A 53,901-nucleotide genomic window follows, 5' to 3' on the forward strand; every position below is an offset into this window, starting at 1 on the left:
GAGCGGGCGGAGAGTGGAGAGCTGCTGTTCGGCACGATTGAGACCTGGCTCATCTGGAAGCTTACCGGCGGGAAGGCGCATGTGACGGATGTCTCGAACGCTTCTCGTACTTTGATGTTCAATATTCATGAGCGGAAGTGGGATGAAGAGCTGCTCGCTATGCTCGGTGTGCCCGCAGCTATGCTGCCGGAAGTGAAGTCCTCCTCAGAGATATACGGGAAGCTGGATCAATCGTTGATCGGCAAGGAGATTCCGATTGCGGGAGCGGCGGGCGACCAGCAGTCAGCCCTGTTCGGACAAAACGCCTTCACGCGCGGCTCAACCAAAAATACGTACGGCACGGGCTGCTTCATGCTGATGAATACCGGAGAGAAGGCCATTCTTTCGCAAAAAGGGCTGCTGACGACGATTGCCTGGGAGCTTGACGGCAAGCTGGAGTATGCGCTGGAGGGCAGCGTCTTTGTTGCGGGAGCGGCGATCCAGTGGCTGCGCGACGGGCTGGAGCTGATCGAGTCCGCTGCAGAATCGGAGACGCTTGCCGCCGAGGTAGAGTCAACGGATGGCGTCTATGTCGTGCCCGCATTTGTCGGGCTGGGAACGCCTTATTGGAACAGTGACGTAAGAGGTTCCATATTCGGTCTTACGCGCGGCACGGGCAAGGCGCATTTCGTCAGAGCGGTGCTGGAATCGCTCGCCTATCAGACGAAGGATGTCCTATCTGTGATGGCAGAGGAGTCCGGGCTAGAGCTGCATTCCTTGGCTGTAGACGGGGGCGCGGTTGCCAACGACTTGCTTATGCAATTCCAGAGCGATCTGCTGGGCGTGCCTGTGGAGCGGCCGGTTATCGGGGAATCGACTGCGCTTGGCGCTGCATTCCTGGCCGGGCTGGCGGTCGGCTTCTGGAAGGACCGCGAGGAAATTGCATCCTTGCGCCAAGTGGATCGGCTGTTCCAGCCGAATATGACAGATGAACGAAGACAACAATTGTACGGCGGCTGGAAGCGGGCTGTCCGGGCGGCAATGGCCTTTTCCGAAAAATAATAGTAGTTGTGAGAAAACTGCAGGTTAGCCGGCGTTCCGTGAGGAGATGTCGGACGCTTGCGGTTTTTTATGTTTGGGAATACGCCATGGCGGCAAAGAAGAAGAATAGCCATATGCTAATTAGAGAGTGACAGGAGGGAATACCATGAGTGAGGACAGGAAGACGGGATCGGCCTTTCATGCGAATGAGCGGCTGCGGTTGCTGGAGCGAATGGCGGAGAGCCGGTTGGACGTGCTCGTTATCGGGGGAGGCATTACCGGTGCGGGCATCGCGCTGGATGCGGCAAGCCGCGGCATGAAGGCTGGACTCGTGGAGATGCAGGACTTTGCGGCGGGTACCTCCAGCCGCTCGACCAAGCTGATCCACGGCGGGCTGCGCTATTTGAAGCAGCTGGAGATTGGTGTGGTTGCGGAGGTGGGCAAGGAAAGGGCGGTTGTCTATGAGAATGGCCCGCATGTGACGACGCCGGAGCGGATGCTGCTGCCGCTGTATCAAGGAGGGACCTTCGGCAAGCTGACGACCTCTATGGCGCTTCGCTTCTATGATTTTCTGGCGGGCGTGAAGAAGGACGAGCGCCGCAGTATGCTCAGCAGCTCCGCGACCTTGCAGCGGGAGCCGCTGCTTAAGCGTAACGGCTTGAAGGGCGGCGGGCTATATGTCGAGTATCGGACGGATGATGCCAGGCTTACGATTGAAGTGCTGAAGAAAGCTGTATCGTGGGGCGCTTTGGCCGTCAATTATGCGAAGGCGGAGGAGCTGCAACGAGGTGCGGACGGGAAGATCGCCGGGGCGATGGTCCGGGATAGGCTAGGCGGCGGTCTGTTCCGCGTGGAGGCGGGAGTTGTCATTAACGCGACAGGCCCGTGGGTGGATGAGATCCGCGAGTCGGACGGCTCACGGCAGGGCAAGACGCTCCATCTCACAAAAGGGGTGCATCTGGTGTTCGACGGCGCGAGATTCCCGCTTAGGCAGGCCGTCTACTTCGATACGCCGGATGGCCGCATGGTATTCGCGATACCGCGCGAGGGAAAGGCTTATCTAGGGACTACGGATACGGACTATATAGGGGATATGGCGAACCCGGCCATGACTAGGGAGGATCGTGATTACCTGCTGAATGCTGTCAATTCGATGTTCCCGACGCTGGGACTGACGGCAGCTGATGTCGAATCCAGCTGGGCGGGACTGCGCCCACTCGTTCATCAGGAAGGGAAGTCGCCGTCGGAGATTTCGCGGCGGGACGAGATATTCGTCTCTCCATCGGGTCTGCTATCGATAGCAGGCGGCAAGCTGACTGGCTACCGCAAGATGGCGGAAGCCGTCGTCGACCGGGCGGTGAAGCTGGGTCAAGCCGCGGGTGCTCTGGCATTCGGTCCAAGCCAGACAAGAGAGCTGCCGATCTCCGGAGGCGAGACAGGCGGCTCTGATGGCTTCGAGGCGTACGTGTCGGAGAAGACAGCAGCGGGTATGGCGCTGGGCCTCGAAGCGGCGGACGCTTCGGGATTGGCTCGCCGCTACGGCTCGAATGTGGATGTATTGTTCGGCTTGTACCCCGAAGCCATCAAGCTGGCGGAGAAGCATGGCTTGCCGATCAAGCTTGCTCTTCAACTGCTCTATGCGATTCGCGAGGAGATGACGGTGAAGCCCGTCGATTTTTTCATCCGCCGGACTGGATTATTGTTATTCCATATTAAAGAAGTCCGCAGATGGAAGGGGGCTGCGCTGCAGGCGATGGGCAGCCTGCTAGACTGGAGCGGTTCCGAGCAGGAGTCCTATAGGAGAGAGCTGGATCATGCCCTGGAAGCGGCGACCGTGCCTCTATCTGATTAATGCCCAAAACTTCTCTATTATTGGAATCTTTCAAATGACAGCAATCGACAAAAATATGATAGAATAAGGGAATATACTGTGCGAACATCCTTCGTGCCATCTCTTCCAAGAAGCAGGTGATTCCCATGAGACAGACCAAAGCTATTATAATCGTATTCTTGTTATTCATCATAACGTTCCCTTTCTCATCCGCGACTGCCCATGCAGGCATGTTCGACCGGCTGAAGGACATCTACCAGGCGCCGGATAAGCTCGCCGAACTGAAGGGGCAGTACGAATCAACCAAGCAGATGCTGGAAGGACAGCTGGAGGCGCAGCAGGAGCAGCTTGAGCTTACCCGCCAGCAAGCCTCGGATCTGCTGGCCCAGCAAGAAGCGCTGCTGGCTCAGCAAGAGGGTCTGCTCACTGAGCAGGAGGAGCTAATGAAGTCCAACGAAACGCTGAGATCGGAGAATCAAGCGCTCATTGCCCAGATGGAGGCAGCCGAAGCGAAGAAACAATCCCTATATAACAAGGCTATATTCATTGCGGTCTCGCTCATCGCCGTCATTGCTGCTTACGCCTTGTCGGTCAGAATTTGGCGTTTTGCCGTCTGGCGCAAGCAGAGACGCAGCGGTCACGGTCATGAGGCTATGCTGCCATGAAAATCGCCACGCCTTCGCCAACTGGCTATGTGCGGGTGCAACTGGATGAGGGGGATGCTCTGCATGTGCTCCATCCCAAGTCGATTGTTGCATATCAAGGCGATCCGCGCAGCCGCGAGGACCGCTTCATGGATATCGGAGGCGTGTACCGCAAGAAGAAGTGGATTCGCTCCCGCTTGCAGGGAACGAGCGAATTTCTGCTAGGCCTTCCGCCTGGTTGTTCCCTGGAGACGATCGACATTCCAGAGGACAGCAGCCTGCTATTCGACTTCCGCCATGTGGCGATGTTCTCCGACGGTATGACCTTCAAAAGCAAGATTCTGAAGTGGAAGACAGCCTGGATTACAAGAGAGCTGATTCGGATCAAGTTCAGCGGACCGGGTACGCTCGGCGTATTGACCGCTGGCGATCTGGCGGCGATTCAACTGCATCCCGACCGGCCTCTCTTTGTCGACAAGAGCGCATTGGTGGCTTATCCCGAGGATGCGGAGATCAAGCTGTCCGTCTACGGGAACTCGCTGGCGAGCCAGCACATGAACGTGCAGTGGGAACTTCGCGGGAGTGGGCCTGTGCTCATTCAGACTGGCTCGCGCGATACTGGCTTGCAGGACAAGCTGACGGGAGACGGCTGGTTTAAGCGGCTTCTTCGGGAAGTTCTTCCGTTCGGCAGCGTATATATCAAATAGATTGTCTACCGATCCATCACCTTGTGAAAAGAGGTGATGGATTTTTTGTATGGAATGAATAATAATGTTTTACATCCATATGTAAGCGATTCCATTATTCGTGGCGATTATTCAAGGAGACAGAGAGGGGAAACGGAGATGTACAAGGTGCTGCTCGTCGATGATGAAGCGGATGTCAGAGAGGGGCTGCTGGGCGAGATCGATTGGCGCAAGCATGGCTTTGTGATTGCCGGGACGGCTGAGAACGGCCAGGAAGCGCTGGAGCTATGCGAGAGACTGGCGCCGGACGTAGTCATTACCGATATTAGTATGCCTTTCATGAATGGTCTGGAGCTATCCCATTGGCTGCGTCAGCACCAGCCGCTGGTGAAAATCGTCATTCTTACCGGATACGATGAATTCGATTATGCGAGGCAGGCGGTCACCTTAAGCGTGGACGAATATTTGCTCAAGCCGTTTTCTTCGGATACATTTGCGGAGCTGCTGGGCAAGATCAGGGACCGGATTGAAGCGGAGGTTGCGGAACGGGAGGATATGCAGCGGCTGAAGGAGCATTACCGTACCAGCCTGCCGCTGCTCGGCGAAGGCTTCCTTGCATCCTTGCTTACGCGCAAGCTATCCAAGTCCGTCATAGAGGAAAAAGCGCGAAGCTATGGCCTCCATCTGAAGGGAACAGGGTATACGGCAGCGGTGCTGGCGCTTCATCAAGGCGAGGATAGCGAGGGTGCCGCCGATTCCGAATCGCTTCGCGGCTCCGGCGATACAGAGCTTATGCTGCAAGCGATGTTGAATATTGCTCGGGAATGGTGGGATGCGGCGCAACTGGGAAGTGCGTTTATCCATCAGGAGAGTGTGGCGCTTATTGGCATTGACAGCGCTGCTGAGGGCGAAGCATGGGCAACCCGCATGGGCGAGACGCTGGACAATATTGTGCGCAGCATCTGCCATTACTTGAAGCTCTCGACGACGATTGGCGTCGGCTCCGTGGCGGAGGAGCTGTCCCATTTGAAGGACTCCTATTCGGACGCCTTGCTTGCGCTGGATTATCGTCTGGTGCTAGGCTCCGGCAAGGTCATCTATATTGGGGATATGGAGCATCGCGCCGGGGAGAAGTTGAGGCTTGACGAGTTAAAGACGGGTGCGCTGGTCCGCAGCTTGAAGGTAGGTACGCCATCAGAGCTGCGGGAGGCTGTGTCGGCCCTCTTTGCGGAGCCTGCCCGTCACGGGTATGCCTACAGCGATATTCAGGTGTACCTACTGGAGGTATGCACGACCGTATGGCGTACGGCGCAGGATGCGGGTCTTGCCTTGGACGAATTGTTCGGGCAGGGCTTCCAGCTCCATCTGGAGTTGTTCCGGTTTGCCGGGATACTGGAGATGGAGCAATGGCTTCAGGACGTGTGCCTTCGGATCATGCAGGAGATTGCCAGCAAGCGGCAATATACCTATAAGGACTTGGTCGAGAAGGCGATTCACTATACGAAAGAAAACTACGGCGATCCCGACCTGTCCATTCAGCAGGTATGCGCCATGCTGCATATTAGCGCGGGGTATTTCAGCGGCGTATTCAAGAAGGAGACGCGCATGACGTTCGTGCAATACTTGATGCATATCCGGATGGAAGCGGCCATGGCGCTGCTTCGGGAGACGGGGCTGAAGGCGTTCGAAATCGCGGAGCGCGTCGGATTCGCCGATCCCAATTACTTCAGCTTCTGCTTCAAGAAGCGGCTCGGCATATCGCCGAAGGAATATCGCGGACGGCTGGAGGCCGGCAGTGGAGAGCTTCCGTCATGAAAGGCGGCATACTGCGGGTTATGCGCGGCTTGGGGCTGCAGCATTGGCGGGACCGGCTTCGGACGAGCAGCATTCAGTCAATCATTATGTGGTCATTTTCGCTATGCCTGCTGTTGATCGTCATGCTTGCTGCTTTCTTGCTTTATAACAAGTTTTCGCGCACGGCGGAACAGAATGTGCTGCTCGGCACGAGCCAGATCGTGGACCAGGTGGGCTACAACTTGGAGGATTATGTAGACGGCATGGCGCAGCTGTACCGGACGATTGAGCAGCATATGCTGCCCGGAGCTTCCTGGGACGACGAGCAGGTGGCCCAGCAGCTGGATATTCTGATGAGCAGCCGGGATGACATTGTGTCGATCGCGCTATTCGACGACCAGGGAGAGCTGCTGCGCAATCATCCTGCGGAGCCGGTGCGGATGAGCGCCCGCGTAACGGCGCAAAGCTGGTTTCATTCCGCGATGCGGGTATCGAACCACCTCAGCTTCTCACTTCCTCATGTGCAGAATTTATATGACGGCACGTATAAGTGGGTCGTCTCGATGAGCAAGGGATTGACGATTGAGAAGGACGGCAAGCCCATGAACGTCGTACTGCTTGTAGATATCAATTTCAAAAAAATCGACGAGCTGAGCAGCCGGATCAGTCTGGGCAAGCGCGGCTACGTCTACATCATCGACGAGGGAGCGGGCAATATCGTGTATCACCCGCAGCAGCAGTTGATCTATATGGGGCTGCGCAACGAAAGCGTGGAGAAGGCGCTCACCTCAAGCGGCAGCTATATCGACAAGGCGGATGGCGTGAAGCGGCTCAATACGGTCAGATCAGTCTATAACATTGGCTGGAAGGTGGTCGGCGTGGCTTATCTGGACGAGATGATGACAACGAGGGAAGAGATGAACCGTTATTTGATTCAGGTGGCAGCGATCGTACTGGTGCTCTCCATTCTTGTCTCGATGGTGCTTGCTGCGTCGCTCGCCCGTCCCATCAGGCGAATGGGCGCGACGATGAAAGCGGTGGAGCGGGGTGACTTCGACGTTGAGCTGCCGCTGCGCGGACCGCTGGAGGTCGTACAGTTGTCCAGCCGTTTCAATCTGATGCTGGATAAGATTCGAGGGCTGATGCGGCAAATTATCGTCGAGCAGGAATCCAAGCGGAAGTACGAGCTGGAGGCGCTGCAAGCGCAGATTAATCCCCATTTTCTATACAACACGCTGAATTCAGTCGTTCGTATGGTCGGCATGAGCAAAAACGAGGATATCATCACGATGATTACTTCGCTCTCCAAGCTGTTCCGGATTAGCCTGAGCAAAGGGCGGACGGTCATTAAGGTAAGTGAAGAGCTGGAGCATGCCAGGCATTACCTTACCATTCAGCAAATGCGATTCAAGCAAAAATTCAAGTTCGAGATTGAAGCGGAGGAAGCGGCGCTGGACTGCTATACGCTGAAGCTGGTGTTGCAGCCTTTGATCGAAAACGCGATTGTTCACGGCATTGAATATTTGGTAGACGAAGGATCGATTCGGATTCGGGCGAGGCTGGAAGGAGAGACGCTTGTACTGGAGGTAGCCGACAACGGAGTCGGCATGTCGCAGGAGCAGCTTGCGGGATTGCTGGAGTCTGGCGATGCGCAAGAAGAGGAGGCGCAGTCATCCTCCGGTGGAGGCTCCGGCGTCGCGGTGCGCAATGTGCATGACCGAATCCAGTTGTATTATGGCGCACGGTACGGCTTGTCGTACACAAGCGAACGCGAGGAAGGCACTGTCGCGCAAATTCGAATGCCTGCCGTGCGCAAGGCCGAAGGGGAGACTGGCCATGAGGAATAGCTATCTGGATAAGGCTTATCGGAGCAAGCCGTGGCTTCGTCTGGCGGCTGCGGCATTGGCTGTACTATGGATAGTTGCATTGGCGGGATGTTCATCGTCCGATATAGAGCCTGGCAAGCTGGAGCCTCATGCCATCGGGCTTATTGCGCCTGTTCATGCGGAGGAGCAGGGCGATGCCATGCGGCTTGGCGCGGAGGCCGCGGCGAAGGAATACGGCATTCAGCTTCGGTACGCTTCCTTCAAGCCGAGTGAGGATGCTGGCGAGCAGTTGGCTGCTGCGCTGCGCATGACCGAGGAAGGCGTGTCTGCGATTCTGATCGATCCCGCGAACGGGCAGGTGCTGGAGGAACTGGCGGCTGTCGCTTCGGCAAAGGGCATTCCGGTCGTGGCGCTTAATGATGAGCAGGTTGTCAAAGGCGTACAAGGCGCCATTACAGTTGATCACGTGGAGGCGGGGCGGCAAGCCGGAGAGGCGCTGGCGAAGCTGATCGGCGGCCAAGGCTCGGTCGCCATTATGGGCTCCGATCGTTCGGACCCGGACTTGGAGCTTCGTGAAGCGGGCATCCGGGAGTCGCTCGCACAGCATTCCTCTATTCGCATCGTTGAGAACGCTAGCTGCGGCAATTTGCGGGATGCCTGCTGGAACGCGGCGAAGGGCATGCTGGACGCATCGCCAATTGATGGCGCTATTGCGCTGGAGTCCGGTGCCTCGCTCGGACTCGCGGATGAGGCCAAGAGACGGGGAGAAGCGGGAAGCTTGAAGATCGTGGCGTTCGGCACCCAGGTCGAACAGCTGTCCTTGCTTCAGGACGGTGTTATTCATCAGTTGGTTGTGCAGAACGACTTCAGCTTCGGTTATATCGGCCTGGAGCAGGCGGTTGCGCTTCTCGCGGGCAAGGAGACAACGGGCCATCCGACGATGCTGGAGACGCGGGTCGTTAATGCGGACAACATGTTCTGGATGAACAACCAGAAGCTGCTTTTCCCGTTCGTGCAGTGATGCGGGGCCGTTGACGAAGGATGGACTAATCATATCTCGTCGGCTTGACGAATGCCGAGAAATGAATGGGAAGGGGGGACCGCAGCAGGACGGGCAATGTGAAGTGATGAGAATTTTGCTAGAAGACATGAGAATATTGAATTCGCTTGCACGGAGGGATCAGGCATAATGACCATAGCGGGCGGGAGATGGAGCGGAAGAGGCTCCGGCGGCTCAGCGGAATCGAATGGAATGGGGGCTATTGGATGAAGAAAACAGGATGGGCGATGCTGGCGATGGCAACGATGCTGGCCATGACGGCTTGCAGCAGCGGTGGCGGCAAAGAATCTTCCGGCGGCGGAGCGAAAATGGGGGTAGCGATCTACAAGTTTGACGATACGTTCATGACGGGCGTGCGGAATGCGATGTCAGCGGCAGCCGAAGGCAAAGTATCGCTGGACATTGTCGACAGCCAGAATGCGCAGCCGACGCAGAACGAGAAGGTGGACCTGTTCATCTCCAAAAAATATAAAGCCATGATCATCAATCCAGTCGACCGTACGGCGGCAGGCGTTATTATCGACAAAGCGAAAGGCGCGGACATTCCGGTCGTATTCTTGAATCGCGAGCCGATCGCCGAGGATATGAACAAGTGGGATAAGGTGTATTATGTCGGCGCGAAAGCGGAGGAATCAGGCACTATTTCCGGACAGCTGCTGGTCGACTACTGGAACGCAAATAAGGCGGCAGACAAGAATGGCGACGGCAAGCTGCAATATGTCATGCTGCAGGGCGAGCCGGGCCATCAAGACGCGGAGCTGCGGACGAAGTTTTCCGTACAGGCCATTCAAGATGCTGGCATTGAAGTAGAGGCGCTCGCGGAAGATACAGCGATGTGGGATCGCGTGAAAGGTCAAGAGAAGATGCAGGCGTTCCTTGCTTCGCACGGCGATAAGATCGAAGCCGTGATCGCCAACAACGACGACATGGCGCTCGGCGCAATCGAAGCGCTTAAGGCGGCAGGTTACTTCAGTGGTGACAAGTATATGCCGGTGATCGGCGTAGACGCAACCGCTCCGGCCATTCAGGCGCTGGAGGATGGCACGCTGCTTGGCACGGTGCTGAACGATGCGAAGAACCAAGGCGCAGCATCGGTAGCGCTGGCGGATGTGCTGGCGAAAGGAGAGACGCCGACCAAAGACAATACGGGCTACGACATTACCGACGGCAAATATGTCTGGATCGCTTACAAGAAAATTACGAAGGACAATGTAGCCGACGCAAAATAAACGGCAGTAGGGAAGGGGCAACGGCATTCCATGGCGTTGCCCCTTTCGCATCATCAAGGGCGGCATAAGAACGACTGACGTGGAGGGAATGCAATGACGGTGACAGATCCTTATGTACTCCAGATGCGCGGAATATCCAAGGCTTTTCCCGGCGTACAGGCGCTGAGCGGTGTGACGCTGAAGGTTAAGCCGGGCACGGTTCATGCACTGATGGGGGAGAACGGCGCAGGGAAGTCGACGCTGATGAAATGCCTGTTCGGCATCTACAAGCCGGATGAAGGAGAGATCGTACTGGATGGCAAGAGGGCGGCGATCGGCAATTCCAGGGATGCGATTGCTCATGGCATATCCATGATCCATCAGGAGCTGCATCCTGTGCAGCATCGCAGCGTCATGGAGAATATATGGCTCGGACGGTTCCCGATGTTCTGGGCGGGGCCGTTCCGGCTGGTGAATGAAAAGCGGATGCATCAGGATACGCTGGATTTGTTCCGCGACCTGGATCTCGATATCGACCCCAAGGCCCGGACGGGCTCGCTGTCCGTCTCCAAAATTCAGTCGCTGGAAATTGCGAAGGCCGTATCATTCAACTCGAAGGTGATTGTCATGGATGAGCCGACCTCCTCGCTCACGGGCAATGAGGTGGAGCAGCTCTTCACGATTATTAACCGCTTGCGGATGCGCGGCGTCTCGATTATCTATATCTCGCACAAGATGGAGGAAATCTTGCGAATCGCCGACGAGGTGACGATTATGCGGGACGGCTGCCTGATCGGCACATGGCCTGCGTCGGAGCTGACGACCGACCTGATCATCACGCGAATGGTAGGCCGGGACTTGAAGGAGCGCTTCCCGCAGCGCACCCATACTCCCGGCATGCCGCTACTGAAGGTGGAGGGCCTAAGTTCCGTGAATCCGAAGTCGTTCCAGGACATTTCCTTCGAGCTGCGCCGGGGCGAAATCTTGGGTCTTGGCGGGCTGGTAGGCGCGCAGCGGACGGAGCTGGTCGAGGCGCTCTTCGGACTGAGGGGCGTATCCTCCGGCAAGCTGATCATGGATGGCAAGCCGATACGGATCAAGTCCCCGTCCGATGCGAAAAGGCACAACATTGCGCTGCTGACAGAGGAGCGGCGCGTGACGGGGATCTTCCCCGTGCTGTCGGTCTACGAGAATACGATTATCGCCAATCTTGGCCGTTACCGGAACCGATTCGGGCTGCTGGACGAACGGAAGGGCAGGGAAGAGGCGGAGCGCAATGTAGAGCTCCTGAGAACAAAAACGCCATCGGTGAACACGCTGATTCGCAATCTGTCCGGCGGCAACCAGCAGAAGGTGCTGCTGGCGAGATGGCTGCTGACGGAGCCGGATATCTTGCTGCTGGACGAACCGACAAGAGGCATCGACGTAGGAGCTAAGTTCGAGATTTATACGATTATTGCGAGACTGGCGAAGGAAGGCAAGAGCATCATCATGATTTCGTCCGAGATGCCAGAGCTGCTTGGCATGTCCGATCGGATTATGGTCATGAGCGAAGGAAGAGTAACCGGCATCGTTGAAGGCAAAGGAGCTACGGAGGCAGAGATTATGCGCTTGGCCGCGCAGCAGCGCAGGACGGATGCAAAGGGGAATAGCCATGAACTTACAATCCAATTTTAGAGTAAAAGATTATATTGCACAGCGCGCAATTTTTATTGTATTAATTGCGCTCGTCATCGGCATTGCGATCGCCGACCCTAACTTTTTGGCGTTTTCGACGCTCCGTGATATATTGCAGCAATCTTCAACGCGGTTAATTATTGCGCTGGGCGCGGCATTCATTCTCATTACAGGCGGCGTTGACTTATCGGCGGGGCGCGTTGTGGGACTGACTGCGGTCATCTCGGCTTCCATGCTGCAGATTGACACCTATGCGAACCGCTTCTTCCCGGACCTGCCGCAGCTATGGGTCGGTATTCCAATTGTGATCGGGATTGCAGCCGGACTTCTGGTCGGATTAATTAACGGCATTATTATTGCGAAGCTGCATGTGCCGCCGTTCATCGCGACGCTTGGGACGATGGTCGGCATCTATGGCGTCAACTCGATCTACTTTGATATGGAGCCGAACCAATCTCAACCGATCGGCGGTCTGCGCAAGGATTTTACCCAATTTGGCTCGGGTTATATCGATCTTGGCGGCGGCTACTCCATTCCGTATATCGTGCTGATCGCCATTGCGGTTGCTCTGATCTGCTGGGTGATCTTCAACAAGACCCGCCTGGGCAAAAACATGTACGCCATCGGCGGCAACGTGCAGGCCGCTCATGTCTCTGGCATTAACGTGGCACGCAACCTGATCATGATCTATGCCATCTCCGGCGCATTGTACGGTCTGGCAGGGGTGCTGGAAGCTGCCCGTACGGGTGGGGCAACGAACAACTACGGCAATATGTACGAGCTTGACGCGATCGCGGCTTGCGTCGTCGGCGGGGTCTCGACGGCTGGCGGCATCGGTACGGTGCCTGGCGTCATGGCAGGCGTACTCATCTTCGGCGTGATCAACTACGGCTTGACGTTTATCGGCGTCAGTCCGTATTGGCAGCTCATCATTAAAGGCCTGATCATCGTATCGGCCGTCGCGTTCGATATTCGCAAATATATGGCGAAGAAATAATTGTTTGTGCAAAGGCGTCCCACTGTCGGTTGACGGAGGGATGCTTTTTTGATGGAGAGATGGCGGCTATGTCTTGGAGAGAGACAGTGTTGTGAGAAAACACTAATGGCGGGAAAGTATTGAAATGAGCAGGTTAGTATTGTGTGGCACGGTTAAATGTTCACTTTGGCGCTATGGGTGGAAATAGTGTTGTGCGGCACCGTTATATTTTTCACTTTAGTGTAAGGGCAGGGGACGGTGCCGCCACTTTTTATGAGCTACAAATCACAGTTGGTGCTGGACTAACGTCTCACAAGGTGCCAGCCAGCAGCTATGTTGGTCTTATTCCTCGTAGCGGCGAAGCGCGATAACTGCGTTATGTCCGCCGAAGCCGAAGGAATTGGACAGGCCGACCGTAAGAGAGGCTTGCCGCGCCACATTCGGCACGTAGTCGAGATCGCAGTCCGGGTCCGGCGTCTCCTGGTTGATCGTCGGCGGAATGATGCCTTCCTGCAGGCTCTTCACGAGCGCGATCGCTTCCGCGCCGCCTGCCGCGCCGAACATATGGCCAATCATAGACTTGATGGCCGTCACGGGAATGCTGCGCGCACGCTCGCCGAACAACCGTTTGATAGCAGCAGTCTCGGAGCGGTCGCCAAGCTCGGTGCTGGTGGCATGGGCGCTGATGACATCAATGTCCTCCGGCTGCAGGCCGGCGCTGCGCAGCGCTTGTCTCATCGCCAGGTAGGCGCCTGCTCCTTCGGGATGGGTCGCAACCATGTGATACGCATCGGAGCTGGCTCCGTATCCGATCACTTCGGCATGAATGCGCGCCCCTCTGCGAAGAGCATGGGAGAGAGACTCCAACACGACGATACCTGCGCCTTCGCCCATAACGAAGCCGTCTCGTCCAGCATCGAACGGCCTGCTGGCTCGTGTCGGGTCATCATTGCGCGTCGATAGTGATGTTGCATTGCCGAAGCTGGCGAGGGAGATATCGGAGATGGCTGCCTCGGCTCCTCCGGCTACCACCGCATCGGCTTCGCCGGAGCGGATCAAGCGCCACGCTTCCCCGATTGCCGTATTGCCGATCGAGCAAGCCGTAACAGGGGAAAGGGTAGGCCCGGTGAGGCCATAATGGATACTGATCGTTGCGGCAGCCATGTTGGAGATCAGCATTGGCACAAGCGTCGGACTGACCCGCTCCGGTCCTCGCTCCGCCAGCACTTTGGTCTGATCAAGCAGAGTCCCGATTCCGCCGATGCCGGAGCCGACGTATACGCCAATCCGCTCCTTATCCGCAGCACCAAGATCAAGACCCGAATCTATTATTGCTTCCTCCGCAGCTGCGAGAGCGAATTGTGTGAATCGGTCCATCCGCCGCGCTTCTTTGCGGCCGAATCGTTCCTCGGCATCAAAGCCTTTCACAAGACCGGCAATTTTGGTTTTATGTCTGGATGTATCGAAAGCATCGATGATGCCAATGCCCGACTCTCCCCGAATTAATCGCTGCCAAAAAGCTTCTACATCATTGCCGAGCGGCGACAGCACGCCCATTCCTGTAATGACGACTCTCTCCATCTATTTCAACCTCCTTAGCTTGTTGCGTGAATTGAACCTAGTGTGTCATAGAAGTTATCCTATTACCAGTTTTCGTTTATACTAGTATTAAGAGCACTATGATAATAGCTTGGAGGAACACAAGATGAATTCTGAAGCCAGACTACATGCCTTATCCGAGTTTTTGAAATCAAAGCGGGCCATGCTCCGGCCGGAGTCGTTCGGCATGTCATCAGGTTCCCGGCGAAGAACGCCGGGACTGCGTCGGGAAGAGGTCGCCCAATTGGCGGATGTCAGCTTAACCTGGTATACCTGGCTGGAGCAGGGACGGGATATCCGGGTATCTCCTTCAGTCCTGAACAGTGTTGCCAAAGCACTGCAGCTTAATGAAGACGAACGGAAATATATGCTGACGCTGGCACTGGAATCGGACAGCGAGCAATCAGAGCCCGACCATGCGTCGCCAGCCGTTCCGTCCTCGTTGAAATATATTATCGATGAGCTGAGACATTGCCCGGTTATCGTATCGGATCGCCGCTGCGGCATTGTGGGATGGAATGATGCGGCAGCGTATGTTTTTCTAGATTTTGCCGAAGTACCGGTTGCCGAGCGCAACATGGTGAGACTGCTGTTTGCCAGGAAAGAGCTGCGTCGTCTGGCGGCCAACTGGGAGCACTTTGCGGGCGGCTTCCTCGCGATGTTCCGGTCTTATTACGGTCAATACGTCAAGGACGAATGGTATGAACAATTTATAAGCGAGATGAAAGCAAGCTATCCGGATTTCACAAGATTATGGGAGGAAAGCGGGGTCAGCTACGCGCCTGAGGTGTCTCTTGAGTTCCGTCATGCCCAAGCGGGCAAGATGCTGTTCCATCTGACGTCCATGCAGGCACAGGGAAGCTCGGAGCTGCGTTGCAGCATCTATACACCGGCACCGGGCTCTCCAACAGAGTCCAAACTAAGGCAGATGCTCGCCCGCAGAGAAAGCCATGAGATTCACGATTAGCGCTTCCGTGATAATCGCGAAAAGTAAAATGACGCGCCAGACTGAAGTCAGTCGGCACGTCATTTTTTGGCTGAAATGCGGTTTGCACACGCCAATAGATCCCGCTACTTCTTTTAATAGCGGTAGTGACAGGCAAGGTTATAGGCCTTAACGAAGCTGGCCGCGAATTTCTCCGTCCGGGTTCTGGCGAGTGTGCACGTTCACATAAGCGTTGCCGCGCTCAATCTCGCGAACCAGACGGCGAATCGAAGAGCCGGCGAGCGGTCCAACAAGATCACTGTCGCGCAATGTGCCGGTAATGACGCCTCGTCTGAACGATACACCTTGATTGTTTGGGCCGAATAGGAACGCGACGACAGGACCGTTCTGGCCAGGACGGCCCAGATGAATATGGGCGGCGGTTACGCGTCTGATATTGCGAAGCGACAGCCGGAATCTGAGGCGGCGATTGCGTCTGCGTCTGTTCCCGTTATTGCGGTCTCCACCATTGTTCTCATCCCCATTGCGGTCGTTGCCGTTGCGTTGGTCGATTTCACGTAAAATCACATTGCCGGAAGCATTCGTGCGAACAGGCGGCACTTCATTCCGTCCCCTAAGGAACGCTCTGAAGGTTGCGATAAGACATTCCTCCTTTGCGGTTCATAGAGTAGCGTATTCACCGCAACATGGCGCAACCTGTTTTCCTGTACCTGGGGCTTGAATGGATTTTCATAGATTGTGAAATCGGGACGCCATGTAAGGGTTAGTGAATTAGTGATTCCGGATTAATGTAGGTTTCGTTTTTCAGAACCTGAAATTTCAAATGAGGTCCTACACTTTGACCGGTTGATCCTATTGTGCCGATTTGTTGGCCTTGCTTCACTTCCTCGCCAGCTTCAACCAGCATTTCTTTCAAGTGCTGATACACCGATTCAATATCATCGGCATGTGCGATGATGATTTGATTGCCTTCTACGCCTCCATATCCGGCAGCTTCAATGATGCCGTCTGCTGCAGCGTATACGGGCGTTCCTTCTTTGCTGACAATTTCAAGCCCGTTGCTGGGCCGAGTCTCATTCCGGGACTCTTGTTTCGAATCGCCAAAGCGGATCTTAATCTTTCCTTCCGCAGGCAGTATATATGAGACATCATCTGGCTGAGACTGAGACTGAGACTGAGACTGAGACTGAGACTGAGGCTGAGGCTGAGATTGCTGCTTGGCATGAATAGTCACACCAGAGAAGATGGCGATCGCAAAAATAGTTATGATAATGGCAGCTTTGATGGTAAAAGCGGATTTCTTTTTCATGGAAATCATTTGGATTCTCCTTTTGATGAGCGTTGTTTTTCCTGAGACAAAGGGAACGAGTGCGCTTCTTCTTGTAGAAGACATGAATTCCAGTACCTTGATCATGGTGCTGCCATAGCTCCTTTTATCTACCCAATTCGTAGCCAAAGCGTCGCAGGACAACTCCTGGTCTTCTCTCATTTTGAACCAGGCGAGCCATAGGAGAGGATTGAACCAATGCAGTAGTAGAAGCGCCGTCATGATCCCGTTCCATAACGCATCTTTTCTTCGGATATGGATTAGCTCATGTAGCAAAATCGAATTCCAATCCTCCTTGTCAATATGACCGACTAGGCTGGCAGGAACGAGAATTTTGGGCTTCCACCAGCCATAAGTAGCAGGGGTTTTGATATGGGTAGAAAGTCGAAGCTCCACATGTTGGTGAAAGTTCAGACGTATCTGGCACTCGGCAAGCCATTCCAATAGGTTGGGAGGCACGACGGCAGGCTGTTCAGAGGCCAGCTTCCTTCTCCAACTGAAATAGGAATAAGCGAATAGAATACCAAGGATGAAGACACCGGCAAGCCATATCGGGAGCAGGATGTCCTTCCAGATGATCTTACTAGTCGAACTTTCTGCCGTTGGCTGTGACGGAAGCGTACTTGGGCTGGACGGATTGTCATACGCAGGATCTACGATGCGTCCATCGTAAATGCCTTGATCGACTCCTTCAATGATGCCGGAAGGGAACGGTAAACTTAAAAACTCAATAGACGGTGCCCAGGGAGAAGCGAGACGGAGAATCAGGACGAGCCATAGGAAATAGAACACCCTGGCGGAAATCTGATATCGCAGCAAGCTTCTCGCAGTCAAAAGAATAATCGCCGTCAGCACAGCTGTCGGGGTGGCTGCCAGCGTCCAATGGAACAAGGCTGCAAGCGGGGAGGGGACATCCATTACACGCTACTCCTTTTCATCCAAAATCCGTCTCAGCTCATGGATTTCTTCTTTGGTAAGCTTCTCGTCCTTCAGGAAATGAACAAGCATAGGTGCAGGGGAGCCCTTATAGAACCGCTGCAAAAATGATTTTCGTTCCGAACGGTAGCATTCATCCTCCGATACTGCGGGTGAATAGTAGTACGTTTTGCCTTCCGCGACAAATGAAATAGCCTCTTTCTTCAGAAGTCTGCTAATCAGTGCTTTAACCGTCTTAGGCTTCCACGCCTTATCGTCTTCAAGTGTAACGATGACTTCCTGCGCCGTGATAGGGGACTTGCGCCATAAGATCGTCATGACTTCCCACTCGGCTTCGGAGATGGATGGAATATCTCGCATGCTAGAACTCTCCTTTTCAAAGAATTACACGTGTAATCTTCAATAGATTACATTTGTAATCGATAATTGTCAACTGTTGTAAACCAGCTTGTTTTTAATCGCGCCTTCCAAAAGGTATAATGGTGTAGAAATCGTATGAGCTGGGAGGAGAGTCGTTATGAAGTATAGACGTTTGGGCAGTACGAACCTGCATGTGTCGGTGATCGGTATAGGGACCTGGCAGTTCGGCGGAGAGTGGGGCCGCGAATATACGCAAGCGGAAGCAGATGCGATTCTGGATAAAGGGCATGAGCTCGGCATCAATCTGATCGATACGGCAGAATGCTACGGCGACCACCTGTCGGAGAGTTTAATTGGCGATTATTTGAGCCGGAGAAACCGCGAGGACTGGATCGTCGCGACGAAGTTCGGGCATCACTTCCATAATCTGTTCACGCGTACAGACGTATACGATGCGGCGGGCGTGACCGCTCAGCTCGACGCTTCGTTGAAGGCACTGAAGCTGGAGTACATTGATCTGTATCAATTCCATTCCGGACCGGATGTTGCATTCGATAACGATGAGCTGTGGACGACACTGGACAAGCAGGTTCAAGCCGGTAAGATCCGGTTCCTCGGCACGTCGATCGGCAAAAATGACAATTTGCATCAGACCGATGCCTCGACAAGCGTCAATTCCCGCACGATTCAGGTCGTGTACAACCGTCTGGACCGCAAGCCGGAGGAGCAAGTCTTCCCGTCCTGCGAGCGCCAGGATCTGGGTGTACTTGCCCGCGTTCCGCTTGCGAGCGGCTACTTGAGCGGGAAATACAAGCCTGGAGCGGTATTTGCGAACAATGACGTGCGCCATCGCCATGATGCTGAAGCTACGCGGCAGAAGCTGGAGGAGGTAGAGCGCATCGCTCGCGAGGAAGTGCCTGCCGGCGTGGATATGGCAAGTTGGGCGCTGGCATGGTGCTTGAAGCACCCGGCGGTCACGACGGTTATACCGGGCTGCAAGGACCCGGCTCAGGTGGAATCCAATGCGCGTGCGGCAGAGCTGCTGACGGAGCCCCATCCTCAGGACGTAGCCGGGAAGTAAAAAGTGGGCAAGAGCTCGCAGGGGCCTCTCTTCCAGGACCTGAGCAGCGCAGAAGCTTATCAATCGGCTGATCATCTCATAAACACAGACGCCTCCAAAGCCACGGTTCAAGTGGTTACGGGGCGTCCTTTTTTATACCTTCCTTAAATCCCATAAATAGACTATAATACTGCTGAATCCGGCTGCATCGACACGTATCGACATAGACCGCGAGAGGGGGGCGCGACGATGAAGCTGAGAACGTATTTTTTGTTATCGTTTGCCTGTCTAATTATCGTAGTAATCGTCTCCATGAGTGTAGTGATTAGCCAGAGAACCAGCCATGAGGTCAGAGAGGAAATAGGCGGCTCGCTCGCTGCACTTGCCTATCAGATGTCCGATAAGCTGGATTACTATATGTGGTCGCGCTATAACGAAATTTTGTTGTTAAGCCATTTGAAAGCGCTGCGCTTTCCTTCGGATTTGGAAGAAGTGAGGGGGCTATTGCGTGAGCTGAATAAAAATATACCTTCCTTCTCGTGGGTGGGGCTGTCCGATCCGGATGGGAACATATTGGCATCTACAGGGGGCATTCTGGTAGGCAGCAGCATTGCCGGGCGTCCGGTGTACAAGGAAGCGCTGGAGAAGCCGTTCATAGGCGATGTGCATGATGCGGTGCTCTTATCGGAGCTGCTGCCGAACCCTACGGGAGAGCCGCTGAAATTCGTTGATATCAGTACACCGTTGTTCGATGACAACGGAAAGCTGACGGGCGTATTGGCCGCCCATCTCAGCTGGGAATGGACCAAGGAAATTAAGTTTTCCGTACTAAAATCGCTCCAAGGGGACAGTAAGAACGCGATTGAAGTATTCATCTTAAGTGCGATAGACGATACGGTGCTGCTTGGTCCGGACTCTTGGGCTGGCAAAAAACTCGTGCTTGAAGGAGCCGGGCAATATAGCGGGACTAACGAATGGACGGTCCAGCAATGGCCGGATGGTCGGTCTTACTTGACGGGCTTTGCGCAGGGCGCAGGCTACAACAATTATCCCGGAATGGGCTGGAAAATTATCGTTCGTCAGCCTGCCGAGGTTGCTTTTGCCCCTATTCACTCGCTCGTAAAAGATATCGTATTGCTAGGCGTAGTGCTTACTTTGCTCTTCTCCGTACTGGCGTGGTTGTTTGCGGGAAACATTTCGAAGCCGCTCTCCCGGATTGCGGAAGCAGCCGATCGACTGCGGCGGGGGGATAAGACAGAGATTCCGCAAGCTCGGGGGATTAAGGATATTGAAGTATTGTCCTCTTCTCTGCGCGGGCTTATTGCAGAGCTGACGGCTACGGAATCCGAGCTGGTCAAGATGGAAGATCAGGCTCATCGGGACAAGCTGACCGGACTGCTGAACCGTTCATCGTTAGAGGCTAGTGTGACAAGAGCGATCAAGCATGCTGAGGAGAAGAACGGCGCACTGGCCTTTCTCTATATGGACCTTGACGGGTTCAAGGGCGTTAACGATTCGCTTGGTCACGACGCAGGAGATGAGCTGCTTCGCCAAGCCGCGACACGCATAAGGGACTGCATGAAAGCGCAAGATTATGCATTCCGCATGGGAGGAGACGAATTTGTTGCCGTTTTGTCCGTCCCGTTGCAAGGAGCACTGCTGGAAGCGAACGATGCGGCCAATCGCATATTGGAGAATCTGCGCGTGCCGTTCGAATTGGAAGCCGGAATTGCGAAGGTAAGCTGCAGTATCGGCGGCGCCATGTGGCCGCATAACGGGACGGACCCGCAGCTGCTGCTGAAGCTGGCTGACCAAGCGCTGTACGCCTCCAAGAGCAAAGGGAAAAACAAGCTGACTTTTGCCATAACCGAACATGCTTCTTAACAGAAGGCGCCTAGCGATAGGCGTCTTTTTTGACGAAATGATTTTTGCGGTAGGAAATTCGAATTTATGCTATATTTGGATTGCTGTGCCGTTATAAAGAATATCCATAGATGGTCAAGGGGGCTTATATGGAACACTTTCTCAAAGATTTTCTATTGAATGTGCTTATTATCTCATCCCCGTTCGTGCTATACCCCTTTTTGTATAGGCTGAAAAACCGTCTGTTGTACTACCGCTCCCTGATGTTCTTTATTTTTGCGCTGGCTTTGATTGTAACCATGTGCTTCCCTGTAAAAGTTATCGGCTTCAACTACGACTTCAGGTCTATACCGCTGACCATCGGTTCCTTGTACGGAGGGGGCGTTATCGCTCTGCTGCTCTACGGGACGCTGATCGTGACCCGTTATTTGTTAGGCAGTCCTGACAATATGATCTATGCGATCTCCCTATTGCCGACCTACCTGATTGTCTACATAGCCATACGCAAATTCCAGCATGCATCACTGGCCTGGAAGATCGCCTGGGCTGTCATCCTCAGCATCCTCATTAAGTTGATTACGCTCCTTTTATTTCTCACGATTACGAACCAGCAGCAGTATTTGCTGAATCAACCGTTGCACCTGCTCACTACCTATGCGATGCAAGCTTTAATCGTTGGGGTTACGGTCTATGCCATTGAATTTTTGAACAGGCATTATCATATGCAGGAAGAAGTTGTGAAGAGCGAGAAGATGCGGCTTGTCAGCGATATGGCGGCATCGGTCGCCCATGAGATCCGCAATCCGCTCACCGCCGTCCGGGGTTTTATCCATCTGCTCGGCGCACCCGGCATTCAACCGGAGAAAAAAGAATTCTACAAAAATATTTGCTTCTCCGAGCTGGACCGGGCGGAGCATATTATTGCGGATTATTTGTCGCTGGCCAGAACCGATCCCGAACTGATGGAAGCGATCAATGTGAATATTGAGGTCGAATACTTGTCTAACATTCTGCTGACCTACGCGAACTTCAATAATGTGCATCTGTCCGTTCAACTGACGAATGGTGAAGTGCCGCTGACGATAGGGGACAAGTACAAATTCCGCCAAGCGTTAATTAATATTGGGAAAAATGCGATCGAGGCGATGCCAAACGGCGGAACGCTGGAGCTGGTGACCGAATGCCGTAACGATACAGCAACAGTCATGATCCGCGACACGGGAAGCGGCATGACGGGCGATCAGCTGAAGCGTCTTGGAACACCTTATTATTCGACCAAGGAGAAGGGGACGGGTCTCGGTACGATGATTTCCTTCAGCATTATTAAGAAGATGCATGGAAAGATCGATGTGAGGAGCGAGGTGGGCAAGGGAACCCGCTTTACGCTTCATTTTCCCCGGTATAAGACGGCGGTAGCGATGGTATAGAAGGAATTTGGATTAAGATTTTCTATGGAAAAGGGACTAATCTATGAAAATTTTTTCAAAAAATTAGGGATAACCTATTGACGATCCTGGGTATATCCGATAGGATTACTTGTATTAAAGCGGTGAATGAATCAGTCAGAAGGAGAGAGTTCAGCATGTTTAAAAGAAATAAATTAAGCGTCGTTTTGGTGCTGATGCTGGCGATTGTAATCGCGGCAACGGGCTGCGGAGCGGATACCGGGAAATCTTCCGGAGGTTCCGTGAAAGAGGTAGAGAATCTGCCTGCGGCATTGAAAGAGAAGGGCGATATTAAAATTAAAGTTATCCGTAAAATCGGCGGCGACGATCATACAGCGCAATTCCTGGCAGGCGCTAAGCAAGAGGGAGAAGCGCTGGGCTTCAAGGTTGACACGTTCTCGGCGAACGGGGATACGGCGAAGTATCTGGACGCGATTGAGCAAGCAGCGAACAGTGATGTGGATGCGGTAGTCTTGTCCCATGCAGAGGATGCTGCGGTAGTGGAACTGGCGCAAAAGCTGAGAGACAAAGGCATTGAAGTAGTAGCCTTCGACTCCATCGGCGATCTGAGCACGGTGGAAGGCGTGACGCTGACATCCCAGAAGGACGAAGCGCTGGCGCAATACGCATTGGACGAGCTGGTGAAGCAGCACGGCGAAGAAGCGAAGATCGTATACCTGTGGGTAGACGGCTTCCCGCCAATGGTCCGCCGCAACCATGTTTACCAAGATGTGCTGGCGAAGCACACTGGCATTAAGGAAGTAGCACGCTTCGGCGTTGCCAACGACAATACAACGGTTGAAACGCAAAACGCCGTTGCCGCCATGCTGACGCAATATCCGAAAGGCGAGATCGACGCGATCTTCGCAACTTGGGATGCATTCGCCATCGGCGCTACCCGAGCTCTGGTAGAAGCGGGACGCACGGAGATCAAAGTCTACGGCATCGACGTATCCAATGCCGACCTGCAAGCGATGCAAGAAGAGAACAGCCCGTGGGTAGCTACGGCTGCTGTAGACGCGAAGATGATTGGCGCGGTTAACGTACGTATCGCAGCGAAGAAGCTGGCCGGGGAAGAGACGCCTGCGACCTTCGATCTGGATGCGGCTCTGATCACGCAAGAGAACCTGAAGAAATCGAGCGAAGCGGTTAACGTAGCAACGCTGGCGGACATTATTCCGGGTTGGGGCACGACGGACGCTTTTGAAGAGGATTGGATGAAAGCACTCAAAGAAGCTAACGCCAAGTAGGCTGGTAGAATGCTATAATAGGACAACATACAGGCGCCCTTATCCGTTGGATGGGGGCGCTGAATCCTGTTTGGAGAGGGAGGTGCGCCTCTTGGTGGATCACAATAGAACGCGACTGGAGATGAAAGGCATCTCGATTGCCTTCCCCGGAGTACAGGCACTGACCGAAGTGGATTTCCATACGGAGAGCGGAAGATCCCATGCGCTGATCGGCGCGAACGGGGCGGGCAAGTCTACGCTGATGAAGGTGCTGTCCGGCGCTTACAGCCATTACACAGGCGAGATTCTGCTGAACGGTCAGCTTGCGAATATTCGAAGCCCGAAGGAAGCAAAGAACCATGGTATTCAGATTGTCTATCAGGAAGTGGATACGGCACTGATCCCGAATCTGTCCGTCGGTGAAAATATTATGATGGAACATACCGTGCACGGCATGCGCGGCAAACATATGATGAATTGGAAACAGCTGCACCGAGCGGCGCAGGCGGTGTTGGACCGGCTCAAGGTGAGAGTACCTACACGGAAGCTGGTGCAGGAATTGACGCTGGCGGAGAAACAGATGGTGCTGATTGCCCGGTCTGTCTCGATGGAATGCAAATTTCTCGTATTGGACGAGCCTACAGCACCGCTTAGCATCAGCGAGACGGAAGCGCTCTTCTCTCTCGTCAGGCTGCTCAAGTCGGATGGGGTCGGCATTATCTTTATTTCGCACCGGCTGCCGGAGCTGTACGAGATTTGCGACGACATTACGATTATGCGAGACGGTCGCTTGGTGACGCGCGAAGAGATTGCGAAGCTGGAGCAGCAGGAGATTGTGGAGCATATGCTGGGTGCCAAGCTCGACGGCCAATTCCCGGAGCGGGATAGCCGTGTCGGTGAGATTGCTTTTGAAGCGAAGGATATGTATGACAGCGGCAAGGTGAACGGTGTTTCTTTGACGGTACGGAAGGGCGAGATTGTGGGTTTAGCTGGCTTGGTTGGAGCCGGCAAGACGGAGTTGTGCCGGGCATTGTTCGGCGCATCGGAGACGGCGAAGGGCGACCTGTTCTTGAATGGAACGAAGCTGAAGGTGCGCAGTCCGCATCAGGCAGTCCGCAGCGGATTAGCTTTGGTGCCGGAAGAACGCCGCCGCGAGGGGATCTTTGTTGAGGAGTCGGTCGTGATGAACGTAACGGCTGCCAGCCTGTCCAAGTATGCGAATGGAGCATCCTGGGTTAGCGGCAGGCAGGAGCGGGTGGTGACGCAAGAGATTATTCAGAGTCTTGGGGTGAAGACTCCGGGCCAACAGGCGAAGGTCCGCAACCTGTCCGGCGGTAACCAGCAGAAGATTGCGATCGGCAAGTGGCTGCTGACCGATGCGGACGTCTATATTTTCGACGAGCCGACGAAAGGCGTCGATGTGGGCGCCAAACGGGATATTTACAATCTCATCGCGGAGCTTGCGAGCAAAGGCAAAAGTGTCTTGTATGCGTCCAGCGAAATCGCGGAGATTATGGGCATTACGGACCGCATCTATGTGATGTATGACGGGGAGATCCTGAAGGAGCTGGATACGGCTCACACCAACGAGGAAGAAATTATGCTGTACAGCACGGGGGGCTTAATCACACATGAACAAGGCTAATGCAATCCGGTCCAACCGAGGCACAGGCGGGGCATTCCAGTTCCTGTACAAATACGGGACGCTCATTACGATATTGCTGCTGATTGTCTTTTTTGGCGCGATGACGGACAATTTTCTAAACTCCGCCAATATAATTAACATCCTGCGCTCGATCTCAATCGTTACGATTATTGCGATAGGCCTGACGGTATCGCTGGCAGTCGGAGGATTTGACTTGTCGGTTGGCTCGACGGCTTCCGTTGCGAATGCGCTAGTCATATCACTGTTTGTATGGCATGGGCAGGGCGTTGGCGTGAGTCTGGCGATTACGATCTTTTTCTGTCTGGTCGTAGGTTTGGTTAATGCGTTCCTGGTCATTAATTTCAAGATACAGGACATGCTCATGACGCTGGCGACGATGTTTATATTCCAAGGCATCGCGCTTACGTATACGAGAGGCGCGACCATCTCGCAAAACATGATTATGCCAAACGGCGATTTTGCAACGGGTATCATTCCAAAGGCGTTTGGCAATTTGGGCAAGGTGCCGGGCATTATCATCATTATGCTTGTCGTGGTCATTCTCGTGCATATCTTTCTGACCTATACGAAGCATGGTCGGTATATGTATATGATTGGCGGCAATCCAGAGGCGGCCAAGCTGTCGGGCATTGCCGTAAGCAAGTACCGGCTGCTCGCTTACCTGATTTCCGCGTTGTTCGCGGGTATCGGCGGGATTATTCTGGCATCGCGCGTCATGACGGCAGAAGTGAACGCTGGCGGTCCCTATCTGATGGACGCGGTTGCTGCTGCCTTTATCGGTTACTCCGTGCTGGGCGCGGGCAAGCCGAATGCGTTCGGCACATTCGTTGGCGCTATTCTCATCGGCATCCTGTCGAATGGCCTCATCATGATGTCGGTCCCGTATTACGCGATGGATATCGTGAAAGGCTCCGTCCTCGCGCTCGCGCTGGCGATTACGTATTATAAACGCAATCATTAGCTGCGCTTGGTCCGCGTTGTAAATAAAAATGCCCCTCCATGCAAAGAAGCATGGAGGGGCATTTTTTGTGTAAGCCGAGAGACTCGGCTTAGAGAGTGTGTCCGGGCGCCGCGAGGCTCTGTAAGCCGAAAAACTCGGCTTAGAGCGCTCACCCGCTCGCCGCGAGGCTTTGCAAGCCGAAAAACTCGGCTTAGAGCGCTCACTCGCGCGCCGCGAGGCTCTGCAAGCCGAGAAACTCGGCTTAGAGCGCTCACCCGCTCGCCGCGAGGCTCTGCAAGCCGAAAAACTCGGCTTAGAGCGCTCACCCGCGCGTCGCGAGGCTCTGCAAGCCGAGAAACTCGGGTTAGAGCGCTCACTCGCGCGCCGCGAGGCTTTGCAAGCCGAAAAACTCGGCTTAGAGCGCTCACCCGCTCGCCGCGAGGCGCTGCAAGCCGAAAAACTCGGCTTAGAGCGCTCACCCGCGTGCCGCGAGGCTCTGCAAGCCGAAAAACTCGGCTTAGAGCGCTCCTATTCCAGCTCGGTGAAGTCTTCCCGGTGGCGCTCATAGTCGGCCAGGCTGCATTCGAGCTTCATGCGGGTGCCGCCTTCTTCGTAGCTGGTTTCCAGAACGTTGGCGCACTCGTTAAAGTATGCGACAAGACGCCCCTGATCGTACGGGATCAAAATGTCCTTCACGACGTAGTCGCTGAAGATATGATTTTTTACAACGTCTACGAGCTCGGCAACCCCTGCTCGCTCCTTCACTGACATATATACGCTGCGCTCGTTCGCCTGCGGATAAGCATGATCGGTCAGATCGCACTTGTTATAAGCGTAGACAGTGGGGATGTCTCCCGCTCCCAACGCATCAAGCGTCTCGTTCGTCACGCTAACGAGATGCTCGTAGTCATCATGGGCGTAGTCCACTACATGCACCAGCAGGTCGGCCTCCGTCACTTCCTCAAGCGTGGAACGAAACGCTTTGATCAGGTGATGGGGCAGCTGGCTCACGAATCCGACCGTATCGGTCAGCAGGAAGGACTTGTTGTCTGGCAGATCGATGCTTCTGACAGAAGTCTCGAGTGTAGCGAACAGCATATCCTTGGCAAAAACCTGCTTGGTTGTCTCGGGATCGTACGTCTCCAGCAACGCGTTCATTAAGCTGGATTTGCCCGTATTCGTATAGCCGACCAGACAGACGACCGGCACATCGTTTTTCTTCCGCTGCTTCCGCTGCTGCTGCCGCGTAGCGACGAGCTTCTCCAGCTCAGACTGCAAAACGGTAATCCGCTCCTCAATCCGGCGACGGTCAAGCTCCAGCTTCGTCTCGCCCGCGCCTCTGTTTCTTAAGCCGGCGCCACCGCCGCCGCCCTGTCTGCCCAGCGAAGCACGAAGGCCGATTAGCCGCGGCAAGGAATATTGCAGCCGCGCTACTTCAACCTGCAGCTGTGCCTCGCGCGTCTTGGCGCGTTCTGCGAATATATCCAGGATCAGCATCGTGCGATCCATTACTACGCATTCCAGCTCGGCCTCCAGATTGCGGATTTGAGAAGGGGAAAGCTCGTCATTGAAGATGGCGATCTCTGTCTCATGCCCCGCCAGCAGAGCCTTCAGCTCTTGGATTTTGCCTGTTCCAAGATAATGGGAGGGATTGACCCGCTCCGCTTTCTGAGTTAATTCATCTACGACATCAATATAACGAGCGGCGGCAAGATTGCGCAGCTCCAGCATGGAATATTCGAAGTCTGAATCCTTCTGAAGCTGGACACCGACGACGATCGCTTTTTGAACCAATTGTTCCGTTAATTCTTGCATATATTTAACCTCCTAATGATTGTACTAAGTATCAAAAAAACACAGGCAGGCAGCCTGTGTTTATTATCGCAAGAGGAGATCAGCACCCGGCAACGAGGATAAAAACCTCATTACAGGTGAAAGAATGGTCTTCTATAGCCCAGTATATAGACAACGTCCATCCCACACGACGGCATGGCTTGCTGCTGATAAGCACAGCATACCAAAGGCAGGGAAGTGTTGCTCCATATGTCTTGCTATAGATGGTTACGATGAATGTAGACAGACCAATCCTGAGTCCTCTGCGCACAGGCAGAGCTTCGGCGCTATTCAATTAGCCGCGCAAAGACCTAACTCGGATGTAATCTATCACCATGTAACCCTCCAATCCTTGGAATGAACCAAGTGTAGCATAATCGCAAATCTGGATGCAACCGGAGGACGAGACAATTCGCAGTAGAGTTTAATTATAGTCAAATCATCCGTCGTTTCATCGACTGCAAAAAATTTGTTCGTCATTGGATACATGCATGCTTTTGAGTTGCGAATAAGATGCATCAGCTAGGTTTGGAATCCGGCAAATCATGATTTGAAGCAGGATATCAAAACAGGAGATCAGAAGTATGATTAATGCTTCAAACCATTCATGCGATTAAGAAATGAAGCCATAAAGAAAGGCGACGGAGCAAGCTCTGCCGCCTTTTCTTATGGCTTTGTGTCTGTCGAGGGGGCGTCGGGATCAATCCATTGTTCGGCCCAGCTTGCAATATCTGTGAACAAAGGAGATAATGCCTGGCCTTTCTCTGTTAGCGAATATTCGATACGGACAGGCATCTCCGGATACACATCACGGCGAATCAATCCCTCAGCCTCCAGCTCTTTCAGGCGGTCTGACAGAACCTTGCCGCTCAGATTAGGCAGACTGTGATCAATATCGGAAAAACGCTGGGGACCGGACAAAAGCCGGAAAATGATGAAAGCGACCCATCGTTTGCTTAATAGTTCGACGGCTTTCTCGAATCGTGTGCAAAGCTGCTTCTGTTCCATACATGAACACCCTTTCTGTACTTCTATTATAGTATCAGCACGCAAAAGGGACAATGCAAGGGACTGAACGATGAACCTGCCGCGCAGCAGCCTCGAGAAAGGGGTAGACTTACGAATGGTATGTTGAATCGTGAATCGCCAAGGTGAATAAAAAAAGAATTGACGCATAATCATTACTATTATAAACTAAGTTACAAATAGTAAGTTAATGATATCAAGTAATGGAAGGAGGTTGTATGATGAACATCGCATTGTGGGCTGTTCAAATTTTTCTCGGACTTATGTTCCTTATGGCCGGCCTCATGAAATCGACGATTAATGAAAAGTCGAAGGAAAAGCTTCCGTGGACGAAACAATATTCAGACGGTTATGTTCGGTTCATCGGCATCTCGGAGCTATTGGGAGGATTGGGACTCATTCTGCCTGGCGCGCTTGGCATAGCCGCTATCCTTACGCCAATTGCTGCGCTTGGAATTGCTATCATAATGGTGCTTGCGATTGTGTTCCATGTAAAACGCAATGAAAACCAGGCCCTTGGCATGAATATCGTATTGCTGCTATTTGCTTTGTTTATCGTGGTGGGGAGACTGTGGATCGCCCCATTCTAATGTATCATTGATGATTAGAATTACGGGCCGCCCGGTTAGACTCCAGCCTCGCTGCAGTAGCCAGGTCTGGAGCCTTTTTATAAAGAAGTGACAATCTCGTTACCCTGCATCAAAGAAGTTTTGTGCAGACGGGAGCATCCACATTAATCTGCGACTTCAGATCTGCTGCTCCAATGCAGCTTGCGGCAGACTCTTCAGTTAATCCGCTCCCCGATTACGTTCCAATTCGAAATCAAGTCCACATGCCACTCGGCTCGGGCTGAGAGGGCTTCGGCCATCAAATCGGAAATTTCCGTTGTATATTGCCTTACGATTGGCGCTTCAAGCATCATATTATAGCCGCCGCTGCCGCTCGCGCGGTAATGGTTCATTGCGACTTCCAGCTCCTGATCCATAGCCAGCGGAGCGCCGTCATACAGAAGACGCGACACCCGCTCTCCGGGAGGGCGAGAGATGTCCAGCGTATAGTGAATTCCATCCCACATATCGTAATGAAACGGCTGCGGCTTCGGGTACAAGAAGGAAGAATGCACAGCAATTGCGCCTTTCTCATCCAGCTCAAAATACCGGGCCGAATGTTCTAATGCGAGCTTTACCTGATAGCCGCTTAGCCTGCGTACCGTCAGCGTGTTGGGATAGGGGTAGTTGGCTGCGATATCGCGCATCGTCACGACAGTGCCGAAGCCGGGAGCGTGATTGTCCATTAGCGCGGTGAGTGCGACACTAGTTCCGGCAGCCTTCATCTGGACGGCATTCAGCCACTGGATGAAAGGATGCTTGCGAAGTCTCACTTCATGCGCATTCCGAATAAGCAGATCGCTTGCCATACGTCCAAGCGGCTTATCCATCCAGCGGTTAAGCTCTACGAGACTAGGCGCAAGCCATTCGGGCTGCTCGCTGGTGCCTGAGACCGTTACCGGAATGAGCTGCGTTGCTGCCTCTTGAAGACTCCAGCGACCATCACCTGAACGGGCAAGAGTAAGCCGCGCTTCTCCCAGATGGGAGCCGTATACACCGGGTTGGACAATAGCGGTGCTGCCAATGAAATGATGCTCTATGCGGCGATGCTGGTGTCCGGTTAACAGCACATCGATGCCTTTGACCTCGGTGCATAGGCGGTAGCCTTCATTTTCCCCGGTCCAAGCTTCTGTCGGCTCGCCCGTAGCGGGATCGTTCTCGAATCCGCCGTGGTAGGAGACGATCACGACATCGGCTGACTGCTGTGAGCGAAGATAAGGCACCCACTTTCTGGCGGCTTCTACCGCAGGAAGGAAAGCCAGGCCTTCAATATGAGCGGGAAGCTCCCAATGAGGAATATAAGCGGTCGTTAAGCCGAGCACCGCTGCTCGGACTCCCGCTTCGTTCGTCCATATCCGGTAAGGCGTCCCGAAGTAGGGTTCGAGAGTGTCGCTATCCACGATATTCGCACAGAGCCATGGACAAGGGGCATCAGAGGAGACGAGTCGGATCGCCTCCTTGCCGTAATTAAACTCATGATTGCCGGGTACAAAAGCATCGCAGCCTGCCGCCGCAAGCCATTCCGTCATGGGATGGCTTGCGGTCTTCTGATGCCGGATACGCTTCATAAAATAATCGGATAATGGCGAGCCTTGATACAGATCTCCATTGTCTATCCAGAGCAGCGCGCTTCCGTGCTGCCGCTTCTTGACCGAGATCAGGTCCGTGAGCGCGGACAGGCGCTTCCAGTCGGACAGCGAAGGCGACTGGTCCGGCGGACACCGGAAGCCGTGGATATCGCTGGTTGATAAAATCGTAATGGTTGATGTTATGCAGCCGGACATGTGAAGCACCTTCATTCTTTTAAGATGGGCAATGGAGATGCCTTCTTTCGGATTCGCCACGGGCATATCCGATCCTTTAGGACATGAAGCATTTACAATTATTTAAAATGGGATGGTTAGTGCGGTTGCAGGTCATTTGGAATCATGTTACATTATTAGTAACGAATTGAAAGCGGGAGCACCGTGACTTCAGAACTTAGTTCTGTTAGTCGCGGTGCTTTTTCATTTAATCGGAGGTGCTATTGATGGGTGTACAGAAAGGGAATGCGGGGCCGCGTGCTCCGATTGAGCTATTTTTGGAGAAGGCGCATCCGGCGGAGGCCAGCGCGTTAATGGGTTATTTGCAGTATGACGGGGACGGGGCGGAAGGGTATCGATACCGGAACAAGGTTACCCGCTCGCTCATTGTCGTTGACGGGAATGGATCTTTGGTCTCATGCGACAAAAACGCGCTGCATACGATCGCCATCTACAAGAGTATCTTCCCCAAGCGGAAGTACAGGCGTAAAGAACAACAGGCATAACGCAGCGCTAAGAAAAGGGGATTCATGAATGGCAGCAGTCGGAAGCAGTAGAATCGAAGTGGAATGCCAAGGGGAACAACGTTATTTTAGAAAATATTTACAGTCCGGACAGGTTTCACGCCACTTGCGCAGAATATATGCATAAGTTGGGTATCCTGTTCTTGGCGAGATTGCGAATCAAAAATAAATGGCAGCACGGAATGCCGCCTGAGACATAAGGACTAAAGTATGCGGTTGCCAGCGAAACATTGTGACTTTCGGCGCGTCTATTTATGCATAGGGCTGATGGGAGAAGGAGATGTAACAATGAAATGGATTCCCGCGGCAAAAAGCGGCAAATGGTGGGGCATTGCGGCCGGATCGACGTTAATCGTCGGCGCGGCAATATGGCTCATTCGTTTTGTGTATATGGGTCAAGTTTTTACAGGTGTACATGCTTTTAGAATGCTGCTGCTGGCAGCCGTCGTGTCCTTCGCATTCAGTGCTGCAGGCTGGTTCGGGGCGCGCTGGCTATGGGGATTTTCAAATGCCGGATTAATCGCGGGGCTTGCTGCCATGGCCTTATACGGATCGGACAAGACGGGCTGGGAGGACTTAATCAGCTTTTTGTCTTTTATGATGGTGACGCTAGGGGGCATCGCCGTTGGCATCGTAGCAGAGGTTGTTGTGGCGGTATTGCGCTATAGAAAAACACGATAGAGACAAGAGGGGCATTGTGGAGCTCCTCTTTTTTTATTGTAAGAATAGACATACAAAGCTTAAGAATACGCCTAGGATGGACGGTGAGGGTGCCGTATAGTGGAAGTGACCGGGAAGCCGAGAAGATGGAGAGGAGGCGTGAGTCAAGCGGCATACAAGCGAAAAAGAGTTGTTAGGATTGGCTCAGCATTGAAAAAAGAATAGAGGAGGAACATGATGAAAACACTTTCCTGCCCTAGACATCGAGCTATATGGATTGCTTTGCTAGCGTTCACGCTTTTATTGTCACAGCTTACGCTTTATCCGCCAACTACTTCTGCGGCCAGCAACCTGGCAGCAGGTAAAACAATGTCCGCCAGCTCCTTCGTGCCGCCATACGGTCCGGCCAATGCCAATGACGGCAACCAAGGATCGTATTGGGAAAGCGCGAATAATGCTTTCCCGCAGTGGATCGCAGTAGATCTTGAGGACTTGTCCAGCATTACTCGAGTTACGCTGAAGCTTCCGGGGAACTGGGAAGCTAGAAGCCAAACTTTATCTATTCAAGGCAGTATAAATGGTAGCGCTTACAACACAATCGTTGCATCTTCGTCTTATGCATTTAATCCCAGTACAGGGAATACGGTTAACATCGACTTGCCTTCAACCGACACACGGTTCGTACGGGTCTATTACACAGCTAATACTGGATGGTCGGCAGGCCAATTGTCGGAGCTGGAAGTCATCGGAACGCCTGTCAGCACCTCCGGCACATACGAGGCAGAAGCGGCTACGCTAACGGGCGGCGCCAAGATCAACAATAATCATGTCGGTTACACCGGCTCAGGCTTCGTAGACGGCTACTGGCAGCAAGGGGCTAGCACAGCGTTCCAGGTACAGGCAGCCTCCGCCGGGCAATATGACGTTACGTTAAGGTATGGCAACGCCTCGGGCGGCAGTAAGACAGTCAGTATATATGTGAACGGCACAAAAGTGAAGCAAACAACATTAGCTAATCAGTCCTCCTGGTCGCAGTGGGCAACGCAAAAGGAAACCGTGACGCTCACCTCCGGCACGAACACAATCGCGTATAAATATGATTCGGGAGATAGCGGCAATGTCAATTTGGATTCTATTTCAGTAGTCGCTTCGACCACACCAACACCAACGGTAACACCTACCCCGACACCAACACCAACACCAACACCAACACCAACACCAACACCAACACCAACACCAACACCAACACCAACACCTACCCCGACACCAACACCAACACCAACACCAACACCAACACCAACACCAACACCAACACCAACACCAACACCAACACCAACACCAACACCAACAGTATCACCGACGCCTACGCCAGGCCCGGGCAGCAACCTGGCTGTAGGAAAGCCGATTACAGGCACTTCCTATGTGCATACCTTTATCGCCACGAATGCGAACGACAATGATGTGAACACCTACTGGGAAGGCGCGGGCGGCTCTTATCCGAATCTGCTCACTGTCGACCTTGGCGCCAATGCGAACGTGACGTCTATCGTGTTGAAGCTGAATCCTAGCTCCGCATGGGGCGCAAGGACGCAGACACTGGAGGTGCAGGGACGCGAGCAGAGCGCATCGGGGTTCTCGACCATAGCCGCCTCGGCCAACTATTCGTTCAATCCTGCCACGGGCAATACCGTGACCATTCCAGTGTCCGCGACGGCCAAGGAGGTTCGTCTTCGCATCACCGCCAATACCGGATCGAGCGCAGGCCAGGTAGCGGAGTTCCAGGTCATCGGCTCACCGGCTCCCAATCCGGATTTGACGATTACAGGCTTGTCATGGACCCCTCAGTCACCAATAGAAACCAATGCGATTACGCTTCAAGCGACCGTTGCGAACACAGGCACACTGGCCTCGGGCGCAACAAATGTGAATTTCTATCTAGGCACGACGCTTGTTGGTACCGCTCCGGTGGGCGCACTGGCAGCGGGTGCCTCTGCGAATGTATCCCTTAATACCGGCAATCGCAATGCCGGAAGCTATACGGTATCAGCGAAGGTAGACGAAGCGAACAGTGTAATTGAGCTGAATGAAAATAACAACAGCTATACCGGCCAGTCGCCGCTTGTTGTCAGCCCGGTAGCTAGCTCAGACTTAATTGCGTCATCAGTAAGCTGGTCGCCAAGCAATCCATCGGCGGGCAATACGGTGTCGTTCACCGTCGCACTGAAAAACCAAGGCACCCTCGCATCGGCTGGCGGCGCGCATAACATTACGCTGACGATCACCGACTCCGCAACTAATGCGGTCCTGAAGACGCTGACAGGCGCGTATACAGGCGTGATCGGCAGCGGGGTTACGACTGCACCGGTTGCCATGGGAACATGGACAGCAGGCAACGGCAAATACAACGTGAATGTGCAGGTTGCGGTGGATGCCAATGAGCTTCCGGTGAAGCAGGGCAACAATAGCAGTTCGCAGCCTTTCTTTGTAGGGCGCGGGGCTAATATGCCGTACGACATGTATGAAGCGGAGGATGCGTCCATTGGCGGAGGAGCATCCATCGTCGGTCCTAACCGCATCATCGGTGATCTGGCGGGTGAAGCATCCGGCCGTAAAGCCGTTACGCTTAACACAACAGGCAGCTATGTGGAGTTTACGGCAAAAGCAAGCACGAATACGCTTGTGGCACGGTACTCCATCCCGGATTCAGCGAATGGCCAAGGACAGAATTCTACGTTGAATGTATACGTAGACGGAGTGTTTGCGAAAGCCATCCCTCTTACTTCGAAGCACACATGGCATTACGGCAATGAAGCGAATCCTTCGAACAATCCGTTAGAGGGATCGCCGCGCCATATTTATGACGAGGCCAATATCATGTTCGACACAACAATTCCGCAAGGAAGCAAGATCAGGCTGCAAAAGGATGCGGCCAACACGACGTCTTACGCCATTGACTTCATTAATCTGGAGCAAGTGTCGCCAATCGCCAATCCAGACCCGGCCAAATATGTGACGCCGTCGGGATTCACGCATCAAGCGGTGCAGAACGCGCTGGATCAGGTGCGCATGGATACGACGGGCAACCTCGTAGGCGTCTACCTGCCGCCGGGCAATTACGAGACGGCGAATAAGTTCCAGGTGTACGGCAAGCCTGTTCAAATCGTTGGAGCAGGCCCTTGGTATACGCGCTTCTATGCTCCGTCGAACCAGAACAATACGGATGTCGGCTTCCGGGCGGAGAGCTCGGCGAATGGCTCCACTTTCAAAGGCTTTGCGTATTTCGGCAATTATACGTCGCGTATTGACGGTCCGGGCAAAGTATTCGACTTTAGCAATGTCGCCAATATGACGATCGACAACATCTGGGCGGAGCACATGGTTTGCCTCTATTGGGGCGCCAATACTGACTACATGAAGATTACAAACTCGCGTATCCGCAACATGTATGCGGATGGTATCAACATGACGAACGGCAGCACGCATAACCTGGTATCCAATGTTGAGGCCAGATCGACGGGCGACGACAGCTTCGCGTTATTCTCCGCCATCGACGCAGGCGGCGCGGATATGCACAGCAACGTCTATGAGAATCTGACGGCCATATTGCCATGGCGTGCGGCAGGCGTAGCGGTATACGGCGGCTACGGCAACACATTCCGCAATATCTATATCGCTGACACGCTGACGTATTCCGGCATTACGATCAGCTCGCTGGACTTTGGCTATCCGATGAACGGCTTCGGCGCTTCGCCTACGACGAACTTCGAGAACATCTCGATCGTAAGGGCAGGCGGCCACTTCTGGAACGGCCAGACGTTCCCGGGCATCTGGGTATTCTCAGCTTCGAAGGTGTTTCAGGGCATCCGGGTCAATAATGTCGACATTATCGATCCGACCTACTCCGGCATCATGTTCCAGACGAAGTATACCGGGTCGCAGCCGGAAAATCCGGTTACGGACACGATCTTCAGCAATATTACGATTTCCGGGGCGCAGAAGAGCGGCGACGCCTTCGATGCGAAGTCGGGATACGGCATTTGGGTCAATGAGATGCCAGAGCCGGGCCAAGGTCCCGCCGTCGGTTCCGTCACGTTCAACAATCTAAAGCTGATCAACAACCATCAGGATATTAAAAATACGACATCGACCTTCAATATCATTATTAATCCGTAATTTCACTATGGGACGGCTCGGGCACGCTATTGCAGCTTGGAGCCGTCCTTTTTGACTGGGCAGAAAGGAGCGCTTCAGCTATAAAAGATTCTTGGTCAGCCTATAGCAGGCTTCAGATGAAAAGCAGCTTGGCCGGTCCAGCATAGCCATACCTGTGGCATATGACGGCTATCCGGACGAGATGGCGGAGTTAGTAACTCTTCAGCTTGGCCTCTGCTTTGGCAATAACGGAAGCGATTTGCGTCTCATAGTAATGCATATTGGTTTTGTTTATGAGAATTTGCCTGATATGCACGAGCATCCGTGACAGAGAAGATGAGGTGCCGGATGCGTCGCCGCTGCGCACCGTCTGCAGAAGCACCTTCGATTCGGCGGTGAACAGCTTTTTCGTCTGGCTGGCGGCGCTTTTGGCGGCTTTAATCCGTGATTCTGTGGCCTTGTTGGCATCCAGAATGTCTCGCACGGCTTTTGTCTTGGCGGTGGCGTCCGACTTCGCTTTCTTCACGGCAGCTTCTTTGGCGCTAATATCCTTTTTGGCTGCTTGAACGGCGATTTTGGTCACTTCGACTTTAACGTTAACGATAGAGGTCAATTCTTTGTTTTTGGCGGCTTTGGCGAGGCTGAGCTGGGATCTCTGTGTATCGTACAAATCAAACAATGGCTTGTATCTTTGCTTCGCCTTGGCGACATCTCCCTCCAGCGAGGAAATTTTGGTCTTGTCGATGTCCTTGATCCGCTTGCGGATGAGCGTATCATTCTCCTGATTTTTGTAGCGGAGCGCGCTAATTTTGGTGTCAAAGCTGATATCTTGTTTCTGGAGCGTCTGAAGCTCAGCGTAATTCTTCTTAAGCTGCGTTGCGGCGGAAGCACTGGCGTTATCCACGATCTTGTCAAATGATTTCTTAGCGGTTGCCGAAAATTCGAATGGCGCGGCAAGCGCGACGGCTGAACCGACTAGCGATAAAGCAACGACGAGATAAAGGATTCGTAGCATAAACGGGGCTTTCAAGTTGAATACCTCCTTTGGCAAATAGGAGCGAAAACGCAAAAAAGCACCTGCAAGGCTGACATGAATGTCAAACCTTGCAGGTGCTTCCTGCATTTCCGTACCTTATTTTTCCTTACTATACCGCATCAACGGAATCCGGTCAACTCTCGGCAGGGAGAGAATAATAAGAGTCCGGCGTCATGCCGAGCATCGACTTGAAAGCACGGATGAAGTGGGATTGATCGAAAAAGCCAAGCTCCGCGCTCAGCTTCGCCCAGTCATCTGCTTCTCCACGATCCAGCATCTCAGCGGCATTATGAAGCCGGTAAAGCTGAATCACCCATTTGGGGCTTACGCCGACGTATTTGTGGAATAATCGCTGGAGTTTCCTAATATGCAGGTTAAAGTGGGCGCTAAGCTGCTCGACGCGAGTTACATCGCGGTTCTGCTGAATATAGGTTACAATTTCGAGAATCGTTGCGGACAAAGGGTCTCGCCTTGGAATAGCTTCCGTCAAGAGCTTGTCGGCATGGCGAATGAGCGCTTCAGGCGGCTCTCCGCTGCGCAGGGCGGACAGAAGCTGATCTCCGTCTGTACCAAACGCATCCATCATGCTCATGGAACTGTCTGTTAACGAGGAGAGCGGCTGTCTTGCATAGGGATAGAAGCCTCCGGGATGGAACTTGACGCCGAAAGCTCTGCCCGCGCCCTCCAGATGCTTCGTATACATTCGGCTGGATACGCCGTAGACGGCGATGCCGGAATGCTCGGCAACCATGTTCACGCAAGGATTCGGGATCACATCCTGGTCATAATGGACCGATTCGTCCAGATTCCAGCTTACAATCCAATAATGCTTGACGAACGGAGCCAAATCAGGTGACGGAGGGAACCGGAGCAGCTGGAATCGCTTCTCCGCCTCGGCGGGTTTCAGGACGCCCATGCTGGCGTGTTGGAGCGGGGAAGGCATCGTCTCGATCACTCCTTAAGCGGTTTGTCGCTTTTTTACAATACGGCCTCTATTACCTCCATTATACTTGGCTTATATTCATTAAATCCAGATAGAGGAGCGTGCAGCTATGAGTCATACATTCGTCACGTATATCGGCGCGGAGCCGTCAAAAGTATGGGAAGCCTTAGTTCAGCCGGAAGGAACGCGCCGCATCTTTTTTGACTGTGTACTCCAGTCCGAATTAAAGCCGGGGAGCCCGTTCTCTTATATTGGTCCAGGAAATGACGGACCGGAGACGTTACATGTCTATGGCGAAATTATAGAAATCGAGGAAGGCAGCAAGCTGACGATGCTGGAGCATCCGGGACCATCCTATTACGAAAATCATGCGGAGTTAACCTCCCGCATTATCTACACGCTGGAGCAGGCCGGTTCTTGCACGAAGCTGACGCTGATCAATGACCAATTTTCGGACAATCATCCCAGTGAGGCAAAGGCGGCAGAGAGCTGGGCGATCATCCTCAGCAGCCTGAAAACGTATGTTGAAACGGGCAAATCACTAGATTTTGGCTGGTAATAGGGCTAGCCGCCATCTCTACTATTCTTTATACTAAGAGGAAAAAGGATAGGGGAATGGCAGCATGAGCTACAAAATCGTGTTTTTTGATATTGACGGTACGCTGGTGAACGAGGAGAAGGAAATTCCTGCTGATACAATCAAGGCCATAAGCGAGCTGAAGGAGAAAGGGATCGAGCCTGTTATCGCAACGGGCCGGGCACCGTATTTCATCAAGCCGTTAACCGAGAAGCTGGGCATTGATTCATACGTATGCATGAACGGAGCATATGTGGTGTACAAGGGACAGACACTCTACAAGCGGGAGATTACGAAGCCGTCGCTTGAGACGCTTGTTGCGCTTGCGGCGCAGCATGATCATGGCCTGGTGTTCGAGGGCGAGGTCCGCTACTGCTCCGACCGCGACAATCACCCGTTCATTACGGATTCCATACAGTCGCTGAAGATCGATCTTCCTTCTTTTGAGCCGGAGTTTTGGCGGGAGAATGGTATATTTCAGGTGTTCCTGCATTGCGAGAGCCATGAGGAGCATCTGTACGAGTCGCTGAAATCCGAATTTACACTTATCCGCTGGCATCCGCAGGCGATGGATGTACTGCCGCTCGGCGGCTCCAAGGCGCAAGGCATCGCAGCGCTTCTGGACAAGCTTGGGTATTCCGCAGAGCATGCTGCAGCTTTCGGTGACGGCCTGAATGATAAAGAGATGCTGGAGTATGTCGGCTTCGGCGTGGCGATGGGCAATTCGCATCCGGAATTGCTGCCATTTGCCAACTTCGTGACGACGCATGTGGACGAGAAAGGCATACGCAATGGACTGATCGAAGCGGGATTGTTAACGGCATAAATTGCCGGATTGCACTTGTTCCCCGTTTTTTAGGGTTCACCAAACGACGATTGCCCACGTACAATAACCTAATCATACGAACAGCTTGGGGGAAATGACGTGATCGTAATCTCGGACGGCAGCCCCGTACAGTTCCCGCCGGGGATGCTGACGGAGCTCGAGAATAAGACTTTGCGGCAGAAACAGGCTAGTCCCGTTATGTACTGGTATCCGTCTCAGGAGGCCTTGCTATTCGAACTGAAGATGAGGACGAATATCGTGGAGGCGGCGAAGGCGATGTACCGGAGCGGTGTCAGCTTCGCGACCTTCAGCAACTCCCGCGCCAACCCGAGGTACTGGATCCGTACGCCGGATGGAGGCTTCCTGCTGAGGCCGGGCGTGCCGCCTTCCGTTGGGGTGAACGATATATTCCAGCAAGGGCAATTGTACGCCTTTGAATGCGCCGGGGCCATCATTATTATGCTGTACAAAGCGGTGTTGGAGACGATAGGAGAAGCTGCGTTCAACCGGCATTTTCAGAATCTCTTTCTGCGAGACTGGCAATATGATAAGGATCTTCGCCTGACAACGAGCAACAACTTGAACGAGACGTATGCAGGAGATGTGATGTACTTCAAAAATCCCGACCATGATCCCGGTTCGCCGGAGTGGCAGGGCGAGAATGTCATCAAGCTCGATGACAATCTGTTCTTCGGTCACGGGATTGGCATCGGAACAGGGCAAGATATTGTTGCTCAATTGAACAGAGCGAGAGTTCCAGGCAGCATGGTATCGGCGTACCTGCAGGATCTGGTACTGAAGCCGGACTTTGAAGCGGTGCGCATGCTGACGATGCGTGAGGATGAGGAAACGCTCGTATAGCAGACATGAAGAAGGCTGGGCAGCGGATTAACCGCGGCTCAGCCTTCTTGCGCGAAGCTGTTTGTATTGAAAATAGATGGTGCAGCCGATGCAGTAGCCGAGCAGAGCGGCGAGCGCCGCAGCACCCATCATGCCAGCGAATACATATCCGGCGACGCTCCAGCCCAGCAGGAAGCTGAGCAGCGAGCAGGTCAGAAACAGAATACCCAGCGAGTTGTTGAAGCGCTGCAGCTCTGCTGCTTCAGTCGTACCGGATGCGGCGTATTTCGATACGAATGGCCGCGCAATTGCGATGAATAAATTAGCTTTAGGTCCGAGCAGCAAGCCGAGCAGCTGGACGATCCATAACGCGACAATCAGCCACGGCAATTGGAGGATGATGGCGATTAGCAAGGTCGCGACGATGCCAGCCTGGTTGCTGCGAACGTAGGCGAGAGGAATGTCTTTCATATTATTACCTACCTTTCCGATAGGATTTATTTAATCCTATTATAGGGCAGGGGAGGGGCAATTACAATTGAAAAAAAGGCTGGACTAGGCTTTTTGCCATACATCGGATTGATCGGGCTTGTCGCCCAGCGTCCACCAGCGCGCAGTGTAGGTTACGCCGTTATACGTGACACGGTCTCCGCCCAGATAGGCCTTGGAGCTGTTCCACTCCACGGTAACATTGCTAAGCAGCTTCCATGCAGCGGATGAATCCGGCGCATTGTTCTGCGTCCAATATTGCGCTTCATATTCCAGTCCCTTGTACTGGACCTTGTTGCCCTTTAGATAGACGGCTTTGGCATCCCATTGCGGAAGCTGGCTGTTGCCGTTTTCCCCGCCGTTATTGCCCCCGCCTTCGTTGCCGCCGCCATTCTCTTCCTTAAGCGTACGCACGGTTAGCGGTGTGGAGAGAGGGGACGCCTTGCCGTTCACGTCAATGGCCCGTACGGTGTATGTGTAGGCCTTGTCCGCTTGCAAGCCTTCATCGGTAAACGTCGTGTGCGCCGTCGATCCGCAAAGCACGCCGTCACGGTAAATGTCGTACTTCTGGATTTTCAATTCTGATGAGGAAGGCAGCCAGCTCAGTACAATCGATTTTGCCGTTTGCAGGACGGATTCCAGCTTGCCAGGGGCGCTAGGCGGCTCAGGCTGAGGCTGAGGCGTGGAACCGTCGTTGGTCAGATTGACATCAATAACCTGGTAGAACGCGTTCACGGTGTCCGCGATTTCCCATACGCCCAGAATGAGATGGTAGCCGCTGCGGTCTGTCGGCACGTTGCACTCATGGGAGACGGTGAATGGCGGCTTGGCGCCTTTGTAATCGATGTAGCAGAAAGGCTCCGGCTCAAGGTCAGCGCGCGTCAGCGGCTTGCTTGGGTCCCAGTCTTTTTTCGTAATATAGTATCTCCAGTTGTCGGAGACATGAGCGGCAGTCAGCTTCCAAGTGAACGTCTGCTTGCCGCCTGTCATATTGACTTTTTTCCAGCGGGTATTCGTTTGCTCGTAAAGCTCCTTGAAGATGCCAGCGCCGGTAATTTGCCCGTCAGCAGGTCCTGTCTGCGGGAAGCCGCCGATCGCTTCCAAGCTTTGCGGTTCATATTGAACGGCTCCGCAGTTCGTATTTTGCTTATCTTTGCAGAGCAGGGCGCGGCTGGCCGGGGTTTCCATGTAGCCATGCGCGGAAGCGCTCTCGGATAATATGATTGATAAGAGCAGGGCGAAGGCTAGAGCGCCTAGCGCCATGAGTAAGGTCGACGCGGCGTTCGAGCGTCGTGGTGCGGTCTGCAAGTTCATGATCGATTCCTCCTAAAAAATGTTTGAGTGTCGAAAGCATGGTAGAGAATGGAATACCGCCTTCGGGTCAGAGTATAGCATGTGCGTGATTTAATGGTAAATGATGCTTTATACATGGGGGAAAATGATCTGATACAGGGTTAAAAATATATGATTATTTTAGATTATTCGTAAATTAATGCTGTTTTATCGTAGTGTTTGGTGAATAATTTAATAGTATTATTGGACTATTTTTTTGCGGCAGAAGGGAGGGGGAGAACCACGGAAATGAACGTTGTCTACTCTTCAGCACAAAAAAAGGCTGTCGGCAATAAGCCGGCAGCCTCCCCTAATACGGTTGTAACGCCGCACTGAGATGATTATTCCTTCACCAAGATGTTCTTTTTAAACAGTTCTACCAGCTCAGATGCAGCATGGCTGCCTTCGGCGGTGTGCGAGATGCCGGCGAACGGTCCCGTCGGCGAGCAGTAGCCAGCCGGGATACCGAAGATCTGCTCGATCAGCAGCTTGATGCCTGGCATCGAACCGATTTCTGCGCGGCAATACGCCTCAACAACGTCGTTGGCGCGATATTGCAGCTCCCGTGCCTCGGCGTAACGACCTTCATTAATCATCTGCATCATGACCTTAAAATGATAGCAAGTAACGGCTTGCAGCGCTCCGATATTGCCGTCGGAGCCCATGTATTGCGAGCAGATGGCCAATTGATCCGCGCCGGTCAGAATGTTAAGGTCAGGGCGGTGCTTTTTGAACCGCTCCAGATAGTAGAAGTTATTGTCCGTAAACTTGATGCCGCGGAATGTCGGAACCTCTGACAATGCTTCAAGCAGCACCGGCGGGTCAATCTCCTTGCCGGCTGTTAATGTTTTGCCCATCGCCACCCAGTAAATGTAGAATGGAACGTTCGGAGCTGCAGCCGCAATACGTTTGAAATACGCGACATTATCCTCCAGCGATGCCTCTTCGGATATGCCGACAGAAGCTACTGCGTAAGCGCCATGCTCGGCGGCATGTGCGGCAAGCAGGACGGAATCGTCCAGGTTCTGGTTGTAGCCTACATGAACGAATACTGGAAGCTTACCTCTCGCTGCAGCGAGCACCGCTGCCGCCCATTGCTTTCTCTTCTCAACGCTCAAATGCTCGCCTTCGCCCGTCCAGCCGAGCATATACAAGCCGTCGGCTTGTTGTTTGACATACATATCGATTAGAGGCTGAGCCAATTCTGTCTTCACATTGCCGTCCTTGTCCATTGGCGTAATAAGCGCCGGAAGCACACCTGTTATTAGCTGTTTTGTCATTGTCATGTTCCCCTGTCTTTAATGGATTTTATATTTCTGTTAGCCTTTAACGGCGCCGCTGGTGAGCCCCGATACGAAATATTTGTTCAATGCAATGAAGACGACGAGCATTGGAATGACCGCCATGACGGTACCTGCCATCATGAGATCCCAGGACGTGACGGACTCGCCTGAGCTCTTCATCGATACGATGCCGACGACGAGCGGCTGCTTATCCGGATTGCCAAGCGTGAACACCATCGGGAGCAAATAGTCATTCCACGAGTTCATGAATGCGAGCAGTCCGACGGTAGCGATGAGCGGCTTCGTAAGCGGGAAAATAATGCTCCAGAAGATCCGGAAGAAGCTGCATCCATCTACCCGGGCCGCCTCGTCGATCTCCTTCGGAATGCCGTCGATAAAGCCCTTCGCCAAATACAGATTGGTCACGTTGATTCCAAAAATGTAAATGATAATGACGCCCCATAGGGAGTTATTGAGATTCAGTGCTTTGGCGATATTCAGCTGCGGAAATAGAAACAGGCTGCCTGCCGAGATGAACATCGAGAATGTAATAAGCGCAAGCAGCGGCTTCTTCCCTATAAACCTGCTGCGTGAAAACACATACCCGGATGTAATGGACGTGACGATTGTGCCGAATACGATAATGGCGCACATATAGATGCTGTTCCACGTATACACTTTGAAATTCGATAGATTCCATGCCCGGACGTAATTATCCCAAGACAATGTTTTTGGAAAAAAAGAGCTGGAAGCCAAAATGCTAGCCGTATTCTTCAATGAACTGACCAAGATATAAAAGATAGGGAAGATGACCAGGGCGGCGAGCAAGGTAAGAAAGATATATTTCGGGATGGCTTCTAGCAGCTGTCTCTTCTTCATCTGATGGCCCCCTTAGTAATGATTTCCCATGTTTCTGGTCAGTCTCAAATACAAGCTTACGATTACGGTAAGAATGAGTGCCGTTATAACGGCAAGTGCCGAGGAATAGCCGTATTGGCTAATAGAATCGGCTGCGCCGTAAGAGAAGAAGTACTTGAACGTGTACGACATGACGACCTCGGTAGAGCCGCCCGGCTGCCCGTTCGTCAAGACGAGGACGAGGTCGGACATTTTAATGCTGTTGACGATAAAGAGCATCATGACAACTTTCCCGGTCGATGCCAGCATAGGCAGCGTGACCTTCGTGAATCGGCTCCATTTGCCCACGCCGTCGATATCTGCGCATTCATAGATATCTTGAGGGATGTTCTGCAGTCCCATGATGAAGAAAATCATATTGATGCCGAAGCCCTTCCACACGCTGGCAATGACGATGACCAGATCGGCCAGCCATTTGTTGCCGAACCAATTGACATTGGTGTCGATCATGCCGAACGCCTTCAGCAACTGGTTGACGGAGCCGAGGAAAGGCTCGAACATCAGGAAAAACACGATGCCTACAATAGCCGTACTGACGATAGTAGGAGAGAAGAACAGCGTCCGGAAAAAGGAATTGATTTTTTTGTTGCCATTGAGAACGATCGCCAGAAAAAGGGCTAACGGAATTTCGAGTATAAATTTGGCGATGACGATAATAAACGTATTCTCTAGTGAAGCCCAGTAATGCGGATCCCGCGTAAAGGCGCGAATGTAGTTTTCGAATCCGATAAATTTGGGCGTGCTCATGCCGTCATAATCGAACCATGACCATTGAATCAGCCAGAACATCGGATAGATGGTGAATAACGCAAACCCGATGAGCATGGGCGCAAGCATGATATAGGATTGAATGGCATCTTTCCGGTACAGGCTTTGATGCTTCGTCGAGGCTTTTCTGCGTTTGAAAAATGACATGTCTGGGATGCCTCCTTTCTGTGAACAAGCGAAAGAGGATGGCTTCATCCTCTTTGCCGTTGCTGCGATTACTTTACTTTGTCGCTTTCGTATCCCAGTTCTTATCGATATAGATGGACATATCCAAACCGTCTGCGACGGCCTTCTCAAGCGCGGTGTTGTAGCGTTTGTCCAAATCCGCAAGAACGGCTGCAATGTCCGCGTTCGGAGGGCTGGCAATAATATTAATCAGCGTATTCTGATAAGGCTGGCCTTCGACCGTAATGCCTCCGTCTGGCGGCGTCAGTGTGAAGTAAGAGTTGGATGTGTCGCTGAATTCAGCATATCCCGCCTTCTTGAAGGAGGAAGGAGCTTGCGCTTGAATGTCCTCGCGCGCGATGAACTCCAGTTCATTGTTTTGAATCTCTTTCAAAATTTCGTCGTCATGGAACAATTGATAGACCTTCATGGCTTTCTCCGGCATTTTGCTTGCGCTTGGCCCTACGGACAGCACATCGGCAATTTGCGCATAGTTCTTATATTTATTGGCCGCGTCGAGAACCGGCGTATCGCTAACGCCAAGCTCAAAGCTGGTGCCGATCTCTTTCCAGAACTTATCGATGGACGTCACATCCCAGTTCACGCCGGGGAGCATTGCTATCCGTCCAGCCGCAAACTGCGCGATTAGCTCGTCGTTGCCCATTCCTTCACCGCCTGGGAAAATGCTTCCGTCTGCTTTCATTTGCAGAATTTTCTCCAAGTTAGTCTTGAAATCGGAGAAGGCGAATTTGCCTTCGTTGAAGTTGTAGCCCATATGGCCGATCGAGCTGGCGAACTGCGTAGCAAAGTACCATTTGCCCGATGCTGCCGAATCCTTTAAGTGGACGCCATAGCCATATGCGTTGCCTTTATTGTCTTCGGTAATTTTTTTGGCATAGGCGACGACATCGTCCCAAGTCTGGGGCGGCTGCTCGAAGCCGGATTTCTTCAGCAATTCCTTGTTGTAAATAAATTTGGTGGTCAGCACCTTGTAAGGGACGCTGTACGTTTTGCCGTTAATCGTCGTATAACCGTTGATCAGAATATCTTTGTACGTCTCCAGAAATTCCGGTCCGCCGGGCAAATCATCGATCGGCAGCATCCATCCCGATTTAATGAACGGCTCTTTGACGGTGCCTACGAATTTGTACAATTCAGGGGCCTGGTTGGCCGCCAGCGCAACCTTGAGCACGTCGTTGTAGTCTCCGCCGAACACTTTGTAATCGATGTGAATGCCGTCCTGCAATCCTTGCCCTTTGTTATAAGCGTCAATTGCCGCTTCCATAACCGGCTTATAGCTGGCGTCATTGGTCCATACGCGCACTGTCTCCATCTTCGTATTGCCCGAACCGTCCGGATTGGCGGAGTTGCTTGGCGAGTTGTCATTCCCGCTGCAGCCTGCCAGGATGCCCATCAGCATAACAAGACTCAAAAACGTAAGACCTGCCCTTGAACGTCGCTGGAATCGCTTACTGTTCACATTAGTTGCCTCCTCATGTCGTGTTTGAAGCGCTTTCAAGTGCAATGATAACAAGAATACTCCGGGGTTAAAATACAAAAACTTAAGGGAAAAAGTTAGATATATTACACAGTTTGCCCCTTCTCCTTGTCGTTCATGAATGAGCGTTGCTATACTGAAATTAGAATGATTCAACGACGAAAGGGGCCAAATCGGACGCCGTGCATATGAGTATTCGCAACAGGCTGGTACTGTATTTTCTCGCCTCCATACTAATTCCGTCCATTATTATTACCGTCGTCGTGTATATGAGCTCTACCGGCATTATTACGAAAAAAATGAACGACCTGATTGAGAAAAACGTCGAGTCGGCTCGGCTGATCGTTCAAACGAGACTGGCTTTTATTGATGAAATGACTACGCTCATTTCACTCAATCCGATGATTCAAGAAGTGCTCAGCGCAAGTCCGACGACTAATATGTCCGATAACATCTTGCAGATCATCAAGCTCGACCGCGCGCTCGACAGCTATTATCTATCGAATTACTACGCATCGCCCAACTCGTCCATTGTGCCGACGATTCATATGATCGACAGACCGGAATACCGCAAATACGATATTTCTACCAAAGTGCAGGACATCGAGTCTATCGAGAACGAACCGTGGTACAGGGAGATGGACAATAATAACCAGTCCGTCTACGGACAGCCGGGGGATGCGCCTGTCATCATCGCAAGACGGCTGTTCAGCTTGCAAATCGCAGATAAGTACGATGATGCGGCTGTGCTCACGATTGAATTGGAAAAATCCAGTCTGAACGGCATGCTCTCCAACTACAAGCCCTCCAACGGAAGCCGGATTTTCATTCTGAACGAACAAAATCAAATTATTATGAGCAGCGATTCGTATTCGGGTGAAGAGGAGCAGTTCATTTATTCGCTCGACCCTGCGGCAACCGGCTTGAAAAGAGTGGACATGAAGGGCGATAAAGTCATTCTTTCCTCCAAACAGCTGGACAACATTGATTGGAAGATTATCAATATGACGCGGTTAAGCGAAATTAACTCGGACCAGCTTCAGTTGACCCGAACGGTCATGTTGGTCCTGATCATCTGTATGACCACTGCGTTGCTGGCCGCATTCCTGCTGTCACGCAATATATCCAGACCGATTACGAAGCTGGTGACATCTATGCGTGCTGTGCGAGGCCAGAATTTCGATATCGACATCGCTTATCATAAGAAGGATGAATTCGGATACTTGATTCAGCAATATAAACGGATGATCGGCCAGATCAAAGAGTTGATCGATAAGCTGTACGTCAGTGATTTAAAAAAACAAAAAGCCGAGCTGCTAGCTAAAGATGCACAGCTTCGAGCCCTTCAAGCGCAAATCAACCCGCATTTTCTATATAACACGCTGGATTCGATCAACTTGTATGCGATCAAGTACAAAACGCCCGTTATCAGCGATATGATCGGCTCCTTGGCCAACTTCTACCGCTATTCGCTCAGTAAAGGACGGAATATCATTTCGCTTGAAGAGGAGCTGAACCATACGAGCAGCTACCTCGACATTCAGTCGATGCGGCTTGGACCCAAGTTGCATTATTCCATTCAAGTGCCGCGCGAGCTAAGGAAGACGAAGACGGTGAAGCTTGTCATTCAGCCGCTGGTGGAAAACTCGATTATTCATGGCTTCCATCAAAAAACAGGCGAATTTGAAATCGTTATCACGGCGAAACAAGAAGCGGATAAAGTTATCGTCTGCATCTCGGACAACGGTACCGGCACACAGGAGAAGGCGGACATGCTTAATCATCTGCTTGCTTCCGACGATACTGAGCAGCAATCCTTTGCCATTACCAATGTGCACCGGCGGCTTCAACATGCTTTCGGCGAAGACTATGGCCTTCGTTACAGGCCTAATCCGGCGGACGGAATCACCGTCGAAATTACGATTCCGGCCAGCTATAACATGGGGGATAACGATGCTAACGGTTATTTTGGCTGATGATGATTACCTGGTCAAAGAAATATTATGCGATACGATTCCTTGGAGCGAACTCGGGATGGAGGTTGTCGGCCTCGCCGAGAACGGACAAGAGGCGCTGGAGCTTTGCATGGAGCGGCAGCCGGATATTTTGGTAACGGATATCAAGATGCCCTTTTACAATGGGCTTGAGGTCGCCAATCAACTGATGGAGAGCGGTATGCGTACGAAGACGGTGCTGATTAGCGGCGTACAGGATTTCAACTATGCCAGACTCGCGCTGAACGTGCAGGCGGCCGGTTACATTTTAAAGCCGATTCAATTGAAGGAAGTTGTGGCCGTGCTCAAAAAAGTGCGTGATGCGATCGAAATGGAGTTTCAGCGAGAGCAGGTCCTGAAGCGTCTGGAGCAGCAGCTGGAAGAAAACATGGCGCTGATGCGCGACAAGTTTTTGAATCAGCTTATTATGGAGCAGATCGGGAGCGAGGAAGAGCTGCAGGAGAGGCTCGACTACTTCCGTCTGCCGTTCCAAGCGGGTCAAGATATCGTAGTGGCAGTAGCGGAGATTGACGAGTATGACTTGAAGGTGAAAAACAAAGGGATTGAACGGGTACATTTTTTTAACTTTTCGATCAAAAATTTAATCGAGCAGGTGTTAGACAATTATCAGGCAGGCATCTGCTTTACGACCGCACGGGAAAATGAATTTGTCATCATCCTGAGCGGAGACTATTGCCAAGAATTGAGAATGGCTCAAATTTTCGAGAGCATCGAGCAGCTGCTGCTCGAATTTGATGGGATTACGATTTCGATCGGGGTTGGTCATTGCGTCAGCATGGAAGCGACAAGCTTATCCTATGGCCGCGCATGCAATGCAATCGGCTACAAGTTTTATACGGGCAACGGTTCGATCATCCATATCAACGACATCGCCGATTCGAGCGCCATGGGCAAATTGAACGACATGAAAGGAAGCGTCAAGCTTGGGGAGCTGCAAAAGCTGCTGCTGGACGAGATCAAGACGGGCAATAAGCCGCGGGTCAAGCAAGCGATTGAGCAATATGGCGCGTTGCTTGCGGAGGCAACCCAGCTTTCACAGGATTATATTCGGGGGTTATTCCTGGAGCTGATTATTACGGCTTACCGTGAAATATGCGAGACCGAAGGGGAGTCCGCGGAGGTTACGGCCAATTATTCGGCCTCCATGGAGTCGATTATGCGCGACGAGACGCTTACCGATATTAAGAAACATGTAAGCGCCATGCTCCTGTGCATTGCTGACTATTACGGGGCCAAGTACAATAAAAAGCACCATGCGCTGGTAGAGCAAATTAAGAGCTACGTCAATCAGAACTACATGGACAATATTTCGCTCGCTGACATTGCAAACGAAATCTATATGTCGACCAGCTATTTGTGCGCCGTATTCAAACGGGAAACCGGAGAGACGATTAACGAATACATGATCGAAACGAAGATGAGCGCAGCGAAAAAGCTGCTTAAAAACACGAAAATGAAGGTACATGAAATCGCCGAGCAGCTGGGCTACGAGAATGCCCACTATTTCAGCTATTCGTTCAAGAAGTATGCAGGCGAGACGCCGCAGCAGTACCGGAATAAGATGCAGTCAGGGTAGGTGTATGTAGAAAGGCAGATTGCTGCAGGCGAGACGCCGCAGCTGTACAAGTGGCAGCACGGATAGGTGTATGTACAAAGAGCAGATCGCTGCATGCGAGACGCTGCAGCAGTACCGGAGCAAGCAGCAGCCTGAATAGTTACATGAAAAAAGCATGTGCGTCGACGCACATGCTTTTGTTCGTTATGGATTGGAGGATGGTACAGGAATCGTCTCAGGCTGCTCGAAGGTCATGTCCTTCTTGTCGACGGTCACTTTCTTCATCGATAGCGGCTCTAGCGGCTTGTCCTCCGCATCTCGCTTCTGATTGACGATCGTGTCCACCGCCTCCATGCCTTCAATCACTTTGCCGAATGCGGCATATTGATTGTCCAGATGCGGAGAGTCTTCCGTCATGATGAAAAACTGCGATCCGGCGGAGTCTGGAACCATCGTCCGTGCCATGGAGATGACGCCTTTCGTATGCGTCAGATTGTTGGTAAAGCCGTTAAACGTAAATTCGCCTTTAATCGTATAGCCGGGACCGCCGGTGCCGTTGCCCTGCGGGTCGCCGCCTTGAATCATAAAGCCTGGAATAACACGGTGGAAGATGACTCCGTCATAGTAGCCTTTGTCAATCAGCGAAATAAAGTTGTTGACGGTATTCGGCGCTACTTCCGGGTACAGCTCGACTTTGATAATCTCATCGTTGCTCATCTCAATCGTAACGACCGGATGCTTCTCCGGCCCAAGCAGCTCCAGCTCAGTGGCCGGCTCCTCAGAAGGCGAAGGCGATGGGGAAGGAGATGGCGACGGCGTAGCTGTCTCTGTCGGCGTTGAGCCGCCCGCGCCCGACTCCTTGTCGGCGGGTTTTCCTTGATCGACCCCGCAGCCTGACATGATCAGCGCAAATACGATGCACAGCAGCAGCGCGGCGCCAAAGCTTCTTTTTAACCTGAAACGTTGCATAAATGGGATTCCTCCTAATAAGGTTCGTTAGAACAATAAATGTCGTTGTTATTTGTATGGCGAATACCGACCTTATTCTACCATAGAGACCGCTCTGAAATCTAACCTGCCATTAGGCTCATGCAAGCTCTTGTGCAGCCCGCTTCTTCTGCCATAGACGATATGCGCCCAAGGAAATGACGAGAAAAATGCCGTATACGGCTACCGTTGTCAGGCTGCTCTTCGGGTCGCTCATCAGATTGTCGCCAACCATAGCAAAGAGGAGCATGGCCGGGATTTTGCCGATGGAAGAAGCGATGGAATAGGAGAGAAAGCCGACCCTGCTTAGTGCTGCGTACACATTGATGATGATGGATGGGATGAAAGGCAGCAGCCGGGCGAACAGAATCGCGAGAAACGCATTCCGCTCGAATAGCGTGGTTACTTTGTCGATGCTTTTGTATCGGTGAAGCGCACGTGCGCCCCATTCCTGAAAGGCGTATCGAACGAACAGAAACATCAGAATAGAAGCGGCAGCCGATCCGATCCATGTGATGGCGGCGCCCAATGATGGTCCAAGTGCAGCGCCAATCACTCCGCCGATGACAGGATAGGGGATGATGGGGAAAAGCGCCATGACGGTAGCCATCAGGGCGACCAGAAGCAGATTCTCTGTCTGCTGGAACCAGGAGAGGATTGCCTCCCCGTACAAATAAATAACAATGGCGACGGCTATGTAGCTTAGCGCCATTAAAAGCTTTTTGCGCACAAGTGTACCTCCGAATTAGTCTCCCGCCTATTATAGCATGTCTGGTATCGGAAATAACCCTGGCGAAGCGGCTTGACCTTCTCGTAACGGCAACGTTTAGAGTAGGGGAAACACGTAACAAGGGGGATGGTTTGAACAATGCCGAATCATGATGAGATTTATAGCAGGGAAGCGGAGCGGTACGATCAGTTGATTGCTTCGCAGCCCAAGTTGATGGAAATTGTGAATGAGATTAGGCCGCTTGCGGGAGTGGATGTGCTGGATATGGGGGCTGGCACGGGACGGCTGACTTTGGCGCTTGCTCCAAGCGTGAAGTCGATACTGGCTACGGATGCCTCTGCTGCGATGCTGAAGCTGACGGGGGAGCGTCTGAGGGCATCTGGGATGAAGCACTGGGGGACGGCGGTTGCTGATCACCGGCGCTTGCCGCTGGAGGACAATTGCATCGACTTGGTCGTGTCGGGCTGGAGCATCTGTTACTTATGCGCGACTGGTGTGCCAGAGTGGAGAGAGAACCTGAGGCTGGTCATGAGCGAGATCGAGAGAGTGCTGCGCCCGGGAGGGACGGCGATTATATTTGAAACGATGGGAACGGGGTACGAGACGCCTCAGCCGCCAGAGTTCCTGCTCGATTATTATCGGGCGCTTGAGGAGGAATGCGGTTTTCAGCATCGCTGGCTGCGTATGGACTACCAATTCGAATCCGTGGAGCAAGCGGTGGAGTTGACGTCGTTTTTCTTCGGGGAGGAGCTGGCTGAGCGCGTGCGGCGGGAATGTCTGACGGCCCTGCCTGAATGCGCCGGCGTATGGTGGCGGCAATTTCCGTAAGTCGGGACGCGAGTTGCTGTGGAGTGGGGCATCAGTGGGAGCCTGACCGCTCGGGATTAGTGGATAGCGGGGAATAGTGGTGGTGGCACATCTACATGTGTGAAGAAGCGGCGGGTGGAGCGAAATAGTGTTGTGTGGCACAACTAATCGTACAGAATTGGCGTATGGCGGGGAATAGTGTTGTGTGACACAACTAAACGTGCCGAATCGGCGGATGGAGCGGAATAGTGGTGCGTATCATCGCTAAGTAGATACATGTTCCTGAGTGGCGGTCGAGTGGGTAGCAAGTCGGTAGAATCGACTTAAATGTGTCTGAGCGGCGGTCGAGTGGGTAGCAAGTCGGTAGAATCGACTTAAATGTGTCTGAGCGGCGGTCGAGTGGGTAGCAAGTCGGTAGAATCGACTTAAATGTG

44 protein-coding genes (1 of these 44 only partly in view) are annotated in these 53,901 nt (G+C 52.8%); 27 read left to right on the forward strand and 17 right to left on the reverse strand.

The window, feature by feature from the left end:
• The 10 genes from glpK to mglC form a co-directional block, all read left to right on the forward strand.
• Window positions 1-1,041 carry the 3' portion of a glycerol kinase GlpK gene (gene glpK / locus ACFVSO_RS23185; RefSeq protein WP_387478118.1) on the forward strand. It extends 453 nt beyond the left edge of the window, so the window shows 1,041 of its 1,494 coding nt (coding positions 454-1,494); its start codon lies beyond the left edge, outside the window; its stop codon occupies window positions 1,039-1,041.
• A 145-nt stretch (window positions 1,042-1,186) separates the two neighbouring features.
• Entirely contained in the window at window positions 1,187-2,872 is a 1,686-nt protein-coding gene (locus ACFVSO_RS23190) for a glycerol-3-phosphate dehydrogenase/oxidase (protein ID WP_387478121.1), read from the forward strand.
• 125 nt (window positions 2,873-2,997) lie between these two features.
• A complete protein-coding gene (locus ACFVSO_RS23195; RefSeq protein ID WP_387478124.1) occupies window positions 2,998-3,516 on the forward strand; it encodes a hypothetical protein in 519 nt (172 codons plus the stop codon).
• Window positions 3,513-4,202: an AIM24 family protein gene (locus ACFVSO_RS23200; protein ID WP_387478127.1), complete on the forward strand. Its 690-nt coding sequence runs from the start codon at window positions 3,513-3,515 to the stop codon at window positions 4,200-4,202. The genes ACFVSO_RS23195 and ACFVSO_RS23200 overlap by 4 nt, the downstream gene beginning before the upstream one ends.
• Window positions 4,203-4,340: 138 nt before the next feature.
• A complete protein-coding gene (locus ACFVSO_RS23205; protein ID WP_387478130.1) occupies window positions 4,341-5,996 on the forward strand; it encodes a response regulator in 1,656 nt (551 codons plus the stop codon).
• Complete coding sequence (locus ACFVSO_RS23210) at window positions 5,993-7,822, forward strand: histidine kinase (RefSeq protein ID WP_387478133.1); 1,830 nt, start codon at window positions 5,993-5,995, stop codon at window positions 7,820-7,822. Before ACFVSO_RS23205 ends, ACFVSO_RS23210 begins: the two co-directional genes overlap by 4 nt.
• Window positions 7,812-8,822, forward strand: coding sequence for a substrate-binding domain-containing protein (locus ACFVSO_RS23215; protein ID WP_387478136.1), 1,011 nt, complete (start codon window positions 7,812-7,814; stop codon window positions 8,820-8,822). Before ACFVSO_RS23210 ends, ACFVSO_RS23215 begins: the two co-directional genes overlap by 11 nt.
• A gap of 245 nt (window positions 8,823-9,067) precedes the next feature.
• Window positions 9,068-10,090 carry a galactose ABC transporter substrate-binding protein gene (locus tag ACFVSO_RS23220; protein ID WP_387478139.1) on the forward strand — a complete coding sequence of 341 codons (1,023 nt, stop codon included), beginning with the start codon at window positions 9,068-9,070 and terminating at the stop codon, window positions 10,088-10,090.
• A 93-nt stretch (window positions 10,091-10,183) separates the two neighbouring features.
• Window positions 10,184-11,746 (forward strand): sugar ABC transporter ATP-binding protein, encoded by a 1,563-nt coding sequence (locus ACFVSO_RS23225; RefSeq protein ID WP_387478141.1) that lies wholly within the window; start codon window positions 10,184-10,186, stop codon window positions 11,744-11,746.
• On the forward strand, window positions 11,724-12,743 hold the full coding sequence (mglC, locus tag ACFVSO_RS23230) for a galactose/methyl galactoside ABC transporter permease MglC (RefSeq protein ID WP_387478143.1): 1,020 nt from the start codon (window positions 11,724-11,726) through the stop codon (window positions 12,741-12,743). Before ACFVSO_RS23225 ends, mglC begins: the two co-directional genes overlap by 23 nt.
• Window positions 12,744-13,064: 321 nt before the next feature.
• Here the strand turns inward: mglC and fabF are convergent, their stop codons facing one another.
• Window positions 13,065-14,303 carry a beta-ketoacyl-ACP synthase II gene (gene fabF, locus ACFVSO_RS23235; protein ID WP_387478145.1) on the reverse strand — a complete coding sequence of 413 codons (1,239 nt, stop codon included), beginning with the start codon at window positions 14,301-14,303 and terminating at the stop codon, window positions 13,065-13,067.
• A gap of 124 nt (window positions 14,304-14,427) precedes the next feature.
• On the opposite strand from fabF, the gene ACFVSO_RS23240 reads away from it, so the two are divergent.
• The gene (locus ACFVSO_RS23240) at window positions 14,428-15,288 is read left to right on the forward strand and encodes a helix-turn-helix transcriptional regulator (RefSeq protein ID WP_387478147.1); all 861 of its coding nucleotides are present in this window, start codon (window positions 14,428-14,430) and stop codon (window positions 15,286-15,288) included.
• 147 nt (window positions 15,289-15,435) lie between these two features.
• Here the strand turns inward: ACFVSO_RS23240 and ACFVSO_RS23245 are convergent, their stop codons facing one another.
• From ACFVSO_RS23245 to ACFVSO_RS23255, 3 genes are all read right to left on the reverse strand, one after another.
• Window positions 15,436-15,906, reverse strand: a complete 471-nt coding sequence (locus tag ACFVSO_RS23245; protein ID WP_387478421.1) for a CHRD domain-containing protein — start codon at window positions 15,904-15,906, stop codon at window positions 15,436-15,438.
• A 124-nt stretch (window positions 15,907-16,030) separates the two neighbouring features.
• Window positions 16,031-17,512 carry a M56 family metallopeptidase gene (locus ACFVSO_RS23250; protein WP_387478149.1) on the reverse strand — a complete coding sequence of 494 codons (1,482 nt, stop codon included), beginning with the start codon at window positions 17,510-17,512 and terminating at the stop codon, window positions 16,031-16,033.
• A 6-nt stretch (window positions 17,513-17,518) separates the two neighbouring features.
• The gene (locus ACFVSO_RS23255) at window positions 17,519-17,890 is read right to left on the reverse strand and encodes a BlaI/MecI/CopY family transcriptional regulator (RefSeq protein ID WP_387478151.1); all 372 of its coding nucleotides are present in this window, start codon (window positions 17,888-17,890) and stop codon (window positions 17,519-17,521) included.
• 157 nt (window positions 17,891-18,047) lie between these two features.
• On the opposite strand from ACFVSO_RS23255, the gene ACFVSO_RS23260 reads away from it, so the two are divergent.
• The 6 genes from ACFVSO_RS23260 (at window position 18,048) to ACFVSO_RS23285 (ending at window position 26,114) form a co-directional block, all read left to right on the forward strand.
• Complete coding sequence (locus ACFVSO_RS23260; RefSeq protein ID WP_387478154.1) at window positions 18,048-18,971, forward strand: aldo/keto reductase; 924 nt, start codon at window positions 18,048-18,050, stop codon at window positions 18,969-18,971.
• Window positions 18,972-19,199: 228 nt separating this feature from the next.
• Window positions 19,200-20,834, forward strand: a complete 1,635-nt coding sequence (locus tag ACFVSO_RS23265) for a sensor domain-containing diguanylate cyclase (RefSeq protein ID WP_387478156.1) — start codon at window positions 19,200-19,202, stop codon at window positions 20,832-20,834.
• A gap of 128 nt (window positions 20,835-20,962) precedes the next feature.
• On the forward strand, window positions 20,963-22,240 hold the full coding sequence (locus tag ACFVSO_RS23270) for an ATP-binding protein (protein WP_387478158.1): 1,278 nt from the start codon (window positions 20,963-20,965) through the stop codon (window positions 22,238-22,240).
• A 155-nt stretch (window positions 22,241-22,395) separates the two neighbouring features.
• Window positions 22,396-23,508: a sugar ABC transporter substrate-binding protein gene (locus tag ACFVSO_RS23275; protein WP_387478161.1), complete on the forward strand. Its 1,113-nt coding sequence runs from the start codon at window positions 22,396-22,398 to the stop codon at window positions 23,506-23,508.
• A 121-nt stretch (window positions 23,509-23,629) separates the two neighbouring features.
• Window positions 23,630-25,132 (forward strand): sugar ABC transporter ATP-binding protein, encoded by a 1,503-nt coding sequence (locus tag ACFVSO_RS23280; protein ID WP_387478423.1) that lies wholly within the window; start codon window positions 23,630-23,632, stop codon window positions 25,130-25,132.
• Window positions 25,119-26,114 (forward strand): ABC transporter permease, encoded by a 996-nt coding sequence (locus ACFVSO_RS23285; protein ID WP_387478163.1) that lies wholly within the window; start codon window positions 25,119-25,121, stop codon window positions 26,112-26,114. The genes ACFVSO_RS23280 and ACFVSO_RS23285 overlap by 14 nt, the downstream gene beginning before the upstream one ends.
• Before the next feature lie 507 nt (window positions 26,115-26,621).
• On the opposite strand, the gene hflX is transcribed toward ACFVSO_RS23285, so the two are convergent.
• Window positions 26,622-27,908: a GTPase HflX gene (gene hflX / locus ACFVSO_RS23290; protein ID WP_387478165.1), complete on the reverse strand. Its 1,287-nt coding sequence runs from the start codon at window positions 27,906-27,908 to the stop codon at window positions 26,622-26,624.
• Between the two features lie 684 nt (window positions 27,909-28,592).
• Complete coding sequence (locus ACFVSO_RS23295; RefSeq protein WP_387478167.1) at window positions 28,593-28,934, reverse strand: winged helix-turn-helix transcriptional regulator; 342 nt, start codon at window positions 28,932-28,934, stop codon at window positions 28,593-28,595.
• Window positions 28,935-29,170: 236 nt separating this feature from the next.
• Here ACFVSO_RS23295 and ACFVSO_RS23300 point away from each other — a divergent pair, with 236 nt between their 5' ends.
• Complete coding sequence (locus ACFVSO_RS23300) at window positions 29,171-29,542, forward strand: DoxX family protein (protein WP_387478169.1); 372 nt, start codon at window positions 29,171-29,173, stop codon at window positions 29,540-29,542.
• Window positions 29,543-29,736: 194 nt separating this feature from the next.
• Here ACFVSO_RS23300 and ACFVSO_RS23305 read toward each other — a convergent pair whose 3' ends face one another.
• Entirely contained in the window at window positions 29,737-31,404 is a 1,668-nt protein-coding gene (locus ACFVSO_RS23305; protein ID WP_387478171.1) for a bifunctional metallophosphatase/5'-nucleotidase, read from the reverse strand.
• 185 nt (window positions 31,405-31,589) lie between these two features.
• Here ACFVSO_RS23305 and ACFVSO_RS23310 point away from each other — a divergent pair, with 185 nt between their 5' ends.
• The 3 genes from ACFVSO_RS23310 to ACFVSO_RS23320 all read left to right on the forward strand — a co-directional run bounded on the left by ACFVSO_RS23310 (window position 31,590) and on the right by ACFVSO_RS23320 (window position 36,719).
• Window positions 31,590-31,868: a hypothetical protein gene (locus tag ACFVSO_RS23310; RefSeq protein WP_387478174.1), complete on the forward strand. Its 279-nt coding sequence runs from the start codon at window positions 31,590-31,592 to the stop codon at window positions 31,866-31,868.
• Window positions 31,869-32,174: 306 nt separating this feature from the next.
• On the forward strand, window positions 32,175-32,567 hold the full coding sequence (locus tag ACFVSO_RS23315) for a hypothetical protein (protein WP_387478176.1): 393 nt from the start codon (window positions 32,175-32,177) through the stop codon (window positions 32,565-32,567).
• A gap of 213 nt (window positions 32,568-32,780) precedes the next feature.
• Window positions 32,781-36,719, forward strand: a complete 3,939-nt coding sequence (locus ACFVSO_RS23320; RefSeq protein ID WP_387478179.1) for a discoidin domain-containing protein — start codon at window positions 32,781-32,783, stop codon at window positions 36,717-36,719.
• A gap of 190 nt (window positions 36,720-36,909) precedes the next feature.
• On the opposite strand, the gene ACFVSO_RS23325 is transcribed toward ACFVSO_RS23320, so the two are convergent.
• Window positions 36,910-37,728 carry a hypothetical protein gene (locus tag ACFVSO_RS23325; protein WP_387478182.1) on the reverse strand — a complete coding sequence of 273 codons (819 nt, stop codon included), beginning with the start codon at window positions 37,726-37,728 and terminating at the stop codon, window positions 36,910-36,912.
• A 139-nt stretch (window positions 37,729-37,867) separates the two neighbouring features.
• Window positions 37,868-38,677: an AraC family transcriptional regulator gene (locus ACFVSO_RS23330; RefSeq protein WP_387478185.1), complete on the reverse strand. Its 810-nt coding sequence runs from the start codon at window positions 38,675-38,677 to the stop codon at window positions 37,868-37,870.
• A gap of 109 nt (window positions 38,678-38,786) precedes the next feature.
• Here ACFVSO_RS23330 and ACFVSO_RS23335 point away from each other — a divergent pair, with 109 nt between their 5' ends.
• The 3 genes from ACFVSO_RS23335 to ACFVSO_RS23345 all read left to right on the forward strand — a co-directional run bounded on the left by ACFVSO_RS23335 (window position 38,787) and on the right by ACFVSO_RS23345 (window position 40,941).
• Complete coding sequence (locus tag ACFVSO_RS23335) at window positions 38,787-39,236, forward strand: SRPBCC family protein (RefSeq protein WP_387478188.1); 450 nt, start codon at window positions 38,787-38,789, stop codon at window positions 39,234-39,236.
• A gap of 64 nt (window positions 39,237-39,300) precedes the next feature.
• Window positions 39,301-40,080, forward strand: a complete 780-nt coding sequence (locus ACFVSO_RS23340; RefSeq protein WP_387478191.1) for a Cof-type HAD-IIB family hydrolase — start codon at window positions 39,301-39,303, stop codon at window positions 40,078-40,080.
• Between the two features lie 99 nt (window positions 40,081-40,179).
• The gene (locus ACFVSO_RS23345; protein WP_387478194.1) at window positions 40,180-40,941 is read left to right on the forward strand and encodes a protein-glutamine gamma-glutamyltransferase; all 762 of its coding nucleotides are present in this window, start codon (window positions 40,180-40,182) and stop codon (window positions 40,939-40,941) included.
• A 27-nt stretch (window positions 40,942-40,968) separates the two neighbouring features.
• On the opposite strand, the gene ACFVSO_RS23350 is transcribed toward ACFVSO_RS23345, so the two are convergent.
• The 6 genes from ACFVSO_RS23350 to ACFVSO_RS23375 form a co-directional block, all read right to left on the reverse strand.
• On the reverse strand, window positions 40,969-41,391 hold the full coding sequence (locus ACFVSO_RS23350) for a DUF4395 domain-containing protein (RefSeq protein ID WP_387478196.1): 423 nt from the start codon (window positions 41,389-41,391) through the stop codon (window positions 40,969-40,971).
• A gap of 84 nt (window positions 41,392-41,475) precedes the next feature.
• Window positions 41,476-42,723, reverse strand: coding sequence for a lytic polysaccharide monooxygenase (locus ACFVSO_RS23355; protein WP_387478199.1), 1,248 nt, complete (start codon window positions 42,721-42,723; stop codon window positions 41,476-41,478).
• A gap of 359 nt (window positions 42,724-43,082) precedes the next feature.
• The gene (locus ACFVSO_RS23360) at window positions 43,083-44,021 is read right to left on the reverse strand and encodes a dihydrodipicolinate synthase family protein (protein WP_387478202.1); all 939 of its coding nucleotides are present in this window, start codon (window positions 44,019-44,021) and stop codon (window positions 43,083-43,085) included.
• A 39-nt stretch (window positions 44,022-44,060) separates the two neighbouring features.
• A complete protein-coding gene (locus ACFVSO_RS23365; protein WP_387478205.1) occupies window positions 44,061-44,903 on the reverse strand; it encodes a carbohydrate ABC transporter permease in 843 nt (280 codons plus the stop codon).
• Between the two features lie 12 nt (window positions 44,904-44,915).
• The gene (locus ACFVSO_RS23370; RefSeq protein WP_387478208.1) at window positions 44,916-45,857 is read right to left on the reverse strand and encodes a carbohydrate ABC transporter permease; all 942 of its coding nucleotides are present in this window, start codon (window positions 45,855-45,857) and stop codon (window positions 44,916-44,918) included.
• A 73-nt stretch (window positions 45,858-45,930) separates the two neighbouring features.
• On the reverse strand, window positions 45,931-47,355 hold the full coding sequence (locus ACFVSO_RS23375; RefSeq protein ID WP_387478211.1) for an ABC transporter substrate-binding protein: 1,425 nt from the start codon (window positions 47,353-47,355) through the stop codon (window positions 45,931-45,933).
• 206 nt (window positions 47,356-47,561) lie between these two features.
• Here ACFVSO_RS23375 and ACFVSO_RS23380 point away from each other — a divergent pair, with 206 nt between their 5' ends.
• Both ACFVSO_RS23380 and ACFVSO_RS23385 read left to right on the forward strand, forming a co-directional pair.
• On the forward strand, window positions 47,562-49,349 hold the full coding sequence (locus tag ACFVSO_RS23380) for a sensor histidine kinase (RefSeq protein WP_387478214.1): 1,788 nt from the start codon (window positions 47,562-47,564) through the stop codon (window positions 49,347-49,349).
• A complete protein-coding gene (locus tag ACFVSO_RS23385) occupies window positions 49,327-50,964 on the forward strand; it encodes an AraC family transcriptional regulator (RefSeq protein ID WP_387478216.1) in 1,638 nt (545 codons plus the stop codon). Before ACFVSO_RS23380 ends, ACFVSO_RS23385 begins: the two co-directional genes overlap by 23 nt.
• A 183-nt stretch (window positions 50,965-51,147) precedes the next feature.
• Here the strand turns inward: ACFVSO_RS23385 and ACFVSO_RS23390 are convergent, their stop codons facing one another.
• Both ACFVSO_RS23390 and ACFVSO_RS23395 read right to left on the reverse strand, forming a co-directional pair.
• Window positions 51,148-51,912 carry a peptidylprolyl isomerase gene (locus ACFVSO_RS23390; protein WP_387478218.1) on the reverse strand — a complete coding sequence of 255 codons (765 nt, stop codon included), beginning with the start codon at window positions 51,910-51,912 and terminating at the stop codon, window positions 51,148-51,150.
• A gap of 118 nt (window positions 51,913-52,030) precedes the next feature.
• A complete protein-coding gene (locus ACFVSO_RS23395; protein WP_387478221.1) occupies window positions 52,031-52,660 on the reverse strand; it encodes a TVP38/TMEM64 family protein in 630 nt (209 codons plus the stop codon).
• 138 nt (window positions 52,661-52,798) lie between these two features.
• On the opposite strand from ACFVSO_RS23395, the gene ACFVSO_RS23400 reads away from it, so the two are divergent.
• Entirely contained in the window at window positions 52,799-53,488 is a 690-nt protein-coding gene (locus ACFVSO_RS23400; RefSeq protein WP_387478224.1) for a class I SAM-dependent methyltransferase, read from the forward strand.
• Window positions 53,489-53,901: the final 413 nt, after the last annotated feature.

Source organism: Paenibacillus sp. NPDC057967 (genome assembly GCF_042887015.1).
Taxonomy (GTDB): Bacteria; Bacillota; Bacilli; order Paenibacillales; family Paenibacillaceae; genus Pristimantibacillus.

What these genes read in the sequence shown, in the direction of transcription:
- ACFVSO_RS23190 (WP_387478121.1), top strand. Translation starts at nt 1,187, where the DNA reads ATGAGTGAGGACAGGAAGACGGGATCGGCCTTTCATGCGAATGAGCGG.
- ACFVSO_RS23195 (WP_387478124.1), top strand. Translation starts at nt 2,998, where the DNA reads ATGAGACAGACCAAAGCTATTATAATCGTATTCTTGTTATTCATCATA.
- ACFVSO_RS23200 (WP_387478127.1), top strand. Translation starts at nt 3,513, where the DNA reads ATGAAAATCGCCACGCCTTCGCCAACTGGCTATGTGCGGGTGCAACTG.
- ACFVSO_RS23205 (WP_387478130.1), top strand. Translation starts at nt 4,341, where the DNA reads ATGTACAAGGTGCTGCTCGTCGATGATGAAGCGGATGTCAGAGAGGGG.
- ACFVSO_RS23210 (WP_387478133.1), top strand. Translation starts at nt 5,993, where the DNA reads ATGAAAGGCGGCATACTGCGGGTTATGCGCGGCTTGGGGCTGCAGCAT.
- ACFVSO_RS23215 (WP_387478136.1), top strand. Translation starts at nt 7,812, where the DNA reads ATGAGGAATAGCTATCTGGATAAGGCTTATCGGAGCAAGCCGTGGCTT.
- ACFVSO_RS23220 (WP_387478139.1), top strand. Translation starts at nt 9,068, where the DNA reads ATGAAGAAAACAGGATGGGCGATGCTGGCGATGGCAACGATGCTGGCC.
- ACFVSO_RS23225 (WP_387478141.1), top strand. Translation starts at nt 10,184, where the DNA reads ATGACGGTGACAGATCCTTATGTACTCCAGATGCGCGGAATATCCAAG.
- mglC (WP_387478143.1), top strand. Translation starts at nt 11,724, where the DNA reads ATGAACTTACAATCCAATTTTAGAGTAAAAGATTATATTGCACAGCGC.
- fabF (WP_387478145.1), bottom strand. Translation starts at nt 14,303, where the DNA reads ATGGAGAGAGTCGTCATTACAGGAATGGGCGTGCTGTCGCCGCTCGGC.
- ACFVSO_RS23240 (WP_387478147.1), top strand. Translation starts at nt 14,428, where the DNA reads ATGAATTCTGAAGCCAGACTACATGCCTTATCCGAGTTTTTGAAATCA.
- ACFVSO_RS23250 (WP_387478149.1), bottom strand. Translation starts at nt 17,512, where the DNA reads ATGGATGTCCCCTCCCCGCTTGCAGCCTTGTTCCATTGGACGCTGGCA.
- ACFVSO_RS23255 (WP_387478151.1), bottom strand. Translation starts at nt 17,890, where the DNA reads ATGCGAGATATTCCATCCATCTCCGAAGCCGAGTGGGAAGTCATGACG.
- ACFVSO_RS23260 (WP_387478154.1), top strand. Translation starts at nt 18,048, where the DNA reads ATGAAGTATAGACGTTTGGGCAGTACGAACCTGCATGTGTCGGTGATC.
- ACFVSO_RS23265 (WP_387478156.1), top strand. Translation starts at nt 19,200, where the DNA reads ATGAAGCTGAGAACGTATTTTTTGTTATCGTTTGCCTGTCTAATTATC.
- ACFVSO_RS23270 (WP_387478158.1), top strand. Translation starts at nt 20,963, where the DNA reads ATGGAACACTTTCTCAAAGATTTTCTATTGAATGTGCTTATTATCTCA.
- ACFVSO_RS23275 (WP_387478161.1), top strand. Translation starts at nt 22,396, where the DNA reads ATGTTTAAAAGAAATAAATTAAGCGTCGTTTTGGTGCTGATGCTGGCG.
- ACFVSO_RS23280 (WP_387478423.1), top strand. Translation starts at nt 23,630, where the DNA reads ATGAAAGGCATCTCGATTGCCTTCCCCGGAGTACAGGCACTGACCGAA.
- ACFVSO_RS23285 (WP_387478163.1), top strand. Translation starts at nt 25,119, where the DNA reads ATGAACAAGGCTAATGCAATCCGGTCCAACCGAGGCACAGGCGGGGCA.
- hflX (WP_387478165.1), bottom strand. Translation starts at nt 27,908, where the DNA reads ATGCAAGAATTAACGGAACAATTGGTTCAAAAAGCGATCGTCGTCGGT.
- ACFVSO_RS23295 (WP_387478167.1), bottom strand. Translation starts at nt 28,934, where the DNA reads ATGGAACAGAAGCAGCTTTGCACACGATTCGAGAAAGCCGTCGAACTA.
- ACFVSO_RS23300 (WP_387478169.1), top strand. Translation starts at nt 29,171, where the DNA reads ATGATGAACATCGCATTGTGGGCTGTTCAAATTTTTCTCGGACTTATG.
- ACFVSO_RS23310 (WP_387478174.1), top strand. Translation starts at nt 31,590, where the DNA reads ATGGGTGTACAGAAAGGGAATGCGGGGCCGCGTGCTCCGATTGAGCTA.
- ACFVSO_RS23315 (WP_387478176.1), top strand. Translation starts at nt 32,175, where the DNA reads ATGAAATGGATTCCCGCGGCAAAAAGCGGCAAATGGTGGGGCATTGCG.
- ACFVSO_RS23320 (WP_387478179.1), top strand. Translation starts at nt 32,781, where the DNA reads ATGATGAAAACACTTTCCTGCCCTAGACATCGAGCTATATGGATTGCT.
- ACFVSO_RS23330 (WP_387478185.1), bottom strand. Translation starts at nt 38,677, where the DNA reads ATGCCTTCCCCGCTCCAACACGCCAGCATGGGCGTCCTGAAACCCGCC.
- ACFVSO_RS23335 (WP_387478188.1), top strand. Translation starts at nt 38,787, where the DNA reads ATGAGTCATACATTCGTCACGTATATCGGCGCGGAGCCGTCAAAAGTA.
- ACFVSO_RS23340 (WP_387478191.1), top strand. Translation starts at nt 39,301, where the DNA reads ATGAGCTACAAAATCGTGTTTTTTGATATTGACGGTACGCTGGTGAAC.
- ACFVSO_RS23350 (WP_387478196.1), bottom strand. Translation starts at nt 41,391, where the DNA reads ATGAAAGACATTCCTCTCGCCTACGTTCGCAGCAACCAGGCTGGCATC.
- ACFVSO_RS23355 (WP_387478199.1), bottom strand. Translation starts at nt 42,723, where the DNA reads ATGAACTTGCAGACCGCACCACGACGCTCGAACGCCGCGTCGACCTTA.
- ACFVSO_RS23360 (WP_387478202.1), bottom strand. Translation starts at nt 44,021, where the DNA reads ATGACAAAACAGCTAATAACAGGTGTGCTTCCGGCGCTTATTACGCCA.
- ACFVSO_RS23365 (WP_387478205.1), bottom strand. Translation starts at nt 44,903, where the DNA reads ATGAAGAAGAGACAGCTGCTAGAAGCCATCCCGAAATATATCTTTCTT.
- ACFVSO_RS23370 (WP_387478208.1), bottom strand. Translation starts at nt 45,857, where the DNA reads ATGTCATTTTTCAAACGCAGAAAAGCCTCGACGAAGCATCAAAGCCTG.
- ACFVSO_RS23380 (WP_387478214.1), top strand. Translation starts at nt 47,562, where the DNA reads ATGAGTATTCGCAACAGGCTGGTACTGTATTTTCTCGCCTCCATACTA.
- ACFVSO_RS23385 (WP_387478216.1), top strand. Translation starts at nt 49,327, where the DNA reads ATGCTAACGGTTATTTTGGCTGATGATGATTACCTGGTCAAAGAAATA.
- ACFVSO_RS23390 (WP_387478218.1), bottom strand. Translation starts at nt 51,912, where the DNA reads ATGCAACGTTTCAGGTTAAAAAGAAGCTTTGGCGCCGCGCTGCTGCTG.
- ACFVSO_RS23400 (WP_387478224.1), top strand. Translation starts at nt 52,799, where the DNA reads ATGCCGAATCATGATGAGATTTATAGCAGGGAAGCGGAGCGGTACGAT.